Genomic DNA, 57,671 nt, shown 5'->3' with positions numbered 1-57,671 from the left:
ACGCTCGCGCGTACCGGGGTCGCCGAGATCGTCGTCGCCAACCGGACGTACGACCGTGCCGAGCGGCTCGCCCAGATCCTGACCGAGCAGGACGGAACGGACGTGGCGGCCCGCGCGGTACCGATGGAATCGGTGCCGTTCGAGCTGACACGTGCCGATGTCGTCGTCTCCTGCACGGGCGCGACGGGCCTGGTCCTGACGGCCGACGCGGTCGCGGAGGCGGTCGAGGGGCGGGTGCCAGAAGGTTTCTCCGGTTCCGCCGGTGCGTCCGAGGGCGCGCGGTCCGGTCGTACGACATCCACGGCCGCATCCAAGGCCACGGCCACGCCCCTCCCGCCCACCGGCGTCGGCACTGAGGAGGGCTGCCCCCTCGACGTGTCGGCCGTGCAGGGCGGCGGCTTCTCCGTGATGGGCGAGGCCGCGGTGGCCGGGATGGACGCGGCCACGCTGGAGCAGCACGCGGCCTGGGTGTCGGGCGGCACGATCGACCGCCGCGAGGCCGCCCGCCGGGCGGAGGCGGACGCCGACCTCATCAACGCGCTCGCCGCGACCGCGGCCCTCATCGGCCGCGTCCCCGAGCGCCGCAGGCCCGAGCCGGTCGCCGAGGTGCCCCGGCCCGAGCCCGTGCTCGCGCTGCTGGACCTGGCGATGCCGCGGGACATCGACCCGGCCGTGCACCGGCTGCCCGGCGTACGGCTCGTCGACATCGAGTCGCTGGCCGAGGTCTCCGCCACCGTGTCCGATCAGGGGACTCTGTCCGCGGGGCCGATGGCGGCCGATGTGGACATGGTGCGCCAGATCGTGTCGCAGGAGGTCGCGGCCTTCGGGGCGGCTCAGCGGGCCGCGCACATCACGCCGACCGTGGTGGCGCTGCGGACCATGGCCGCCGATGTCGTCGCGAGTGAGATCGCGCGCCTCGACGGGCGGCTGCCCGAGCTCGACGAGAAGCACCGGGCCGAGATCACGCAGACCGTGCGGCGCGTGGTCGACAAGCTGCTGCACGCGCCGACCGTACGGGTCAAGCAGCTCGCGGCCGAGCCCGGCGGCGCCGGGTACGCGGACGCCCTGCGGACCCTGTTCGACCTGGACCCGGAGACGGTCGCTGCCGTGTCCCGGGCCGACGGCCAGCCCAATGGCCGGCCCAAGAAGAACCAACCCGAGAACGTCGAGAGCCGAGGTCCGGCATGAGTGAGCACCCACTGAAGCTCGGGACCAGGCGCAGCAAGCTCGCCATGGCCCAGTCCGGGCAGGTGGCGGACGCCGTGCGCCGGGTGACCGGACGGCCCGTCGAACTCGTGGAGATCACGACGTACGGCGACACGTCCCGCGAGCACCTCGCGCAGATCGGCGGCACGGGTGTCTTCGTCACCGCGCTGCGCGACGCGCTGCTGCGCGGGGAAGTGGACTTCGCCGTGCACTCCCTCAAGGACCTGCCCACCGCGCAGCCCGACGACCTGTCGCTGGCCGCGGTGCCGGTGCGGGAGGACCCGCGCGATGTGCTGGTGGCCCGCGACGGGCTGCGGTTCACCGAACTGCCCGAGGGCGCGCGCGTCGGCACCGGTTCGCCGCGGCGGATGGCCCAGTTGAACGCGTACGCGCGCAATCACGGGCTCTCCATCGAGACGGTGCCGATCCGCGGGAACGTCGACACGCGGATCGGGTACGTGCGCAGCGGCGAGCTGGATGCCGTCGTGCTGGCCGCCGCCGGTCTGAAGCGGATCGGCCGGATCGACGAAGTGACCGACTTCCTGTCGGTCGACACGGTTTTGCCCGCCCCCGGCCAGGGGGCTCTGGCGATCGAGTGCAGGGCGGGGAACACCGCCCAGGATGCAGCGCTCGTTGCTGCGCTCGGAGAGCTCGACGACCCGTTCACCCGGGCCGCCGTGACCGCCGAGCGGTCCCTTCTCGCCGCCCTGGAGGCCGGTTGCAGTGCCCCTGTGGGGGCGCTCGCCGACCTTCTGGCCGACGGGCAGATTGTCAAGGAAATGCGCCTGCGCGGCGTCGTCGGCACCACCGACGGCTCGACGCTGGTGCAGCTGTCCACCACCGGTCCCGTGCCCGAGACGTACGACCAAGCAATGGCGCTCGGCCGTGAACTCGCTGCCGAGATGCTTGCCAAGGGCGCGGCCGGTCTGATGGGGGAGCGAGCACATTGAGCCCCACCACCCTTCCCGCCGGTCCGGAACACGGGCACGTCACCTTCCTCGGTGCCGGACCCGGAGATCCGGGACTGCTGACACTGCGCGCCGTGGAGGCGCTGGCGAACGCGGACGTTCTCGTCGCCGGGCACGAAGTGCTCGACGTGGTGCGTACGCATGCCAGAGCGGGCGTCGCCGTCCTCAACACCGACGCCGGTACGCCGTCGTCCTCGGAGCCCCCCTCGGGATCGTCCTCGGGGTCTTCCTCGAATACGTACGCGAGCTCGGGCACGTCTCAACCAGCGGTTGCTGACGGCGCGTCAACAGCCGTTGGGATCCCCGCCTTGAGGGATGCGGCCCATCTTGTCATGGAGGCCGCGCGGGGCGGCAAGCGGGTCGTCCGTGCGGTGTCCGGCGACCCCGGGCTCGACACCTACGCCGCCGAGGAGATGCTCGCCTGCGCCGCCGCCGGCGTTCCCTTCGAGGTCGTGCCCGGTATCGCGGCGGCCGTGGGCGTGCCCGCGTACGCCGGTGTGCCGCTGCGGGACGCGCAGGGCACGGACGTACGGTTCGTCGACGCGCGTACGGCCTCCGACCGGTGCTGGACCGAGGTCGGGGCGTCGGACGGGACGGTCGTCGTCTCGACGACGCTGGACTCCGTGGCCGCCGCGGCGGGTGAGCTGGTGGCGGCGGGCCGCAAGCCGGACACCCCGATGACGGTGACGATCGCCGGTACGACGACCCGGCAGCGCACCTGGACCGCCACGCTGGGCACGATCGCGCAGACCCTGAAGCAGGCCAAGGTGCTGCCCTCGCCGGACGGCGGGCGGCCCGTGATAGCCGTGGTCGGTGAGCGTTCCGCCGCCGCCCAGCGCGACCAGCTGTCCTGGTTCGAGAGCAAGCCGCTGTTCGGCTGGAAGGTTCTCGTCCCGCGGACGAAGGAGCAGGCGGCGTCGCTCTCCGACCAGCTGCGGTCCTACGGGGCCGTCCCACACGAGGTCCCGACCATCGCCGTCGAGCCGCCGCGCACGCCCCAGCAGATGGAGCGGGCCGTCAAGGGGCTCGTGACGGGGCGGTACGAGTGGATCGCCTTCACGTCGGTCAACGCCGTCAAGGCCGTGCGGGAGAAGTTCGAGGAGTACGGGCTCGACGCGCGCGCGTTCGCGGGGATCAAGGTCGCGGCGGTGGGCGAGCAGACGGCGAAGGCACTGATCGCCTTCGGCGTGAAGCCGGATCTCGTGCCGGGCGGGGAGCAGTCGGCCGCCGGGCTGCTGGAGGACTGGCCGCCGTACGACCCGGTGTTCGACCCCATTGACCGGGTGTTCCTGCCGCGGGCCGATATCGCCACGGAGACGCTGGTGGCCGGGCTGATCGACCTCGGGTGGGAGGTCGACGACGTCACCGCGTACCGGACGGTGCGTGCCTCGCCGCCGCCGGCGGAGACCCGGGAGGCGATCAAGGGGGGTGGCTTCGACGCCGTTCTCTTCACCTCGTCGTCGACCGTGCGGAACCTGGTCGGCATCGCGGGCAAGCCGCACAACGTGACCGTGATCGCGTGCATCGGTCCGGCGACCGCGAAGACCGCCGAGGAGCACGGTCTGCGGGTCGACGTCATGGCCCCCGAGCCGTCCGTGCACAAGCTGGCCGAGGCGCTCGCGGACTTCGGGACGAAGCGGAGGGCTGCCGCCGTGGAGGCGGGGGACGCGGTGACCCGGCCGAGTGAGCGGAGGCCGGGGGCCAGGCGGAGGCGTACGACGACGTAGGGAACGTAGGGAACTACGGGGTTTTACGCTGCTGCCGGGGGCACCGTGTGGCCGTACCGCAGCAGGTTCGACGGGTCGTACGTGGCCTTTGTGCGGCGGAGGCGGTCGTAGACCTCCGGTGTCCAGGCGCGGGCGCGGTCCAGTTCGTCGCCCGGGGTGCCGTGGACGTTGACCATGGTCAGGCCGGTGCCGTACGGGGCCATCGCGGTGTGCAGTGCCGTGGTGGCCTGTTCGATCGCGCGGGCGGCCGGTGCGTCGGTCACGACGCCGACCGCCCCCAGCAGGTAGGCCGCATCGCGGGAGCAGACCGCGTCCTGGACGGCGGGCAGGCGGGCCAGCGCGCCGCCCATGTGACGCAGCTCGACGAACAGCAGGGGGCAGTCGGTGGCCGCGGGGCCCGCCTGGCCCAGGAACGTCCGTACGGCGGCCGGGGGCAGGTCGCGCAGGAGTGAGCACGACTCCCGCGCGGGGAGCGGGTCCTTCGGCTCCATGTAGATGCGGTCCACGTCCGTGTAGTCCATCTCCTCCACCGAGTCGATCACGACCGGCGCGGCGGCGCGGATCGGTGCCAGCAGGCTCTCGCCCTCGGTCGTGTCGCCGGTCCAGGCGACCGCGACCCGGGCCCAGAAGCCGCCGCGCAGGGGTTCGGGGATCTCCGGGAGCGGGGGCAGACGCAGGACGGTGAACGCGCTGCACATCTCCGGTGGCACCCTCGGTGTCCATTCCGTCCAGGCGCGCAGCAGGGCCTCGGCGTCCTCGCCCGCGCAGTAGATGCCGCCGCCGAGGATGCGGGACAGTGGGAGCAGTTCGCAGACCAGTTCCGTTACCACGCCCACGTTGCCCTTGCCGCCGCGCAGCGCCCAGAACAGGTCGGGTTCGTGGGTGGCGTCGGTCTCGTGCAGGGTTCCGTCGGGGGTGACGACCTGGAAGGAGCGGACGAGGTCGGCCGCGTAGCCGTAGGTCCGGCCGAGGGCCGGGAGTCCGCCGCCCAGTGTGTAGCCGACCACGCCGGAGCCCGTCGACGTGCCGCTGAGCGCGGCCAGGCTGTGCGGGGCGGCTGCCGCCAGGACATGCCGCCACCTCGCGCCGGCGGCGATCGTCGCGGTGCGCTCGCCCGGGTCGACCCGTACGTCCGTCATGCCGGCCGTGCTGATCAACAGGCCGTCGTCGATGGGGAAGTTGGCCCCGTGGCCGGTGCCCTGGACCGTGACCGGGGTACCGGTGGCACTCGCCCAGCGCATCGCGGCCACCACGTCGTCGGCGCCGGTCGCGCCGATGACCACGTCGGGGGTGTGCCGTGCGGCCAGGTTGAAGCCGGTCACCTCCGTGGCGTAGTCGTCGTCGCCGGGGCGCAGGATCGGGCCGCGGATCCCGGAGAGGGCGAACAGGTCGGGGGTTTGGTGGGTGGCGGTCATCGCGTCCTCCTGGGGTGGGGGGGGGAGGAGGGGCGGCGGCGGTTGGGGGGCCGTCTCTTCCAGGATGGGGGTGGGGGGTGGGGGGCGCATGTGGGCATGTTGGGAGTGGGGGTTTGAGGTGCTCGGTGCTGGTGTGGGTTGGGGGCGCTTGTCGGGGCTTGGCGGGGTGCTGCTCTCTGTGGGACGGGTGCCGCCCCAGTGGCTCGACTGCCCGTAGTCGCGTCGTCGGCATGGCGGCGGCATCGGGGCCCGGTGGCGCCGACGTCGCGTCGGCAAAGGTGGGGCCGGGGCGGGCGTAGCGTAGGCGGTAGGACGATGTACGGATCCTTCCCGGGCGCGCGGCCGCGGTGGTTGCGTACCACTCCTGTGATGCGGCGGATGGTCGCGGAGACCCGGCTGCACCCGGCGGACTTCATTCTCCCGGCGTTCGTGCGGGAGGGAGTCGGTGAACCGGTGCCGATCGCCGCGATGCCGGTGGTTGTGCAGCACACGCGGGACAGCTTGAAGAAGGCGGCGGTGGACGCCGTGGAGGCGGGGGACGCGGTGACCCGGCCGAGTGAGCGGAGGCCGGGGGGCGCGCGGCGCAGACGTACTACGCGTAATGCGCCGCCGCGCCCGGCGTGGTCAGCACCTGGATGCGCTTTTCGCCCCGCCCTGCACACGGGGGCGGGGCGCTTGTTCTGTTCCCCCGCAGAGATGGGGTGCCTTCTCTCGGTCGGCAGGCACTTCGCATTCTCGGTATGTCTGCTTACGACGAACGCTTCCTGCAGAAGTGGGCTTCTCAGGAAGCGTTCGCTTGGACTGATTGACCTTGTGAAGAGGGGACCACTACCACGAATCGTGGGCGCCGCAGTCGGATTGATGTGGCCTCAACCGGACCTGCTCTGGAAGCAGTTGAGCCCCCGAATCCGCCTGAACTTGGCGGGCGGACTCGGGGGCGACAACCAGGCTCTGCTTCGGGCTGTGTGCGATGCGGTGACAGGACTCCAAGGCTTACGGCGCCGACACCAGCAGGAGGTGTCGTAGCGAGGAAGGGAGCGACGATGACGCAGGGTGATGAGGATGCGCGCTTGACCGAGGCCATCTCCGCCGAGAGGTTCCAGCAGGCGAGGGGTATGGACGGCATGGTGGACGAGGGCCCGGCCGAAGAGCAGTGAGCAGGGCGGGAGCCGGGCCGATGAGACGGTGCCATACACACCAGTGATGCCCCGCTCCTCCTCGCAGAGTGGCGGGGCATCACGTAGTCGGGTCAGACTCACACGGAGAACTCGTCACGCTGGACGGCAACGACGAACGACGACCAGGCGCCGGGCTCGGAGACGGGCGTCGGGCCGAGCGGTCAGACAGAGCCGAGCTCTCCGGTCTTGACGCCCGCCACGAAGGACGAGAACGCCTCGGCGGGGACGTCCAGAACCGGACCGTTCGGGTTCTTGGAGTCACGGACGGGGACCACGCCGCGCGGGGCGACGAGGTTTCCGGCGACCTCTATGCACTGGCCGCCGTTCTCGCTGTACGAGGACTTGTACCAACGGGGGGATTCGGTCGTCACGGGGTGCCCTTTCGCAACTGGTTGATCATGGCCACGGATTCCGCCTGTGAGCAGGCCTCGGCCTGTAGTTGATGGTAGGCCGTCAGCATGGGCAGGACGAACCTGCCGTCCCGTTCGAGATGACCCCGCTGGGCGGACTCGGCGTACGACAGGAGCGAGCGGTCCGACATTGTGAGGACGGTGACCGGCAGGCTGAGCGGTCGGCGAGCCCCCATGCTGAACGGAGCGACCTGGAGCACGGTGTTCGGCAGCTCGGCGAACTCGATCAGCCGCTCCAACTGGGCGTTCATGACGGCGGGTTCGCCGATGGGCCGACGCAGACAGCTTTCGTCCAGCACCACGAAGATCATCGGCTGGGGCGTCCGGACGAGCGCGGTCTGCCGATCCGCGACGAGCGTGACCCGCTCGTGCGCCTGCTCGGCGGTGACCGCCCCTCGCTTGACGACGCTGTCCGCCAGGACCGTCGCGTACTCCGGTGTCTGAAGCAGACCGGGAATGACCCCCACTTCGTACAGCCGGATCTCTGCCGCACGCCTCTCGTGGTCGACGAACTGCGGGAAGCCCTCCAACAGGCTGCCGTGGCGGATCTCGCGCCACTGGCGCTCGAACGTGTCCTCTGTATCCGCGATACCGAAGGCGAGGTCCGCACTGCGCGAGAAGCGCAAGGTCGGCATCTTGCGAGCAGTTTCCACGGCCGAGATATGCGAACTGGCATATCCCACCCGCTCCGCCAGGTCCTCCTGCTTCCAGCCGCGCGCCTCCCGTGCGCTGCGCAGACGCGCGCCGAAGGCGGCCTGGGGAGAACTGTCCGGGTCCAACTCCTTGCGGTTCAAAGAGCTTTCACCAACCTTCCGTTCCTGTCTGACTCGTTGATTGCTTCCCCGCCGTGGGCCACGCTGAACTCGCTTGGTAGTGACAGTGCTACGGAGAGGAGCGGTCGTGTCCGATCAGGAGACAGTTCGGGCGGCCCCGGCTGGCGGCGTGGCAGAGCTGGAAGCACTCATGGAAACCGGTGGCTTCCGGCGACTCGCGCCGAAGTGGGTTCCACGCACCGGTTACGCGTCACCAACCCCCGTACTGCTGCGGGCCGTTGAGGCCGGACTCAAGGGGAGGTCGTAAGGGTGACCAGTGAGACGACGGCGACGACTCCGGTGCTCCGCGCACCTGCCCTTGAGCCCGTACCCGTGGACGGCTGCCCCATCTGCACTGCCGCGTCGACGAAGCGGGAAGCGGCTCGACGGCTGGGCAGCGTCGTAAGCCTCCGGAGCACCAACGACGTGATCAGTCAGCACCCGCACCGCCGGGCAACGGACGCGAAGGCGGTGGCGGCGTGAGCGCCCCCGAGACGAATGCGGAGCCCGCGTACGTGCCCGGCCTGGGGGACTGGACCACCGATGCCCGTACGGGCCGTGTGGGCTCCGTCGTGAGTTGGGACGGCTCGACGTTGACCCTGAGAGCCCCCAACGGCGAGGAGTGGGACACGGCGGAGTTCCGCCGGCCGACCACCCGTGAGCGTCTGGTTCCCCGGGTGGCTGAGGCCAACCGCCGTACTCGCCGGGGACTGTGAAGTGGCGACGGCACCGGAGAGAACGGCCGACCCGTTCGCGGGCACCCCGTACGAGAGCAGCCCCGAAGGGTGGTGGACGCCGTACGGCGGAGCGCTGGATGTGACGTCCGGCGTGGTCCACCTCCCCGGGCCGGACTACCCGCCGTGCCGTTTCCCGCAGTGCGAGCGATGCCGAGGAAGGACGGAGCGATGAGGACAGCAGTACGGCAGCGACCGGCCCGAAGGCCGCGAGCCGAAGCGGACGAACTCACGGTTGGTCAGATCGTCTATGACCGGCACTACGACATGCCCGCAAGGATCACGGGCATTCAGGGCCCGGTGGTCTTCCTCGCCCGTCCCACCGGCCTTGAGTGGCGTTCACGCAGGGTTTCGGTTCGACCGGCCACAGCGTGGGAGCAGCGACAGCTAGCGGCCCTTGCCAAGCTTCACATGCAGCGCCAACGGGGCTTCAATGTCCCCGCCTGAGCTCCCGCCCCTGCTGGGGAAGACCTGTTTCCCCTCCCACGGCAGAAGGCCCCCAGCGGGGGCGGGTTACCAAGACCCCGTTACTGCGGCCCGAAAGTGATGCCTCCTTGGATGTCGCGGGCCTGGACGAGGGTCGTGACGGTTCCGCTGTTGGTGTTGTGCAGGTCGGGCATGTCGGGCAGGTCACGTAGGACATCGAGAAGGGGCGGGCGCTCGGCCAGAACGGCGGCGAGGTATCCGGCCCAGTACGCTCGCTGGACGGCCTCGTCGTCGCCTATGCCCGCGGCCTGGTGGTGGGCCGTGTCCAAGCGGCGTTCGATGTCGGTCTGCGGTTCGCCGGTCTGCCGGCTCCAGCGGCGTGCGAGGGCGTCGCGTACGTGTGTCCAGCCGTCGGTGAGAATCGCCGTGACGAGGGACTGGGCGCTGGGCAGGAGCACCGATGTCACCGGATCCATGAGATGATCACGCACCTTTGCGGTTCGGCTTCGTCCATCATGGTGGGAGGTGGCTGACGGATGCGCGTAGTGCTGATGTCGTACGGGGCTGAGGGCTTCGAGGACTTGGCTGCGGCGTGCGAGGCAGCCGGTCACACTCCGGTCGCGTATGTGTGTGCCGCATCGCGGGGTGGGGCTGGCGCGGATGAGGTGCTGGCGGCGATGCCGGCCGGGCCCGATCTGCTGGTGCCTCGCAGCCCGCAGGGCCTCGCGCTCGCTCTCGCCGGATACGAGCCTGACGTTGTCGTGTGTTACGGGATTCCGTGGCGGCTGCCTGCGTCCGTGCTGCGCGCACCGCGGCTCGGAGTGCTGAACGTCCACCCGTCGCTTCTGCCGCGGCACCGGGGGCCTATGCCGGTGCACTGGGCCGTGCGGCACGGCGAGGAGGAGACCGGGGTGACGGTGCACTGGATGGACGAGGCGTTCGACAGCGGCCCGGTCGTGGCCCAGCGCGGTGGCATCTCCCTCCCGGACGATCTGGCCGGCGACGTGGTCTTCGCACAGGTCCGGGCCACCATCCGGGCGCTGGTACCGGAGGCGCTGGCCCTGGCGGAGGACGGTTTCGCGGGGACGCCGCAGGACGAGTCGCGGGCGTCGTACGAGGGTGTCATGGGCCCGGAGAGCGCGGTCATCGACTGGAGTCGGCCGGCCCGGGAGGTCCACAATCTGGTGCGGGCTTACCGGTTCGGCCTGTTCGCCGTTCCGGGGCCGCTGGCGGTCGTCCGGGGCAGGTGGGTCAGTGTGCTGCGGACCAGTACCAGGCAGGTGAGCGGTGTGCGGATGCGGTGCGGGGACGGGCCGCTGTGGGTCACCGAGTCGGTGCCGGTTCCAGCGCGGGATCACTGGCTGGCCTCGTCGTGAGGTGACCGCCGGACGATGCTGTCCCGTAGTCGCACAGCCCGCGGGTCGGTGAAAGTCGTGAGCAGGTCGACTGCGTCAGCTCGTGCGTCAGCGGCCTCCTGCGGCGCGCTAGCACTGTCCAGGGCAACTGCCAGGTGCGCCAGTGTTCGTGCTGTCTCCCAGGTCAGCTGAAGGTCGCGGTAGGTTGCCGCTGCCCGGTGGTGGAAGTCCGCGGCTTCCTGCTCGCGGCCGAGTTGCAGACACGCCTGCCCGAGGCCGTCCCAGGCAGCGGCTTGGCGGGCGCGGTCGCCAAGCTGTTCCTGGAGTGCTGCGGCGCGATGGTAGGAGACCTGTGCCCGGGTGGGATGCCCGGTGGCGCGTTGGGCGTCGCCCAAGGCCAGGAGCCAGTAGGCCTCGGTGGCTGCGCTGCGGATCTCGGTGGCGATGGCTACGGCCTGCTCGGCGTGTGCCAATGCGGCATCCGCGCTTGCGCTGTCCAGTTCCGCGACGGCAAGGAGCCGGAGTGCGTTGCCCTCGGCGCGGCGATCGCCGTGGGCCCTGAACACCTCGATTCCGCGGTGCAGAGGACCGACTGCCTTCTCGGGGTGCCCGAGTTCCAGTTCCACCTGCGCGAGATTGACTGCCACGCGAGGCTCCCAGAACCCGTCGTTCAGGGCCGCGAACAGCGCCCTGCTGCCTTCGAGGGCCGCTTGTGCCTGCGTGAGGTTGCGGCGGCGTAGTTCAAGCAGGCCAAGGCCGTTGAGCGTCAGTGCCTCACCGAAGGTGTCGTGCAGTTCCCGGCGCAGGGTCAGCGCCGACTCATAGTGCTCCGCCGCGGTTGTCAGGCTCTGGGACTGGGCGTACGCCATGGCGAGGCTCTCCTGCAGTTCGGCTTCGGCGCGCCGATCGCCGTCGCGCCGGGCGGCCTCCAGACCGATCTGGGAGGTGATGAGCCAGTCCTGAAACGGGTTGTTGGTCATGTAGACGGCACGCAGGACCACCGCCAGCTGCCAGGCGATCCGGTCCCGTCCGCCGCTCGCGGCCGCGCGCACGGCAGCCACCAGGTTGTCCCGTTCTGCCTCGTACCACCGCATCGCCTGCGCTCCGTCGGCGAACCGCACCTCGGGCAGTCCTCCTTCGGCAGGCACCAGCTCCACGTGAGGCTCCTGCGGCGCGACACGGGCCTGGACCGCGTCCGCGGTGTGCAGGTACCAGATCAGCACCCGCCGCAGCGCTTCTTCGCGCTCCTGCGGGGTCTGTTCCAGCCGTGCCTGGTCGGCGGCATAGGCGCGCAGCAGGTCATGCAGGCGGAAGCGATCGGACGCGGTCTGCTCGGCCATGTGCGCGGCGGCGACGACGTCAAGCAGGCGTCGGGCGGTGCGGACGTCGACTCCCGCGAGAGCTGCCGCAGCCGTGTCGCTGAAGTCCGGTCCGGGGTGCAGTCCGAGCAACCGGAAGAGCCGGGCGGCATCTGGCGGCAACGCCCGATAAGACCAGGTGAACACGGGACGCACCGCCTCGGACTCCTCGTCGCCGTCTGCTGACAGCACTTCCCACCGGCCGGACTCGTCACGCAGTTCGCCGATCAGATCCGCCAGGTGCATCAACGGTCGCCCGGCCGCACGCTCGGCAGCGATCCTGAGCGCCAGCGGCAGGCGCGCGCACAGCGAGGCGAGTTCCGCCACCTGAGCGGGATCGTCCCCGTCCCGGTAGCCGGAGATGACGCTGCGCAGCAGGGCGATGGAGCCGTCCTGGTCGAGCACATCCAGCGTGAGGCGCCGCGCTCCCTCCCGGATCGTCAGGCCGGGCAGACGGTGCCTGCTGGTCACGATGACCAGACATCCCGGTGTCGCCGGCAGCAAGGGCCTGACCTGGGATGCGCGGGCGGCGTTGTCGAGCACGATCAGCAGCCTGCGGTCGGCGAGCTGTGAGCGGAAGGCCGCGGCCATGTGCTCGCCGTCGGCGTGGACCGCGTCCGCGGGGGCACCGAGCACCCGCAGGAAGCGCTCAAGAACCCGCTCGTACGTGACCGGAGCCTGCGGGTCGTAGCCGTGCAGGTCGGCATACAACTGCCCGTCCGGGAACCGGTCGCGGACCGCGTGCGACCAGTGCAGCACCAGAGACGTCTTACCCACTCCCGCAGTGCCGGTTATGAGCAGCACCCGCGCATAGGCGGGACTGTCATCGAGCAGACGATCAAGCGCCTCACGCTCAGCGCACCGGTCGACGAAACCCTGCCCGACCAACGGGAGTTGGTACGGAACCGGCAACCACACGCGATCGGCCGCCGGAGCGTGGAAATGTATCCCGCCCTGCACATCGCGGGCCTGCACGACGTCACGGGCCGTGCCGGAGAGCGAGGAGTTGACCCCCTCGCGCGGCTCAGCCACCCGTCGGAGGCTTCAGGTGGGCCACTTCACGGCTGAAGAACGTGCCGATGTCCTCCCCCAACACGTACAGCTCCTCAACCCGCGCCGCCACGCGATCCCTCGTTCCCGCATCGAGGTAGCGCACGGCCCCTTCCAGGGCGCCCTCCGCGTCGTAAAGGATCTCGTACACGGTGTCGTCGTTCAGCGTGACCAACTCCGGGACCGGACCCTCGCGTTCATATGCCGCGATGTCTTCCGGACCGATGACGCGGATCAGCTCACCGCACTCGGCCCGCACACGCAGCAGATGCAGCTCCCACTGCAGGTACGGCGTGAGCGGCATCTCCACCACACGGACACGCAACAGACGGCAACGGTGACGCGCGGCCAGACGGGACACGTCGAGCAGCCCGGCACGCTGCGCCTCGATCAGCCTCAGTGCCTCCTGCCAGTCCCCCTGGACAAAGGCTTCCCAGCTCGCGTCACCCGGCTCACGGAAGTGCCGGCGGCGCTCCAGCTTCCACGAATCACAACCGTCCACAGTGAAGTCCCTGCTGCGGAAGTCCTCACGGTAAGCCTCCAGTCCCAACCGCTCGCCGGGCGAGGCACCAAGGAGGTCACGCATCCGGAATGTGCGCCTTGGCGGCCAGCAGGGTGACTCGCGGGATGACCACGAGGCGTTCGCCACCGCCGATGACCGCATCGTCGGGCAGGCCCTCGGAATACACCGCCGTAAGGTCACGGCCGATGACCGCGAAGTCGCCGTTGTCGAGCTCCCAGATGTCCGGACAGCCGTCCCGTCCCCCAGTCGTGCCCAGCTCCGACGGCGCGACGCCGATGCGCCGGGCCAGCCGCGCCTGCGGATCCGCGTCCCACGTACCGCCCATACGCCGCCCCCTGTGTAGCTGTGGCCTGCCCAGACTGCCTACCCAGCGTACGGACACAGCGACAGGCCGTCCACGCCCGCTCGCGGGAATCAGCCAGGGACCACCACGAATCCGGCCCTGTCGGCACCGGACTTCGCCGGACCCGCCTGGGCCGGGGCCCGGAAACACGGGTTCCGGCCGCTCGTGCGACGGGGCTGCGGGCGGTCAAGAACAAAGAACTCTGGGAAAGAACCCTCCAAACCAAACCAAACCCCGTGTTCGTCACCCGAGGGAGTGAACCGTCCCAACTCGGCTGGCGCGGCGGAGGTTCGGGCGGGCAGGCTCGGGCCAGACAACCGCAGATATGCGACGGCCCCCGCCGGGACGGCAATCCCAGTGCGAGGGCCTGACCACCGAGGAAGAGTGCAGAGGTCTTCCCCCATGGCTGAGACGAAGCCTAGCGGCGCCGTGCGCCCGCAACCGCCTGTTCGGCGAAGCACCACCCGTTCCGGGGTCACCCACATCAGGGAGTTCCAGCCGGACCGGTACACGATCATCGGCAACCACCTCGCCCAGCACCGTGAGCTGTCCCTCACCGCGATCGGAATCGGCACCCACATCCTGTCGCTGCCCGAGGGCGCCTCCGCCGACATCCGCACCCTCGCCGACCGCTTTCCCGAGGGCCGTGACCGGATCGCCTTCGCCCTGCGTGAGCTGGAGGCCCACGGCTACGTCGAGCGGGTGCGGGAGCGGGGCGACGGTGGGCGGGTGGTCACGCGTACGTACGCGTACAACGCTCCGGCGATCACCCGGGCCCGTGGGGAGGCGATGGACGGCGGACCCGTCGTTCCCGTCGCCGCAACCCCCAGGGCTTCTTCCGCCGACGACGGCGTCTCCACGGTTCCCGCGGTTCCCGGAGCTCCTGCGGTTCCTGACGCTCCCGTCGGCCCTGCCACCCCAGTGGTTCCGGTCCCGTCGGCTTCGGCGGATGAGTCAGGTTCTGGAGATCCTGTACCGCCACCCGCACCCGGGCCCGCCGAGCCGGAGCCGTCCGGCAGCGAGCACCATGCCAAGGCGGTCGCTCTGCTCGTGGGCCTGCGCCGTACCGACGACCGGTTCACGCTGTCCCAGCGGGACGTGCGCCGCCTCACGCCGGCCGTCATCGCCTGGTTCGACAACGGCGCCGGCAGAACCGCCGTGCACCACGCCATGACGGTCGACGTTCCCGCGCTCCTCAAGAATCCGGCCCGGTTTCTCGCCTACCGGCTGCGGGAACTGCTGCCACCACCGCTGCTGCCCTTGCCGGAGGTTCCCGAGGCGCCGACTTCGGACGTCGAGCCGTCCCCGTCGTACCGCATGGTGGACTGCGCGGGCGGCTGCGATCGTGCCTTCCGAGCGCCGGAAGGAACTTGGTGCCGAGACTGCCGTGCCGAACGCGACCGCCGTATCGCCGAGGCGGCGGGACCTGAATCCGTCCGCGCGGCCTGAGCCGCCAGAGGGCGCCTTCGCCGGTCGCCGGAGCCCGCCGGAGCTCGACCGATAGCTTGCGGTGTACGTCAGTTCGCCCTCGCGGAACCGGTGTTCGCGCTGGCAGAGTGGACGTGTACGGCGCGCCGCTACGGGGGAGGCACGGGAGCATGACAGCGACGATCTCCGTGAGGGTCGAGGGACCGGTCGGGCTGGACGAGCCCGGGGAACTCCTGGAGGAGCTGGGGCGGGAGACGGGGCTGACCTGGCGGCTGGACACGACCGCGCAGAAGGGCACTCTCGGCGGCGACTTCGCCGTCATGATGCTGGAGGCCCTGCTCGGAGGTGCCGTCGGGGCCGCGGTGCAGGTCGCCGCGCAACGAGCGATCGATACCTGGCGGGGGCGGCGGCTCGATCCGCCGACCGTCACCATCATCTTCCAGACCCCGCAGACCCCGCAGACCCCGCAGACCCCGCAGACCCCGCAGCCGGTCCAGGACCCGCAGCCGGCCCAGGACCCGGAGCCTCCGCAGCGATCCGCCGACGACCCCGACGACCCCGACGGCTCCGCGGACCCCGTCACCCCCGAGGGGAGCTGACCGGTATGGCATCCCGGGCGTTGGTGATCGGGGTCGGGACGTACGACGACGACTCCGGCATAGACGGGTATCCGACGATCGAGGCGAGCGCCCGTGCGTACGGGGCCGCGCTGGCCCAGGACCCCCGGTGGGGCGCCACGGCGCAGTCCTCGGTGCTGGAGCCGCATCGGACGCGGACCGCGGACGGGGTGATGCGTGCCCTCCATGAGGCGGCGGCGGTCGGCGAGGGGCCGCAGGACATCCTGCTCGTGGTGTACGTCGGGCACGGTGCGTACTGGCAGGACGTGCCCGGCGGGCAGGTCCACTTCGCGGTCGGCTCCTCCCGGATCAACGAGCCCTGGACCTGGCTGTCCGCCTGGTACGTGTACCGGGCGATCAGGAAGAGCAGGGCCGGCCTCAAGGTCCTGATCGCGGACTGCTGTTACTCGAACATGCTGCCCCACCTGGGCCCCGAGTCCGTGCTGCCGGGCGCCCTCGGCACTCGCCTCCAGGGCACCTGTGTGCTCACCGCGGTCGGCGGCAACATCCACAACGCGTGGGCTGACGCCTGCCCGAACCTGCCCCAACCCCTCGACTCCTGCACGCCGTTCAGCGGCCATCTGCTGAACGTGCTCGGGCAGGGTATGCCCGACCACCCCGACGACCTCACCCTCGGCGCGCTCCGCGCCGGCATCGACGAGGGCATGCAGGAGTGCGGCGTCCACCACGCGCCGCGGATGCTGCTGAACGACGCCTCGGAGGCGGCCGCGCTGTTCACCAACCACGCGAAGGGCCGCCAGCCCCGGACACGCACGCCGCACACCGTGGACGAGTGGGTCCGCGAACTGCTCCTCAACGGCGAGCGCAACCTGTCCGAGCTGATGAGCCGCCCGGACCTCGCGGGCCGCGTGGTGGTGCGGCTGAAGGCAGGGGACGAACAGAGCCGCGATCTGGCCCGCCGCGTCGACCGGAGGGCCGGCGAACTGCTGCCCGACCCGGTCGACTTCGTCAGGTACTGGGGTGAGATCGAACCCGCGATGCTGGGCGGCGGATGACCGACGTCCACAGCACCGACGGCACCGACAGCGCCGGCGGCACCGACAGCGCCGGCGGCACCGACAGCGCCGGCGGCACCGACAGCGCCGGCGGCACCGGCGGCACCGAAAGCAGCCGCCGCACGGACCACTTGTTCCAGCCCGACCTGGCCGAGTCGCTCAATGAGGCGTACGCCTGGGTGACACGGATCGAGGTCGGTCGGTTCGTGGGGATCCTGCGAAGGATGCGGCAGGAGCACCGCGAGGCGATGGCCATGCGCGCCATGTACGCCTTCGCTCTGCGCCGTCCGGTCGGCGAACTGGTCGAACTCGCCCACTTCTTCGACCCGCGGGACGCGGTCATGCTGATGGCGACGGCGGCCCTGTGCCGACCCGTCAAGGAGGCGGCCGAGCTGGCCTGGATGCAGCAGATCGCGGAGTCCCGCAGCGAGCGCGCCCCGATCACCGCGAGCATCGTGCACGACGTGGCCTGCCAGCGCACGGCGTTCGACGTCGCGGTGTTCGTGCGGGTTCTCCAGGAACGGCGGTCGGCGCTCGCGGAGCGCACCGTGAAGGTGTTCGCGGGGCCCGGCTCAGGCCGTACCAACCTCGACAAGGCCCTGCTGCACACCGCGCTCCGCGACGAGGACTGTCAAGACGAGGCCGACCGGCTGCTCGAACTGACTTTGCAGGCGATCGCCGACAGCACACCGGGCGCCACCGGGGTGGGCGAGGATGGCGAGGAGATCGCCGACCTGGCGGGCGCGTTCCAGCACCTCAGCCCGGCCGGGCGAGTCCTGGAGCACTGGGTGGAAGAGAGGCTGAACGCCTTTGACGCGACCAAGGTGGAGATGACCCGGCGACTGGTGGCGAAGCTGATCGCCCGGCGTGGCGTCGGCCATGACGCCCTCGCCGAGCACATCGGCCGCGCCACGGAGCCGCGTCATGTGGTGAAGCTCTGCGCGATGCTGGCGAAGGACGAGGCGTCCCCCGACAAGTGCGCCCTGGTGCGGCGCTACGCGGCCGGGTACAAGAACGTGCAGGAGTTGGCCGAGCTCGTGTCGTTCTGGCACAAGGAGCCGGCCCTGACCCGCACCACCCGGGGGCTGCTGGCCGACATCGTGGCGGGTTCCTCCGCCTCCGGCTCCTCCCCTCGCTCCCTGGACGAGCTGGGCCACCTTTCCGAGTGGCTGCGCCTGGACGACTTCGCCCCCGAGTGCTCCCGGCTGCTGTGTCACGTCGCCGCCGTACGGGTCGAGGGGCGCTCCGGCGCCGACCTGGTGACCCTGCTGAGCCGTGTCGAGCGCAGCCGCGACCGGACCCGGGCCGAGCACGAGGTGGGGCGTCGGCTGGCCATGGCGGTCATGGGGCCGGACGCGAACCGGGACTGGTTCGTGGACTGCCTGCGCGCGCTGGACGACGCCAGGTACTCGGTCGCCGTGCGCTCGGCGTACCGTGAACTCTCGGATCCTTCCCCCGGTTCGACGGTCGATGCCGCGTTGGCCGCCGATGTCGCGGAACGTCTGCACCGCGCCGGGCTGCGCAACGTGGCGTGGACGCTGCTCGAACGGCTCCTGGAGAACGAGCAGTTGGTGGCTCCGGCCGATGTCGTCGAGGTGGTGGGCCGGGTGCTGGCGCTGCCGCTGGCGGACGCGGAGCTGCTGTTGCGGGCCACGGTGGGCCGCTGGTCGGACGTGGGCCACCGCGATGACGCGGTGGCCGCCCTGCGGGCGGCCGGGCGGCGCGAGGCGGCGGAGTGGGTCATCACGTCTCTGCGGTGACACCTTCTTTCCGTGGCTCGTGGCGGGGAGCGGGCAGGGCAGGCGGCACGTGTGCCATGTAGCGGCGGCACGCGCGGACCAACAGCGGGAATACGACGACCGCCGACAAAGCTGCGATCAGCAGCGTCACCAGGTCCAGTTCCTGGTATTCGTTCGGTTTGTCGCGCAGGAGGTGCTGCGGCAGTGTGCACGCCACGAGCACCGCCAGATGCGCGAGGAACAGCAGCATCGGCCGTATCGCGGGGTCCCCGGGTGTGGTGAAGCGGGCGAGGTGGTCCTGAGCGTCGTAGCGTCGCAACAGGCGTCCCACGAAGGGCAGGTCGCGTTTGGCCAGCCAGGGCAGCACGAGAAGCAGCGCCGAGCCGATTCCCACGGCGGCCATGCCCTGCCACACCTTGTCCCACCGCGCCTGGTGGATCACCACGGCGATCGCGACGAACGCGGTGTAGGAGAGGGCCAGATGCGCCATCCGGCGCGTTCTGCCGAACGTCGGCGGTTTCAGCGCCACCAGGACGACGCCCGGCATGGAGTACAACACCAGGAGCGGCACGCTGTTGAGGGCGGCCAGATCCTCCCAGCGGCCCTGCACCAGGGCGAGCACCATGAGGCCGATGGCGAAGTTGACCAGCAGGATCATCCAGTACGCGTCGATCTCGCTGCCCCGGAACCGGAACGAGGCCCGGCGTGCCGTCTGCAACCCCCGGTGGGTGAGGTGGGCGCGGCTGAGGGCGGCGACCTCACGGGTCAGGGCGTGGGTGAAGACGATGCCGGAGCCCATCGGGGACAGCAACGCGTTCAGGCGGATCAGCCAGAACAGCCAGGTGATCCCCAGGGCCGCGGCGAACTGGGAGTACGGTGATTCGAGAATGTCCCCTTGGACGAGGTTGCCGCACTGTCTGCCGAACGCCCACTGCAGCGCCGTGTACAGGAGGAACGCGCCGACGAGGGTGCCGTACACCGCCCACCGCAGCCGCGCGGCCTCCCCCATGCCACGCCGTTTGACGTTGCCCGCGAAGTCGAGCGGAGCCTGGAAACCGATGTACGCGTAGATGATGCTTCCGCCCAGGACCATGTACAGGACGTTCTGGAGCGACGGTTTCCCGGCCTCTGCCTCCAACTCCTCGCGACTTCCCGACCGCCCGCTGAATTTCCAGACATCGCTTGGGTCACAGCCTTTGGCAGCTGTGAACACGGCGAACCCCAGGCAGATGACGATCAGTACCGGGATCAGGACTTTCACCGCGGTGATGTAGAGGTTCAGCCTGATCAGCCGACGCGGCGGCAGCAGGTTCATCCCCATGATCAGGGCCATGAACACCACAGCGCACAGCAAGCCACTGGCGGAGAGGTCGTAGGGCCGGTCCCGGCTGTCCGGGTGTGCCAGCAGCCAGGGAATCCAGTCCGCCAGCCCGCGGACCATGGCCGCCGCCTGGCTCGCCGGGTTCACCGCGTACGCGATCCACAGCCCGGCGGCCACAACCGTGGCCACGAGCGGCCCGGCGGCCTGCAGCGGGAGGAAGATCAGCCCGCCCGTCTTGGGGGCGGCGATCCCGAGTTCGACCATCACGGCGGCGATCAGCAGCATCAGCGCCCCGCCGGCGACCCATGCCCACATGACGTGCCTGCCGAGCCCCCAGAAGGCGGGGGCGGCGGCCAGCAGCCACCCGGACCCTATGACACCGCCGGCGGCGAGGCCCACGAGGTCCAGCGTGGACAGTCGGCGTCGCTCGTCCGTGTCCTCCGCCGAGTTCTCGTACGCGGTGTCACGGTCCCCCATCCGCCCCAACGCAATCCCCCTTTGAGTCGGAGTTCCGTACGAGCTGCATGAGGTCACAGGTTACGCACACGTGCACACGGCTGGTGATGTGAATCATCGAGTCGTCTCTGATCGGGGCACGGTCTGCCGACGGGGCGTCGGCAAAGGGGGATCTGGGGCAGGCGTAGCGTAGGTGGTATGTCGAAGTACGGTTCCTTTCCCGGTGCGCGGCCGCGGCGGTTGCGTACCACTCCTGTGATGCGGCGGATGGTCGCGGAGACCAGGCTGCACCCGGCGGACTTCATCCTCCCGGCGTTCGTGCGGGAGGGAGTCGGTGAACCGGTGCCGATCGCCGCGATGCCGGGGGTTGTGCAGCACACGCGGGACAGCTTGAAGAAGGCGGCGGCGGAGGCCGTGGAGGCCGGGGTTTCCGGGATCATGCTGTTCGGGGTGCCGGAGGAGTCGAAGAAGGACGCGCTGGGGACCCCCGGGACCGATCCCGAGGGGATTCTGCAGGTCGCCATTCGTGACGTGCGGGCCGAGGTCGGGGACGAGCTCCTCGTGATGTCCGATCTGTGTCTCGACGAGACCACCGATCACGGGCACTGCGGCGTGCTCGACGCGGAAGGGCGGGTCGACAACGACGCGACCCTGGAGCGGTACGCCGAGATGGCGCAGGTGCAGGCCGACGCCGGGGCGCACGTCGTCGGGCCCAGCGGGATGATGGACGGCCAGATCGGGGTCGTCCGGGACGCGTTGGACCAGATCGGGCGCGAGGACGTCGCCATCCTCGCCTACACCGCCAAGTACGCGTCCGCGTTCTACGGGCCCTTCCGGGAGGCTGTCGCCTCGTCACTGAAGGGTGACCGGAAGACCTACCAGCAGGACCCCGCCAACGTACGGGAGTCCCTGCGCGAGCTCGCCCTCGACCTGGAGGAGGGCGCCGACATGGTGATGGTCAAGCCGGCGGGGCCGTACCTGGACATCCTCGCGCGCGTCGCGGACACGGTGGACGTACCGGTCGTCGCGTACCAGATCTCCGGTGAGTACTCGATGGTCGAGGCCGCCGCCGAGAAGGGCTGGATCGACCGCGACCGGGCGATCCTGGAGACGCTGACCGGCATCAAGCGGGCGGGTGCGCGGAACATCCTGACGTACTGGGCGACGGAGGCCGCGCGCCGGCTGGGCTGACGGTCCCCGGAGCGAGATCCTGCTGGTCTTCCTGGTCGGCGACGGCCCTCCGGGGGCGAACCAGTACGGCGCGTCCCCGAAGGAGACTCCGGCCCACCTCTGACGGCGGGACGGACGGGCGGACTTCGGCACGGGCGGACCTCGGCACGGGTGTCTGGTCCTGTGCCGGGTCCGCCGCGTCGGCCGCATCAATTGCCCTGCCGCACATGTGTGGTCCGTGCCGCCCCTGCAGGCAGGCGGAAGGCCGTCCCGGGTTCGCCGGGGCGGCCTTCGGCGTCTGTGGGTTCCGTTCGTCGGCGTGCCGACGCGCCATCGTGCCGACGCCCGCATCTTCGTACGAGCGGAATCAGCCACACCGACCCGACCACACCAGCACGTCACCGGCTCCACGTCCGGCGTACGAGCCGCCTTTGCGCCCGCCGGTCACCGGGCGGCCGCGCCATACGCGAGAGCCGACGTCCGGATCGGTGGAGACCGCGCGGCCGGTCATCAGCTGGTGATCGGGCGCGCGTGGGCTCCCCGGGCGCGGTCGTAGCGTCCTTGTGCCGCGCCCGGCGGGCGGCGATGCCGGTCGGTGTGCGTACCGAACGGCAAGTCGGGCTGTCCGTATCTTTATTGATCGTTTCATCTCCATTCACTTTGCGACCGCCGATCTTGCGTACGTTTTCGGCCACTTATGTTCTTCCTGTGGAGGGCGGGGACTATGGGGCGGGGCGTGCGGCGGGTCGCGTTGGCGATGGCCGCGGTGATGGCGTTGCTGTCGGCTGCGGAGGGAGCGGCGGTCGCTGCTCCACCTCAACCGGTCGATGGCGGCGCGTCGTTGACCGGTCCGGTTCCCGACCAGCCGTACGGCAGCGCGGACGGACGCACGCACTCGGCCGCGGTCGCCGACACCCGGACGGCGGCGAAGGGCGGCAGCCGCGGGCACGCCCCCACGCCGGGCGAACTCGGTGCGGAGCCGTCGGTGTCGGCGGACGCGGACCCGCTGGCCGATGCCGGCCGGGCGGCGGAGCCGGAGGCGCCGGAGCCGCAGGAAACCGCGGTGCCGGAGTCGCGGGAACCCGAGGGGTACGACCCGGACACCAGCCGGGAGATACCCGGTGAGCGCGGCCGGCAGCAGCGCACGTACCGCAACGGGGACGGCACCTTCACCACCCGCTTCTACGACGAGCCGGTCAACTTCCGCCGTGCGGACGGCTCATGGCAGGAGATCGACACCACGCTGGTGCCGCGCCCGGCGGGCGGCAGCCTCGGCCGCGCGGTGAGCGCCTCGCCGACCGGATGGACCGTGACCTCCGCCGAGGCCGTGTCCACCTTCGGAACCCACGCGGACGACGAGCCGCTGGTGTCCATGGATCTCGGTGACGGCACGGCCGTCGCCTTCGGCATCCAGGGCGCCGCCCACAGCACCGGTGAGGCGGACGGCAGCACGGTCACCTACCCGGGCGCCCGCCCCTCCGCGGACGTGCGGTTCGTGGCGGGCAACAACTCGGTGAAGGAACTGCTGGTGCTGCACGACCGCACCGCGCCCACCGAGTGGGTGTTCCCGCTCACGCTCACCGGACTGACGGCCGGTATCGACGACTCGGGCGCGGTGGTGCTCAGCGGCGCCGACGGCACCGAGCGGGCCCGTATCCCGGCGGGGTGGATGGAGGACGCGGGCACCGACCCGAACGCCAACCAGGGCGAGGTCTCCAGCGGCGTCACCTACCAACTCGTACAGGCCGGTGGGTCCCCCGCCCTGAAGGTGGTGCTGGACGAGGAGTGGCTGGACGACCCGGCCCGCGTCTACCCCGTCGTCGTCGACCCGACGGTGACGTCGGTGGACTCGACCGCCGGGACGTATGTGCAGTCCCCGTACAACCAGAACTTCTCCTCCGACACGATCCTCAAGGTCGGCACCTACGACGGCGGTGGCCACAAGGCCGCGTCCTTCATGCGCTTCGTCGGCCTGGAGCGCACGCTGGAGAACGCCTGGGTGCTCAGCGCGAACCTGGCCCTGTACGAGACCTGGTCCTACTCCTGCACGGCGCGCCCGGTGACGGTGCATCCGATCACCTCGTACTGGACCGAGAGCACTCTCACCAAGTACCCCGGCCCCTCGACCGGAGCCTCCCTGGCCTCCAAGAGCTTCGCCCACGGCTGGCGCCCCGAAGGCACCACGACATGGAGCTGCGGGCGCGCCTGGGAGACCATCAAGCTCGGCTCGGCCGGCCGCAAGCTCGTCGACGACTGGACGCACGGCCGCAAGAAGAACTACGGCCTGGCGATCAAGGCGTCCACCACCGACTCCAGGGGCTGGAAGCAGTTCGGCTCCGACGACCACTCCAACAAGCCCAGCCTGGACATCACCTGGACCGCCCTCGGGGCGACGTACAAGCTCGGCTCCTGGATCACCCCGGTCACAGGGAACGCCGAGGGCGCGATGAAGGTGACCGTCACCAACCAGGGACAGGGCACCTGGCCCAAGGGCGGCAACTTCAAGCTGCGGTACCGCCTGTACAACTCCTCCGGCACGGAGATATCCAACTCCTCGAACGTCCTCTACACCGAGATGCCGCAGGACGTCTCCCCCGGCGAGTCGGTGACGGTCGACGCCAGGATCGCGGCGCTGGACCCCGCCAAGTACACCCTCGCCTGGACCATGACGGACTACGGCAGCAGGCTGTTCACCTCGGTGGGCGTGCCACCCCTGGCCATGACGTTCTCCTCGGTGAACATCCCGCCGCAGCTGACCGCCGAATCCCCGGGCAGCGGGGCGGTGTTCGACTCGCTGACGCCGACGCTGTGGGCGAACGGCAAGGACGTGGACCGCTACCCGAACGGGACTCTGCAGTTCACCTTCGAGGTCTGCGAGGTGGAGGGCAAGAACACCCGCAAGAACTGCCGCAGCGGAACCCGGTCCGGCTCCAAGCAGTGGACGGTACCGTCCGGCTGGCTGTCCTGGGGCAAGCAGTACGCCTGGTACGCCTATGCCTACGACGGCTCGGCGACCTCCGCCCGTCCCGGCCCCGCGCTGTTCACCACCCAGGTCCCGCAGCCCGGCATCACCCGGCACCTCGGCGGCGCCGACGGCGGCCATGAGTTCGGCGCCCGCGCAGGCAACTACGTGACCGCGGCCACCGACGCCTCCCTGGCGACGGCCGGCCCCGAACTGGCCGTCACCCGCACCTACAACTCCCTCGACCCGCGCACCGCGGGCGCCTTCGGCGCCGGCTGGTCGACACGCTGGGACATGCGGCTGACCGAGGAGTCGCAGACCGGAACGATCCTGATCACCCTGGCCGACGGATCGCAGGTCCGCTACGGGCGCAACCCCGACGGCACCTTCGCGGGCCCCTCCGGCGGCACCAGCACCCTCGTCCCGGAGTACGACGGCTGGGTGCTGCGCGACACCTCCGGCACCACCCACTACTTCAGCCACAGCGGGCTGCTCACGCTGATCAAGGACGGGGCCGGGCGGACCCAGTCACTGACCTACGAGCAGGAGGACGGCGGCCCGCTGACCCGCGTCAAGGACGGCCTGTCCGGCCGGTATCTGGACCTGGCGTGGACCGGCGGCCATGTCACCGCCGTGACCACCAGCCCGGTCGGCTCCACTGAGCCGGGCCTGACCTGGACCTACAGCTACACCGGCGACCGGCTGACCAAGGTGTGCCCGCCCGACTCGGCCACCGAGTGCACCGTCTACGACTACACCGACGGCTCGCTGTACCGGACCTCGGTACTGGACGACAACCCGGTCTCGTACTGGCGGCTGGGCGAGGCGGACGGCTCCCTGGCCGGCAGTCAGGCCCCGTCGCGGACGGGCTTGAACAACGCCGAGTACAGCGCGGTCGTCCTGGGCGCGCCCGGCGCCCTGTCCGGCAGCACCGACAGCGCCGCTTCCTTCAACGGCACCGGCTCGGTCGTGGAACTGCCCGACGCCACGGTCCACTCCGCCTCGTTCCTCTCCACCGAGCTGTGGTTCCGCACCACCGGCAACGGTGTGCTCTTCTCCTACCAGGACGAACGCCTCGCCGAGGGCAAGCCCGGCTGGTGGACCCCGGCGCTGTACGTCGGCACCGACGGCAGACTGCGCGGCCAGTTCTGGCGCGAGGGCGGCAAGGGCCCGATCACCTCGGCGGGCGCGGTGAACGACGACGCCTGGCACCATGTGGTGCTCGCCGGAGCGGGCACGACCCAGGCCCTGTACCTGGACGGCACCCTCGTAGGCACTCTCGACGGCGCCATCAACCACACCGACCAGGTCTTCACGTACGTCGGAGCCGGCTACACCGGCGGCGGCTGGCCGCTGCTGGACACCACCGACACCTACGGGCACTTCACCGGCGCCATCGACGAGGTCGCCGTCTACGACCGCCCGTTGTCACCGCAGTCCGTGGCCCAGCACTACGCGGCCCGGCAGCCGGCCGGGCGCATGGTGAGGACGACCCTGCCGTCGGGCCGGGTGCACGCCCAGGTCGCCTACGACTCCGCCACCGACCGCGCCGACGAGGTCACCGACGCCTCCGGCGGCACCTGGAAGATCTCGGCCCCCGAGCACTCCTCGGGTTCGGCCGCCTACGAGCAGGCCGTGCTGGCCTCCTCCCCGTCCGGCTACTGGCGCCTGGGCGACCGCCGCGGAGCGGCCGCGGCCAGCGCCCTGGCCGCGGGGACCGACGGTTCGTACGGCGACGGGGTCACCCTCGCGGCGGCCGGTGCCTTCGCCGACGGCGACGACACCGCTGTCTCCTTCGACGGAACCGGCAGCTACGCCGAGATACCGGGGGAGACGCTGCACGCCTCGACCGATCTCGCCGTGGAGTTGTGGTTCAAGACCAGCGAACCGGGTGTGATGGTCGGCGACCAGTCGCGTGCCATCGACGACCCGGCCGGGGTGGGCGGGTCCTGGACGCCGGTGCTGTACGTGGGCACGGACAACAAGCTGCACGGCAAGTTCTACGTCGACTCGTCGGTGACCGGCACCTCGCTGGCCTCTTCCGGGACTGTCACCGACGGCGAGTGGCACCATGCCGTGGTCTCCGCGTCCGGCAGCACGCAGACCCTGTACTTGGACGGGGTCAAGCAGGGGACGCTCACCGGCGCGGTCAATCACCAGTCGAACTCCCTCACCTACATCGGCGCGGGCTTCGCCAAGGCGGCCTGGCCCAGCAGCCCCGGCGACATCAGCTACTTCACCGGCACGATCGACGAAGTCGCCATCTACCAGCATCCCCTGACCGCCTCCACCGTCGCCGCCCACCACCGTGCCCGCCACGACCTGGTCACCGGCGACGCCGCTCGCTACCGCGGCGCCACGGGAGCCGACGCCCCGGGCGGCTACTGGCGCCTGGACGAGACCTCCGGTACCACCGCGAAGAGCACCGTCGCGGCCAACGACGGCGACGGCACCTACTCCGCCGCCACCCTCGACGCCACCGGCGCCTTCGGTGCCGGAGAGGGCAGCGCCGTGAAGTTCTCCGGCAACGGCTACGCGGAACTTCCCGGCGGCATCATGCACGCCTCGACCGACCTCGCCGTGGAGTTGTGGTTCAAGACCACCAAGGCGGGCGTGATGGTCGGTGACCAGTCGCGTGCCATCGACGACCCGGCGGGTGTGGGCGGCTCCTGGACGCCGGTGCTCTACGTGGGTGCCGACAACAAACTGCACGGCAAGTTCTACGTCGACTCGTCGGTGACCGGCACCTCGCTCGCCTCCACCGACACCGTCACCGACAACCAGTGGCACCACGCGGTGGTCTCCGCGTCCGGCACCACGCAGACCCTGTACTTGGACGGGGTCAAGCAGGGGACGGTGACGGGTGCGGTCAATCACCAGGCCAACTCCCGCACGTACATCGGCGCGGGCTTTGCCAAGGCGGCCTGGCCCAGCAGCCCCGGCGACATCAGCTACTTCACCGGCACCATCGACGAAGTCGCCGTTTACCAGCACCCCCTGACTCCCCAGCAGGTCTCCGCCCACTACCGGTCCGCGGTCGAATCGGACACCTCGGCCCTGCTGTCCACCGTCCGGGTGACCGACCCGCTCGGCGCGGTGACCGGCAAGACGTACGACGCGCTGCATTCCCAGCGCACCGTCACCGCCACCGACGCGAACGGCGAAACCACCACCTACGCCTACGACACCGGCGGCTTCCTGCACACCATCACCGACCCCAACGGCCACGTCACCGTCACCGGCCACGACGCCCGGGGCAACACGGTCTCCCACACCACCTGCCGGGACGCGGACTCCTGCTGGACGTCCTTCACCGGCCACTACCTCAACCCGGCGGACGACCTGGACCCGCGCAACGACCGCCCCGTCACCGTCCGCGACGCCCGCTCCTCGGGCCCGGCCGACGACCGCTACGCCACCACCCTGGCGTACACGGCGCTCGGCCGGCCCACGACCACGACCCTGCCCGACGGCCGCAGCAGCACCCGGACCTACACCGACGGCACCGAGCCCGCCGTAGGCGGCGGCACGACCCCCGCCGGGCTGCTCGCCTCGGACACCACCACGGGCGGCGCGGTCTCGACGTACGCCTACTTCGCGGACGGTGACCTGGCCCAGGTCACCTCCCCGTCCGGGCTGATCACCGAGTTCACCTACGACGGCCTGGGCCGCAAGACGACCGAGACCCAGATCTCGGACACCCACCCGAACGGCGTGACGACCGGCTACACCTACGACGCCATGTCGCGGATCGTCACCCAGACCGGCGCCGGGGTGAACAACGAGATCACCAACGCCACGCACACCGCGAGGATCAGCAAGACCTACGACCCGGACGGCAACCTGCTGACCGAGTCCACCGAGGACACCACCGGCGGCGACCCGGCCCGAACCGTCACCTACACGTACGACACCCACGGCCTGACCGACACGGCCACCGACGCCGAGAGCAACACCACCACCTACACCCACGACGCCCTCGGCCGCGTGAAGAGCGAGACCGATGCGGCAGGCACCACCGTGGCCTATGCGTACACGCCGCGCGGGCAGCTCGCCGAGACGGTGCTGAAGGACTGGACCGGCGACCCGTCCGGCACGGTCCGCGACCTGGTCCTGGAGTCCCGGGCCTACGACCCGGCCGGACGCCTGGCCTCCACCACGGACGCGATGGGCGCGACAACGTCGTACACCTACTTCGACGACGGACTCACGGCCACGGTGACCGCCGAACAGGTCACCCAGGCCGACGGCACCCAGCACGACATCGTTTTGGAGAACAATTCGTACGACGGTGCCGGACACCTGACCCGGCAGATCACCGGCGGCGGCACGACCACGGTCACCCACCAGGTCGACGCGACCGGCCGCACCGTGCGGACGGTCCTCGACCCGGCCGGTCTGAACCGGGTCACCACCTACGCGTACGACGGCGACGACCGGCTCACCGAGCAGACCCGGCCCGTCTCCGGAACGAAGAAGCTGACCGCCACCTCGGAGTACGACACCGCGGGCAACCCTGTCCGGCAGACCGTCACGGACGGCGACAGCACCCACGCCACCACCCACACCTACGACGACCGCGGCCTGATGCTCACCACGGTCAGCCCACGCGGCAACGTCAGCGGGGCGGACGCCTCGGCGTACACCACGACCCACCGGTACGACGCACTCGGCCGCCTCGTCGAGCAGACCGCACCGGCGGTGCGGGCGGAGGAGAACGGCAACGCGGCTTCCACGGTCGCGCCGACCACGCTGACCGGTTACAACACCTTCGGTGAGCCGACCGAGGCCAAGGACGCCCGCGGCAAGGTTGCCCGCACCGAGGTCGACCGCCTCGGCCGTACGACCGCGGTGACCCTGCCCGACTACACCTCGCCGGGCGCCACCGCCGCCCTGACGTCGACCACCCGTACCACCTACACCCCGCTCGGCCTCCCGCAGACGGTCACCGACCCTCTCGGCCGGATCACCCGCTACGGCTACGACCAGCTCGGCCGACTGACGGCCAAGACCGACCCGGTGGCCGACGCCGCCGCAGCCCTGGCAGCGGCGGAGAACAGCGACCCGGACCTGCTGAACTCTCCCAGCGAGGACGGCGGCGGAGTCACCCGCTACACCTGGACCCCGACCGGCCTCCAGCTGTCGGCGACGGACCCGACGGGGGCGCGCACCGAGGCGACCTACGACGAGCTGGGCCGCCGGCTGACGTCGACGGTGGTCGAACGGTTCCCGAGCCTGCGGAACCTGACCACCGGTTACACCTGGGACGACGCGGGCAACCAGACCGCGTCGACGACCCCGGCGGGACGCACCACGACGGTTGCGTACAACGCGGCCGGTGAAGCACTGACCGTCACCGATCCGGGCGGCGGCATCACGCGGTACGCCCACGACGGTCTGGGCCGGACGGTGGAGGGCACCGACGCCACGGGGCGCAGGACCACCACGTCTTACGGCGCGCTGGGCCAGGTGACCGGCACGACCGACTTCGGCACGGGGACCACCGCTCAGCGCTCGACCTCGGCCGTCTTCGACGCCGACGGCAACCGCACCTCGGTCACCGACGCCGAGGGCGCCACCGCCACGTACACGTACGACGCGCTGGGCCGGTTGACCAAGCAGGTGGAGCCGGTCTCCGACAGCGAGTCGGTCACGACGACGTTCGGCCACGACGTGGCGGGCAACCGCACCCGGCTGACGGACGGACGCGGCAACTCCACGACGTACACGTTCAACAGCTGGGGCTTGCCCGAGTCGACGATCGAACCGTCCACCACCGGCCACCCGAGCGCATCGGACCGCACCTGGACGACGGTGTACGACCAGGCCGGACAGGCGGTCACCGAACTGCTCCCGGGCGGTGTGAAGCGCGAGCGCACCTACGACGGCCTCGGCCGCCTGGTGAGCGAGACCGGCACCGGTGCGGAGGCGGCCACCACCGACCGCGCCCTCACCTACGACCTGGCGGGCCGGATGACGTCGGCCGCCACCGATGCCCCCCTCACCCCGAACACCTACACCTACAACGACCGCGGCCAGCTCCTGTCGGCGAACGGCCCCGGCGGGGCGGTCGACTACGGCTACGACGACGACGGCATGATGACCGCCCGCACCGACGCGGCGGGTACCACCAGCTACGGCTACGACACCGCCGGACGCCTGGACTGGACCAACGACCCGCTCACCGGTACCCAGACCTGGACCGACTTCGACGCCGCCGGACGCATCCGCCTGGAGCAGTACGCCAACGACCAGAGCGGCTCCTGGACCGTCACCGCCAAGCGCGCCTACACCTACGACGACCTGGGCCGCCTGTCCGCCGACCGGGTGACCACCGCGGACGGCACCGAGGTCACCTCCATCGACTACGGCTACGACCTGGCCGACCGGCTCACCTCCAAGACCACCACCGGCACCGCCGGGGCGGGTCACCACACCTATGGCTACGACCGGACCGGCCGTCTGACCTCCTGGACGGAAGGCACGACAACCACCGCCTACGAGTGGGACGCGGCCGGCAACCGCGTCAAGGCCGGGTCGGCCACGGCCACGTACGACGAGCGCAACCGCCTGCTGAACGACGGCACCTCGACGTACACCTACACCGCACGGGGCACGCTCGCCTCGGTCGAGACGGGAGCCGCCACACGCACGCTCACCTTCGACGCCTTCGAACGCAAGGTGAGTGACGGGACGTCGAACTACACCTACGACTCCCTCGACCGCGTCGCCACCGCGAACGGCACCGCCTTCACCTACGACGGCGGCTCCAACACCCTCGTCTCCGACGGCGCCACCACCTACACCCACACCCCCGGCGGCGCCCTGCTGGCCACCAGTGACGGCACCACCGTCCAGCGGGCCGTCACCGATGGGCACACGGACCTGGTCGCGGGCCTGACGTGGGACAGCACCGCCGTGACCGGCTCCACGGCCTACGGCCCCTTCGGAACGAAGACGGCCACCGACGGCAGTACGCCCGCGGTGGGTTACCAGTCCGGCTGGACCGACCCGGAGTCCGGCGACGTCAACATGGCCGCCCGCTGGTACCAGCCGGGCACGGGCGCCTTCGCCTCCCGCGACACCTGGCAGCTCGACCCGATGCCGTCGGTCCGGGCCAACCGCTACGCCTACGGCAGCGCCAGCCCCTTGAGCCGCATCGACCCGAGCGGCCATGTCGACACCGACTGGCGTACCCACGAGCAGAAGGCACAGCGTCAGTCCACTGTTTCGGGCCGCAGATACGGCATCGGCGGCAGCTGGAGCCACCTGTGGCGAGTGGGCAGGTGGGGATTCCGCGGTGCGGGTCTCGCGGCCGAGGTCTTCCTCAATGTGATCGGGTGGAACACTCCGGCGTACACACCGACCCGGCCCGACAGGGGCGGTAACGAGCAGGGCCGCAGCACCGCCGAACAGCCCGAGGGCAAGTCATCGCTTGTCCCCACCGGCCCGAATTCCCAGGCTGGCCCCGGCACGGGAACGGCGACGCCCACCGGTGGCGGAGGGGGCGGCGGTGGAGGGGGAGGGTGCCGGTACCGGTGCGTCGTCGAACCTCCCCAGCCGGTGATCGTCCAGAACCCCACGGGCCCCGGCCCGGAGGTCACCCGTAAGGTGCGGGAGGACTGGGACCCCTGGAAGCCCACCCCGGAAGAAATACTCGCCGCGGTCTGGACCGTCTTCGACGCCCAGGACCTGATCGACATGATCACGGGCGACGACACCTACATCCCGGACGAACTCCTGGAGACGCTGCATGCGCCGGTCGACAACCCGGGTGGGAAGAACAACGGTCGTAGTCGCGATGACGAGAAGTGCGACGTCGGCCCCGGCGTCAGCCCGACGGGTCACGCCGTGTATCTGCCTCGTGAGCGGTACTACGACACCTTCGAGAAGCGTTACGAGTGCCGTGCGACGGGCGTGTACGGTCTGCTTGACAAGAGCGACTACAACCCGGGAAGGAAGCGCCCGGGAACGAACACGAATTCCAGCACGGTTCCTCCGGGGATGAACGAGATTAGGGCCGAGCGGAACAGGCCGGCTAATGGTCACCTCATTCCTGCGGCTGCGACCGGGTCCGGAATCGACCTCCGTAACCTGGTGGCGGAATATGAGAAGACGAACACGCCGTACCTCAGCACGGGTGTGGAGCGGGACATCGTCAAGGCGATCAAGGCGGACAAGCACGTCGCTCTGTCTGTCGTGCCCCATTTCGAGGGGAATCGCGCAAACTCCGGCATTCCCTCCAGTGTCGAGTACAACTATTCGATCATTGAGGACGGTGTCGCCAAACACTGTGTCGTGTACCCGACACCCACCGGCGGACGGACAACTGGATCTGCCGACTGCCCGAAAAGGTGAGACATGGAGTACCGGATCAGACTCGCCGAGGTCTTGGGGCCGCCGCGACATGCTGCTGCCGCGCTGTGGCGTGCGCTTGAGGAGGAATTGGGTGTCGACTTTCCGGACGACTACAAAGAATTTATCGAGTCGTATGCACCGGTACGCGTCAACAGCCACCTACATTTCGATCATCCCAATCATCCACAGTGGAACCTGGGTCAATGGATCAATGAAACCCTCGACGCCTATCGCGAATTGGAGTGGGACGAGCTGACCTGTCCGGACTTCGTCTCCGTCGAACCGGGTTTCGGTGCTCCCGATGGCTTGGTCCCACTGTTCGGGTCGGACCGAGGAGAGTGTTTCTTCTTCCGGCCCGGTGGTGATCCGACTATCTACGTCTATGTGGGCAGTGACGATGATTTCTATCGCTACGACATGACCTTCTCGGAGTGGCTCTACCGTTACTTGAGCGGTGAGGACGTGGCTGGTCCCAACAGCAGCGCTTTCTATCCCGGACCGATCAGGTTCGACGCGCTTCCTGGCGCAGAGGGTCCGGAGGGCGATGTTTGGTTCGGACCTCCAAGGCCGGAGTAGATCTACTTGATGGCGAAGGCAGAATTGGCGAACTATGAATGGGCACGTACAACGTCGCCCGTTGAGGAAGAGAGCACGACGCACGATGAGTACTGAACCGCCCGCCTCCGGCGAGCAGCCGTCCATACCCGACGAGGAGTTGGAGCGCTTTGTCCGTGAGGCCGAGTCCGGGCATGGCGGCGGTGCGCCGGAGGAGCCGTCCGCGCGGCAGCGGATGGTGACCGAGCGGCTGCGGCGGTTGGACGAGGAGGCCGCCCGGAAGCGGTCGGGTGGGTTGTTGAAGAGGAAGGGCAAGAAGGCCGCGCCTGCCGAGGCGTGGCAGCCGGAGGGGTGGCGTACCGGACCTGCCTGGCAGGAGATGAACGGGCGGAAGCAGCGGGGGCGTCGGCTGCGTACAGCGCTGGGTGTGCTGCTCGTGGTGGGGCTGGCCGTGGTCGCGGTGAAGCCGTCGCTGGTGACGTCGCGGCTCCCGGAGGGAGTCGGCGGTTCGGCGGCCGCGGACACCGCACCGCTGCCGGCGGAGACCGCCGAGCCCACCTCCGCCCCGGCCAAGGAGGTGTTCCCCGATGCCCCGACGCTGGAGAAGCCGTTCCGCGGCTCCCCCGCCCGGCGGTACGCCGACGGAGCGGAGGGCATCGTCCTGCCCGAGGCGAAGCCGGTCGGCCGCATGTCGCGGCAGCAGGTCGCCACGGCGCTGGAGGCGGCCCGGGACTTCCTGGTCGACGCCAACCTCGACCCGGCTACGCTGGGCGGCCAGCGCCCCGAGACCGCGCTGGCCCAACTCGACGCCGCTCACGGCGATTTGCTGGCGGAGGCGGAGAGCTGGCTGAAGAAGCCCAGCGAGGAGGCCGAGCCGGAGTGGCTGTTCAGCCGGTTCGACCCGGACGAGGTGAGGCTGGTCGGTGACGTGGTCAAGACCCGCGGGCGGATGACCTTCACGGAAGGGTCGTACGGCTCGGTGAAGATACGGGCTGACTACACCTTCGTCTACCCGCTGGTGAAGGCCGCCGAGGGTGCGACGGAGGTGGCCCGCACGATCGTCCGCCGCGTCGTGGAGTTCGAGTCCTACAATCCGGCCTACGTGCCACAGGCCACCGAGGGAAAGCTGCGGATCAGCCTCTACAGCGTGGACAGAGCCAACGACGAATGCTACGTGCATGACGGCTACCTGCACCCGCAGTTCAACTCCGACCTGATGACCGCTGCCCCGGTGACCGGACCCACCAGCGACCCCTACGACCGCAGCCGCGACATCGACACCGAGGACGCGGACGGCACGGAGTGCGGCACCGCGACCCGCACCTGAACACCCGCCCGGCGGGCGGATCGGCCCTTCGGGCACTGTCAAGTCGCCCTGGGAGTTAGGTTGTTGACCACGCATACGGTTGCTTGTTCAATGATCGACTCTCAGGGAGACGCCCATGCCCGATGACGCGCTCAGCCAGGACCCCGCCGAGCTGCGGAGAAGGATCGACAGCACGAAGGCGCACCCCGCGCGGGTCTACGACGTGTTCCTCGGCGGCAAGGACAACTACCAGGTGGACCGCGCGGCGGCGGCCGCGGCGCTCGCGGCCAACCCGCGCGGCTACCTCGACGTACGGCACAACCGCGACTTCATGCGCCGCGCCGTGACCCGGCTGGCGGAGGAGGACGGCATCCGGCAGTTCCTCGACATCGGCACCGGGCTGCCGACGGCGGAGAACGTCCACCAGATCGCCCAGCGGATCAACCCCGGGTCGAGGGTCGTGTACGTCGACCACGACCCGGTGGTGCTGGCGCACGCGCGTGCCCTGCTGACCAGCGGGCCGGAGGGGCGCACGGACTACATCGACGCCGACTTCCGCGAGCCCGCGCAGATCCTCGAACAGGCCGGGAAGACCCTCGACCTCGACGAGCCGGTCGCGCTCGTGCTCGTGGCCGTCCTGCACTTCATCGAGGACGAGGTCGCCTACCCGGTCGTACGCGAGCTGATGGACGCGCTGCCGTCCGGCAGCCGTCTCGTGATCAGCCACATCACCGAGGACCTGAACGCCGAGAACATCCGTGCGGTTCAGCGTACGTACACCGAGCGCGGGTTCACCTTCGTACTGCGGTCCAAGGACGAGGTCGGGCGGTTCTTCACGGAGGCCGCCGGGGTCGAGCTGGGGGAGCCGGGGGTCGTCCCCGTCCACCACTGGTTCCCGAGCCCGGCGCCCGTGCCCGAGGCCGTCGAGGCGTCGTACTTCGAGAGCCTCGACGACATCGAGAAGATCCGCTACCGGGACATCAATGACGTCACCGATGGCGACATCAACGTGTACGGGGCGGTCGGCGCCAAGGCGTAACCACTCCGCGTCCCTTGCCGGTGGTCCCTCAGCCCCCCGTCAGCCCTCCGTTCCGAACCACCTCTCGGCGAGCGCGTCGAGAGTGGGGCGGGGCGGGGCGGGCAGTTCGCGAAGGCAGAAGTTCATGTCGCTGTAGACGTGCAGCAGCGCGTGCGCGAGCAGTTCGCGCGGGGCGTGCGGGGTGCGGCCGTACGCCTGGTAGAAGCGCCTGAGTCGGCGGGGGTCGGCGCGGGTGACGAACAGGGCGGCGCCCGCGAAGTCGTACGCCGGGTCGCCGATCATCGCCGGTTCGAAGTCGAAGAGGCCGGTCAGGCGCCAGCCGTCGTGCGGGTCGACGGTGAAGTGCTCCTGCATGTACTCGGTGTGCAGCAGTACGCGTCGGGCCGGCGGGACGAGTGGCACCGAGTTCAGGAAGTCGGGGATCTGCTCCAGCCAGGGCTTGGGAAGACCGGCGGCGCGATGGTGGCCGAACGCGGTCGCCGTCTGCCGGGCCAGGAACCGTGCCCAGTCCGCGGGGCCGACGACGTCGCTGACCGGTTTCGGGTCCAGCGCGTGCAGCGCGGCCAGGGTCTCGCCGGCCTCCGTGACGATCCGGTCCTGTTCGGCCGCCGGGATGCGGTGCCACATCACGGAGAGGCTCTCACCGGGCAGGCGGGACATCAGGACGTACCGCCAGCCGCTCTTGTACATCTCCGCCGCGTGCAATCGCGGTGTGGGCAACGGGAGTCGGCCCCACAACTGGGTCAACACCCGTGCCTCCCTGATGGCTTGGGCGGACTCGAAGCCCGGGTACAGCTTCAGTACGAGGGAGTCGCCGACCGAGTACACCGGTAGCGTCCCGTCTTCGAAGCGCACCAACCGGGCTCCTTCGAGTCCAAGTTGGGCGCAGAGGTCCTGGGCCGCCGGTCGCAGCAGTGCCTCGTCCCGGACGACCTCGTTCAACTCGCCGATCGTGTCCACGCTGGGCAGCATGGGCGCAGCCTAGGCCCTGCCGGGGGGCGTCCGCATGACGGAACGGGTGGATGTAGAGGGCATCTACCCCTTTAGGGTGCTTCTTCAGTGTGCATACGTCACCGTCGTCCGCCACCGCCGTTCGCTGAGGGAGCCGAATCGTGAGCATTGCCGAGCCTGTGACCAGCAGAGAGTCCAGTACGCCCCGTATGCCCGTGCCGCCGCTCGCCGCGCGGGTCGTCACCGTCGGTGGTTCCCCCGTACGAGACATCCTCGCGGTGACGGAGCGACCCGAGGTCATCAATTTCGCGGGTGGACTGCCCGCGCCGGAACTCTTCGACACGGAGGGGATCGCCGCCGCCTACCGGGACGTCCTCGCCGAGTCCCCCGGCAGGGCCCTGCAGTACGCGACGACCGAGGGCGAACCGGCGCTGCGGGCGGCGCTGGCCGGGCGGTACGGGGTACGGGGGCTGCCGACGTCGGCCGACGATCTGCTGGTCACCACGGGTTCGCAGCAGGCCCTGTCGCTGCTGGCGACGGCGTTGCTGGAGCCGGGGGACACCGTCCTGGTCGAAGACCCCTGCTATCTGGCGGCACTTCAGGCCTTCGGCCTCGCCGGGGCGCGCCTGGTGGCGGTGCCGTGCGACGAGGACGGCATCGATCCGGCGGGGTTGGAGGAACTGGTCGTGCGCGAACGCCCCAAGTTCCTCTACACCGTTCCGACGTTCCAGAACCCCACCGGACGTACGCTCCCGGCCGAGCGGCGGGCGGCCATCGCCTCGGTCGCGGCCCGGCGCGGGCTGTGGATCGTCGAGGACGACCCGTACGGGGAGCTCCGCTTCGCGGGAGAGCGGGTGCCGTGGATCGCCTCTTACGCGGGCGCCGAGGACCGTACGGTTCTGCTGGGCTCCTTCTCCAAGGTGATGGCACCGGGGATGCGGCTGGGCTGGCTGCGGGCACCGGCGGCGCTGCGGCGGGCCTGCACGGTCGCCAAGCAGGCGGCGGACCTGCACACACCGACCGTCAACCAGCTGGCGGCGGCCCGCTATCTGTCCGACCGGGACCTGGACGCGCATGTGGCGCGGGTGGCGGCGGTGTACCGGGAGCGGCGGGACGCGATGCTGGCGGGGTTGCCTGCGGCGCTCCCTTCCGGCTCGTCGTGGAGCCGGCCCGAGGGCGGCATGTTCCTGTGGGCGCGGCTGCCTTCGTCGTACGACACCACGGTCCTGCTCTCGCGAGTCGTCGAGCAGGACGTGGCGTACGTGCCCGGCGCCCCCTTCTACGCCGGGGAGCCGGACCGGGCGGACCGGGCGACGCTGCGGCTGTGCTTTGTGACGCAGACGCCGGAGGACATCGGGGAGGGGCTGCGGAGGCTGGGGAAGGGGTTGTCGGTTTAGTCGGAAGAGTTCGTCAGTCCCACCAGAAGGACCAGGTCCGCTGCCCGAGCACCTCGTGGGTGGCGTACGCGCGCAGGGTCTTGTGGTGGCTCTGCGTGATGTTGTCCGGGCAGAACGCGAAGTGCTCGGCGGCCACGGCCTCGGCCTCCGCCCGGGTGGCGGGCGGGGCGGCGACGGAGAGGACGAGCTGGTCGAAGGTGAGGGCCACGACCCGTATGCCGAAGCGGTCCTCCCAGGAGCGGAGGACCGAGCACAGGCGGGCCGTGTCGCTCTCGTGGTTCAGCGGACCGCTCCAGCCGATGGCCGCGGGGATGTCGGCGGAGCGGCGGGCGGGGACGAGGGCCAGGCGGGGGTCCTTCAGCCACGAGCCGCTGACCGCAAGGGCGTCGGCGATCTCGGTGGCACGGGTGTCCGGGTCCGCGTCGAGCGGCCCGGCTTCGGCGAGCCCCGGCCACTCGACGCCGAAGGGGGCGGTCGTGCCGGTGCCGTCAGCCGGATCGGGCTCGTCGTGGAGCTCCTCGTCGGGCTCCTGCGGCCAGTTCGCCTCCCAGCATTCGGCCAGCACCTCCTCGGCGTCGTGATCCCCGGCGTACGACATCTCGCCGGGCATCAACTCCCATCCCTCCGGCCCGCCTTGGCCGCCGCCGGCATCGACCAGCACCGGGAGGAGCCCGGCCGCACGCCGGGCCGACTCCTGCGCGGTCCAGTCGCCGGGAGCCGCGGGCGCGTCGGCGTGCCACAGCAGCGGCTCGTGCCAGGGGCCTTCGGCCGTCGCGTCGATCAGCGTGCCGGGAGGGAGGTCAAGGCCGAGGGCGCGGCCGGTCGGGTCCTCGGTCAGCCGGGGCAGAGGATTGGGAAGTGTCGCCATATCGGTGACTGTAGAGGCCGACACTGACAACAGCCGCTGATCAGCTGCCCGCGTGGGCCGTGAACGCCGTCCAGGCGGCGGGGGAGACCTGGAGGGTGGGGCCGTCTTCCGGGTTCTTGGAGTCGCGGACGTGGATGGTGCCGCTGCCGCTGGGGCTGGACTGGCGCCGGGTGTGGGCGACTTCTAGGCAGGCGCCGCCTTCCTTGTCGCTGTAGCTGGACTTGAACCACTGGGGTGCCGTACCGCTCATAGCTCTCCTAGCAGACGATCGAGCAGGCTCTTGGAATCATGCGGGGAAAGGGCCTGTGCTCGCAGCATCGCATACTTGTGGGCCCTGTTGGACACCTGATCGGGGTCGCCGATCCATACGCTTCCGCCTTGGCTTTCGGCGTAGGCCAGGTGCTGGTGGTCGGGCGTCTCCAGGATGATGAACGCGCCTCCGAGGCCGGCGTGCGAGGGCGCGTCCAAGGGCAGGATCTGGAGGGAAAGGCCCGGCAGATCGGCCATCTCGCGCAGGTGACGGACCTGCGCGCGGCGGACCTCATCCCCGCCAACGCGGGTATGGAGCAGCGGTTCCCAGAGGACGAAGCTGAGCGTCGGCGGGGACTTGCGCTGGAGGATCTCCTGACGGTCGATTCGGGCCGCTGTCTTGGTCTCGATCTCGTCCTCGTCGTATGCCGGTACTCGATCCCGGAACATCGCGCGGGCGTACTCCGGGGTCTGGAGCAGGCCGGGCACGGTAGTGCACTCGTACCAGGAGATGGCGATGGCCTCACGCTCGTGCACCATGAACTGCTCGGCGTACAGCGGGAACTGGTCGATCTCCGGCATGTTCACGACGGCCGCCAGCAACATCCCCTTCGTGTCGAGGAGTTTGTCCAGGGTCGCGGCCAGGTCCGGCAGCAATGGCCGCCTCCCCTGCTCGATCGACGCGATGGTCTCCTCGTCCGCGAGTACCGCCTCGCCCAGCGATTTCTGTGTGTACCCCGCCGCCTTGCGGGCCGCCTGCAGCTGCGCACCGATCATCCGCATGGTGGAGAGGTTCCGCTTCCGTGACTGCTTCTTGGAGTTCATGCCGGTCCAACTCCCCGTGCCCGTCCGTACCGACCCCGTCTGAACCCGTACAGAAATTCCGTACGGGTTCACTGGGTGGTCCACGGTAGTGACTCTCCGCAACTCTCGTACCGTGAACGAGACAACCCAACTCCCGCCCCTCCGCCAGAGGTTCTTCCGGCGCGAGCGCCGATCCGTCCCCGCCGCCAGACAGTTCACGTACGAGACCCTGACCGGCTGGGGACTCGTCGAAGCCGGGCGCGGTGGCGACATCCTGCTGTGCGTGAGCGAGTTGGCCACCAACGCGCTCGTGCACGGGGTGCCGCCCGGACGGCAGTTCCTCGTGTTCCTGCGGTACGACGGTGCCCTACTCCGCGTGGAGGTGCACGACAGCGGAGGCGGGACTCCCCGTATCGCCGAGGACGGCGACGAAGGCGGGCGTGGCCTGCTGCTCGTCGCCGCGCTCAGTGACAAGTGGGGCGTGGGGGAGCGGGAGCTGGGCAAGGTGGTGTGGGCGGAGTTCGCGGGTGTGGGCGGCGGGGCCGTCCGTCACCACCAGGACGTCACGTAGGGCGAGACGCACGCGCCGGGTGACCAGTTGGTGATGCAGGCGCGGAAGGCGACGTTGGAGCTCGAACTCGTCCGGGTGCCCGACGTCCAGTAGATCGAGCTGGAGATCGGACGGGTCGCGGCACAGTCCCAGACCCTGTCGCCGTTGATGTCGACCTCGAAGCGGACGTAGTAGCTGCTCGACGAGTTCAGCGCGCGGGCCCAGCCGTACTGGACGCCGTTGACGTATCCGGCCCGCACCTGGGCGGTGCCCCTTGAGCTCGCTGTTGATCTGGGGGTACTGGTGCTGGTCGCGAGGTTCGGGTCGGCCAGGCTGGACTGCCCGCCGCACGCCAGGGTCGGCCGTACTTCCTGCGTCGTCTCGTCGGCGGCCCCCGCGGTCCCGGTGAACAGCGAACCGGCGAGCACGAACGCTCCCCCGGCCGCGACCGCCGCCCTCCTCAAACTGCGTGCCATGATCTCCCCTTCCCGGACGTGCACGGATGTGTGCGATGCCGTTCCTTCGTGCGCCCAGGCTGGCAGCGGCCGTTGTACCGCTGCCACACGTTGAAGTCAGGGCTTAAACGTCGGGAAGGGGGGGTCAGGTTACGCGGGCGCTGAAGCACTCCTTCTTTCCGTCCGCCGCTGGCTGGAAGCAGGCCCGGACGGAGGTTCCGGCACCCGTCCGGAATCGGCCACCGATCCGCTACCGCCGTCCCGCCGCACCGTCTTGGGAAATGACGTCCCCGCACGTCAGCGCGTGGGACGTCTCATGAGTCCGTCACCTCTGCGGCAGTTGTGGCGACCGTTGCCTCCGGTCCTCCAGTCTTGTTGTCGAGTCGGCCGGTGCGGTCGGCGTCGCTCATACGACCGAAAGCGAAGAGGGGAAAACAGATGCGAGCCTTGACGAGGACGCTGGTCAGCGTCACCGCCGCCGCCGGTATCGCCGCGGGGAGCCTGGCGGCCGCGGGCACCAGCGTCGCGGCACCCGCGCAGGATGCGAAGGCAGTGGCGAGTGCCGAGGCCGCCGCTTCCGCGCTCGCGGTGAACAACCTCGGCCTGAGCAACGCGCAGGCCAAGAAGATCCAGCGTTCGCTGAAGGAGCGCTGGAACTACACGGGCGCGATCGACGGGCAGCTCGGTACCAACAGCTGGAAGGCGATGCAGCGCTGGCTCAAGAAGTCCTGGGACTACAACGACAGCATCGACGGGATCGTCGGCCCGAACACCATCAAGGCCCTGCAGCGCTACCTCAAGACGTACTGGGGATACACGGGCGCGATCGACGGAATCGCCGGATCGGGGACCAAGGCCGCGTTCAAGCGGATGGCCAATGCCTGCCCCGCCTGCTGAGCCGACCTGACCGACCGCACGAACACGTCGCGGCCCGTCCTCTCAGTGGGGGAGAGGACGGGCCGCGCGGATACCGTGTGGGCTGTGGACCCGTGTGAGAGCGACGGGGTGGTGGCGCTAGGGGGACGGGATGGCCGACGGGCCGGTGCTCGCTGATCTGCATTTCGGGCGCGAGGATGCCGAACGGGACGTGACGGACGGGCTGTTGCTGCGCGGTGGGTTCCTGCCCAACGCGGCGTACCGGGCGGCGGTGGCCGGGCGGAAGATGCTGATCATCGGGCGGAAGGGCTCGGGCAAGAGCGCCATTTGCATGCAGTTGATGGCGGACGGCGGGCACGACGGCGGGAAGGCCCTGGTCACTCCGGACGAGGCGGCGGGGGAGGAGATCCGGCGCTTCGAGTTGCAGGGGCTGCCCGGGGACTCGGCCAAGGCGCTGATCTGGCGGTATGTGTTCGCCGTACACGCGGCCCGCCACCTGGTGACGCACGTCAAGGACGCGCACGGCCGCAAACCCGATTCGGTGAAGGCGCTGAGCCGTTTCCTGAAGCAGAACGGCGAGTTGTCCGGTGAACGGCTGGGAGATCGCCTCGCGCAGGAGGCCAGAGGGTTGCAGACGTCTCTGGCGCTTGAGGCGTTCGGCGTCAAGGCGAGTGTGGACCTGGCCCAGTCCCCGTCCGAGGGCGCCCGGGCCACACGGCAGTTGGAGGTGGTCGAGCAGGCAGTGGCGGGGGCTTTCGCCGATCTGGGCTGCGACGGCTCACACGGGCCCCTGCTGCTGATGGTCGACCAGCTGGAGCAGGTGTGGTCCACGGAACCGGACAGCAACTCCATGGTGATCGGACTGCTCCTGGCGGCGAAGCACGCGGCGAGTCTGTACGGGCGGGCCGTACGGTTCCTGCTGTTCCTGCGCGCGGACATCTACGACTCACTGTCGTTCGGGGAGGGCGACAAGTTCCATGGCGACGAACTGCGCATCACCTGGACGGAACAGGCCTTGCGGGACCTCGCCCTGGCCCGCGCGCAGGCCTCCGCCGGAGCGGAACTGACCGCGGAGCGGCTGTGGCGGGAGCTCTTCCCGCGGACCGTGGGCGACGAAGAGACGGCGACGTACCTCTTCCGCCGCTGTCTGCCGCGGCCACGCGACGCCATCCAGTTCCTCAACCTCTGCCAGGAGACCGCCTGGCTGATCCACAGCCGGGAGCGGATCACGGAGGCGGACGTGCTCCAGGCGAGCCGGCAGTTCTCCGCGTGGAAGCTGAAGGACCTGGCGCTGGAGTACATGGTCGCGCATCCCTTTCTCAAACACCTCTTCCCGCTCTTCCAGAACACCGGATACGTCGTCACCCGCACCGCGCTCGGCAGCCGCTTCGAGGCGGCGGCCGAGACCCTCCACCGGTTGTTCCCCGCGTACGCCGACGCGCTGACGCTCTCCGGGGCCATCGACATCCTGTACGGGGTCGGCTTCCTCGGGGTGCGGCGCGGCAACGACGTGGTGTTCGCGAGCGACGACGACCTGACGGTGCAGCCGCACGAGACGGAGTTTCACGTCCACCCGTGCTTCCGTGCGGCGCTCGGCGCCACCAGCGCGATCGACATCCGCCGTTACGAGCCGATCGTGGCCGGCCCTCGGATCGCCTCCGGCTACCGTCCCGCGGCCACGGCGACCACCCCCCTCAACCGTGACCAGCGGCTGCTGCGGGAACTCGGCCGGTCCTGCCACTCCATCCTCGCCCAGGTCGGCCGGGCGGTGACGCTGACGCATGACGCCCGGGACGAGATCACGCAGCAGATCAACCAGGTGCTCGACGATGCCAACAGCCTCTCCGCCAGGGGCGGAGCCGTCGACGTGAACGATCATGTCTTCAGCACCGTCCGTTACTTCAGCGGCCTCTACGCGCAGCTCCTCACCAGCGGCCTGGCCGACGCGGGCGCGGGAGATGTCGCCAACCGCATCGAGGAGGAGATGCGCCGGCTGGTGGGCCTGGCGGGCGGCTACTACGGGAGTTCGGGCAACTCGGCGTGAGCCTGTGAGGCGCCCGCGATGTAGATGCGACGCCGGCCGGGTCGGCGAGCTGGAGAAGCGGAGAACTGGAGAAGCACTGGAGAAGCAGATGACGAATCTGTACCCCGAGCAGGACGTGCCCGGTGGTCCGGGCACGTCCCCAAGACGTGTCGGCGTCAGAGCCGCTCGGGCGTCCTGATGCCCAGCAGGGCCATGCCCTGGTGGAGGGTGCGGGCCGTCAGGTCGACCAGGAACAGGCGGTTCTCCACCTGCTCGGGGGTCTCGGCCTTCAGGACCGGGCACTGGTCGTAGAACGTGGTCAGGTGGGACGCCAGCTGGTACAGGTACGCCGCCAGCTTGTGCGGCTCGTACGCCGACGCCACGTCGAGCACGGTCTCGCCGAACTGGTCCAGGTGCAGGCCCAGCGCGCGCTCCGCCGGGGCGAGCGCGAGCTCCGGGTGGGCGGCGGGGCGGGCCTCGCCCGCCTTGCGGAGGATCGACTGGATACGGGCGTACGCGTACTGGAGGTAGACGGACGTGTCGCCGTTCAGCGAGACCATCTGGTCCAGGTCGAACTTGTAGTCCCGTACGGCCGAGGTCGACAGGTCGGCGTACTTCACCGCGCCGATGCCGACGTACCGGCCGTTCTCCTCGATCTCCTGGTCGGCCAGGCCGACCTTCTCGGCCTTCTCCCGTACGACGGCCGTGGCGCGGTCGACCGCCTCGTCGAGGAGGTCCTCCAGCCGGACCGTCTCGCCCTCACGCGTCTTGAACGGCTTGCCGTCCTTGCCGAGGACCGTGCCGAAGGCGAGCTGGTGGGCCTTGACGTGGTCGCCCAGCCAGCCGGCCCGCCGCGCCGTCTCGAAGACCATCTTGAAGTGGAGGGACTGGCGGACGTCGACGACGTAGAGGAGGCTGTTCGCCTTCAGGTTGAAGACGCGGTCGCGGATCGCGGAGAGGTCCGTCGCCGCGTAGCCGTAGCCGCCGTCGGACTTGCGGACGATCAGGGGGACCGGGTTGCCGTCCGGGCCCTTGATGTCGTCGAAGAAGACGCAGAGGGCGCCCTCCGAGCGGACGGCCACTCCGGACTCCTCCAGGAGGCGGCAGGTCTCGTCGAGCATGTCGTTGTAGCCCGACTCGCCGACGATGTCCGGGTCCCGGATCTCCATGTCGAGCTTCTCGAAGACCGAGTAGAAGTAGATCTTCGACTCGTCGACGAACTTCTGCCATGTGGCGAGGGTGTGCGGTTCGCCCGCCTGGAGGTCCACGACCCGGCGCCGTGCGCGCGTCTTGAACTCCTCGTCGGAGTCGAAGTGCTTCCGCGCCGCCTTGTAGAGCCGGTTGAGGTTGGACATCGCCTCCTCACCCGTCACCTCGGCATCCTTGTGGTCCAGCTCGTGCGGGTGCTCGTCCAGGTACTGGATGAGCATGCCGAACTGGGTGCCCCAGTCGCCGATGTGGTGGCGCCGGATCACGTTCTCGCCGGTGAACTCCAGGAGCTGGACGACCGCGTCGCCGATCACGGCGGAGCGGAGGTGGCCTACGTGCATCTCCTTCGCCACGTTCGGCTGCGCGTAGTCGATGACCGTCGTGCCCGGGTTGTCGGCGTACGGGACGCCGAGGCGGCCGTCGGTGTCCGCGTAGCGCTCCGCGAGGGTTTCCGTGATCGCGTTGTCGGTGATCGTGATGTTCAGGAAGCCGGGGCCGGAGACCTCGATGTCCTTGATCACGTCGCCGGACTCGACCTGGGCGACGACCTGGGTCGCGAGGTCGCGCGGGTTCGCCTTCGCCTTCTTCGCGAGAGCGAGGATCCCGTTGGCTTGGTAGTCCGCCCGGTCGCTGCGTCGCAGCAGCGGGTCCGCGTCGGCGGCCTCCGGCATGGCAGCCGAGAGGGCGGTCGCGAGGCGCTGGTGGACGGAGGCGGTGAGGGACGTGACCGAGGCCATAGGAGTGGGTGCCGTTCTCCTCGTGGGGATGGATAGACACGGCCAGTATCCCATGGGGGGTAAAGCCGTTTTCTCGGGTGAGGGTGGGCGGCGGGCGGTAAGTGACGAGGTGACGACGGACAGCAGGACGACGTCTGCAACCGGTACGCCGACACCGGACGGAGATCCCGGGCGGCGTACCGCTCCGCGGGGACGGGCCCCTTGGCTGGTGCCCGCGCTGGTCGGTGCGGGCGGGGCGGTCGCCGCGGCCTTGATCACCGTGGTCTTCGGCAGCGCGACCAACACGTTCAGGTCGAGGCCGGTGACGCCAAGCCCGCTCCCGCCGCCGCCACCGTCACCGTGACCCCGTCGGCCCGGGAGCAGGGCACCGGAGGGGAACCGAGTGCCCAGTCCACGCAGTCGGCGCTGCGCCGGGAGCAGAGCGGGATCGCCCTCAACAGCCCCTACAGCATCGACCTGGACTCGCAGGCGGACAACTGGGCAGTGGAGCGATACCGGGTCGACGGCAACGATCTGTACCTCAACGGAGGACTCAACAACGAACGGATCGCCGTGGTCACCGGGCAGACACCCGAGCCCGGGACGTGTGACCAGCAGACCCGGTTCAGCTCGGGGATCAGCAGCAGCGAACTGAAGGACGGAATGGAGCTGTGCGCCCGCACATCCGGGGGGACGGTGGTCCTGGGTCACCGTCACCGACGTGATCGACGGTGGTGCCGCCGTCACCCTCGACATCCGGGTGTGGAACTGACCCGCCGTTCCGGCCGGGCCGGCTCCGAGCCCGGCGGCGCCTGACGACAACGCGTTTTCGTAGTTGTGGGGAGAGCTGGGAGAATGAGGCGGGCAGCTGTGCGACCGTACCGGCTGTGGTCGAGTAACCAGAAAAAGAGGACGTGCCGATCGTGGCTCAGAGCACCGAGACCACCGACTGGGTCTCCCGTTTCGCGGATGAGGTCATCGAGGAGTCGGAGCGTCGGGCGCCGGGCAAACCTGTAGTTGTCGCCTCGGGGCTGTCGCCCTCGGGCCCGATCCACCTGGGGAACCTCCGGGAGGTCATGACCCCGCACCTCGTCGCCGACGAGATCAGGCGGCGGGGGCACCAGGTGCGGCACCTCATCTCGTGGGACGACTACGACCGGTACCGGAAGGTGCCGAACGGTGTCGCGGGCGTCGACGAGTCCTGGGCGGAGCACATCGGCAAGCCGCTCACCTCCGTGCCGGCACCCAAGGGCTCCGGCCACCCCAACTGGGCCGAGCACTTCAAGGCCGCCATGGTCGAGTCGCTGGCCGAGCTGGGCGTCGAGTTCGACGGGATCAGCCAGACCGCGCAGTACACCTCGGGTGTCTACCGCGAGCAGATCCTGCACGCGATGAAGCACCGGGGGGACATCGACGCGATCCTCGACCAGTACCGGACCAAGAAGGCCCCGGCGAAGAAGCAGTCGCAGAAGCCCGTCGACGAAGCCGAGCTGGAGGCCGCCGAGGGGTCGGGAGCGGCCGCCGAGGACGACGGCAGCTCCGGCGCCGCCGGGTACTTCCCGTACAAGCCGTACTGCGGCAACTGCGAGAAGGACCTGACGACGGTCACCGCGTACGACGACGACTCGACCGGGCTGACGTACGCCTGCACCGCCTGCGGCTTCTCCGAGACGGTCCGGCTGAGCGAGTTCAACCGCGGCAAGCTGGTCTGGAAGGTCGACTGGCCCATGCGCTGGGCCTACGAGGGCGTGATCTTCGAGCCCAGCGGTGTCGACCACTCCTCGCCGGGGTCGTCGTTCCAGGTCGGCGGGCAGATCGTCGGCATCTTCGGCGGCAAGCAGCCCATCGGGCCGATGTACGCGTTCGTCGGCATCAGCGGCATGGCGAAGATGTCCTCGTCGCGGGGCGGGGTGCCGACCCCGGCCGACGCGCTGAAGATCATGGAGCCGCAGCTGCTGCGCTGGCTCTACGCCCGCCGTCGGCCCAACCAGTCCTTCAAGATCGCCTTCGACCAGGAGATCCAGCGGCTGTACGACGAGTGGGACCGCCTCGACGCCAAGGTCGCCGACGGCAGCGCGCTGCCCGCCGACATCGCCGCCCACTCGCGCGCCGTCAGCACGGCCGCCGGTGAGCTGCCGAGGACGCCCAGGCCGCTGCCGTACCGGACGCTCGCGTCCGTGGCCGACATCACCGCCGGGCACGAGGACCAGGCGCTGCGCATCCTCAGCGAGCTCGACCCGGCGAACCCGCTGGGTACGTTGGACGAGGCCCGGCCCCGGTACGACAAGGCCGAGGCCTGGATCAACACCCAGGTCCCCGCCGACCAGCGCACCATCGTGCGGGACGAGCCCGACGCCGAGCTGCTGAAGTCCCTCGACGAGCAGGGGCAGGGCTCGCTGCGGCTGCTCCTCGACGGGCTGGACGACCACTGGTCGCTGGACGGGCTAACCCACCTCGTGTACGGCGTGCCCAAGGTCCAGGCCGGATTCCCCGCCGACGCGACGCCCAAGGAGCTGCCGGCGGAGATCAAGACACATCAGCGGAAGTTCTTCGCGCTGCTGTACCACCTGCTGGTCGGGCGTGACACCGGGCCGCGACTGCCCACGCTGCTGCTGGCGGTGGGGCAGGAGCGGGTGCGGAGGCTGCTCGGGGAGTAAGTCCGGTTCTTACGGGGTTGGGGGCGCCCGGCGATCGACGCCGGGCGCCCCCATGCCGTCCGGCCCACTGCAAGGTCCCGAGCGGTCTTCGGATTCCCGGCTCCCGAGCGGTGTCGGCGCGCCGCACCGGACCGGCCGTCAGGCGCGGTCGTCCGGTGCCTCCGGCTTCCCGGGGACGAGTCGGCCGATCGGTTTCCCCAGTCCACGTCGGCCGGCCCGGCCGACAGGCGGCGGGGACGCGAGCCCGCGCCCGTGCGCCGAGGGGCCCTGCGTGTCAGGTCCGAGCGGTCCGCTGCGGCGGAGGACGGTGGGCAGCGGACCGTTGACGAGCGCGGTGTCCAGACGGACGCCGACCAGTTCGCTCAGCACCTCCCAGAGCGCACGGTGCCGGGATGCAGGGTCGGGACCCTCCCCCGTCTCGCCGGCACGCCGCTCGATCGCGCGGTGAAGGCCCAGTGGTGCTTCCTCCGACGGAGCGGGCAGCATGCCCAGTTCGAAACTCTCCACGTTCCGGCCGTCGCGCAGATGCTTGACGAACCGGCCCCCCTTGGGGTTCCGGAAGTAGTGGATGGTGTCCGTCCCCGCGGAGAGCCGTTCGAGCAGCCCCGGATCGAATCCCACCGGCAGCCAGTTCTCGAAGCAGAACGACCACGCGCCGGCCCGGCCCACGCGCAACACCGTCCCCTCGTCCGGCAGCCCGAAGGCCGCGTCGGACTCCTGACGCGTCATCGTCCGTGCCTGGGCCGGGTCGGCGTCGTAGCACCACAGGACGTCGTCCGGTGAGCGGTCGCGTACGAGATTGAAGGACACCAGCTGGTCGTGCGCCCAGCTCCAGGGGTTCGTCCAGGTCATCCGAACTCTCGCTTCCTTCTCTCTCGTCGCCTGCCTTGCCCCGTCCCTCCGGGCCCGGAGAGACGGGGCAAGGCTACGGCCTCAGGCTATGTTGACCAGGAACTTCTCGCCGTCCAGCACTCGTTCCTTCTCGAACGCCCAGCGGACCTTCGAGCCGGCCGAGCTGTTGTCCGGTTGCGGAACGTGGCCGCGTACGCAGGGCATGCCGGGGGTCGGGTCCGGGTCGCCTTCGACGGTGTAGATCCGCCAGACGCCGTCCTCCCACTGGGGAATGACCTCGGCGCACAACCCTCCGTTCGTGCCGCCCTCGTATGTGGCGGCGAAGGGGAACTCGTCGCAGGAGTCGTCCGGCACGATGTCCCTCAGGTGGACGAAGGGCTTCGCGCTCCGGTCCCCACAGGTCCGGGCCCTGCGTTCCTCCGCGCCGTACTTCGCACGGGTCAGCGGTGTCTCACGGCCCCAGCTGTCGACGAGAAAGTTCTGGGCCCACAGGTACGTGGCCGCGGCGGCGCCCTGGCCCGAGCCGGGGTCGCCCTGCACGTAGGGGGCCAGGCTCATCTCCACCGCGGGTCGGACGTGGGGGAAGACGCAGCCGGGGCCGGGCGAGGTGCCGCCGCCCGTCACGTCCCGTACGTCGTCGTCGCAGCGGATCTTCCGGGGGTTGCTCCAGCTTGCCGTCGGGTCCACGGGCGTGGCACCGGCGGTCGAGACATAGAGGGTGTACGACGTGGTGAACTCGACCGAGGTCTCGGGGGCAGGGCTGGAGGAGTAGGAGACGTCACCGCTGGCGGACTGGCCCACGGTGAGTGTCCTGTTGCCCCACCAGGGTGTGCTCTGCGTGGCGTTGCAGGAGTCGCACGACGACCTGAACTTGACGATCAGACTGGTGACCTGGCCGGTCGCACCGGTCATCCTCACGGTCACGTGCTCGTCCCAGGCGGTGCCGTCGGCCGGTAGCTCCGTGTTGGTCGACACGTCCAGGGTGCCGGTTCCGAGCTCGGTGCCCTTCTCGTTGTACAGCTTGTAGAGGACGGTCAGGCCCGTCATGCAGTAGTCGTGCCGGGTGTAGTTGAAAGTGCCCGGACTGGTGATCGTGCAGGTCGCCTTCGCTGCCTCTTCGTCAGCAGCAGCGGCGGCGGTGGTGGTGGTGGGGGCGGCGGCCAGGGCGGTGCGGGTGGCAGGCTTCGGGCTCGTGGTGACACAGACCCGGACGGCGCCCGCCGCGCGCTCGCTTGAGCCCGGGGCGGTGGAGTCGCACTGTTCGCCGGACGGTATCGGCACGGTGCTGGTCCGTATCGGGAGCGGGCTGTCGGGGAGGTCGGCCGGGTCGATCGTGGCCAGCGGGCGGGGCTCGTCCGCCTCGGGGGCCTTGGCCGAGGCCGCGCCGGTGGCGGCGGTCAGGGTCAGCGCGGTCAGCACGGATATCAGTGCCGACCGCAGACCTATGGATGGCAGGGGGCGATGTCTCATCGTTGTCATGCCTTCGTTGTCAGTGCGGGCAGGAGAAAGTCACCCGTCGCGGGACCAGGGACGGCCGGCGGGCCGCTCCACGGCCCTGGCACGTGGGGCCAGGGCCGTGGACACAAGGTCGGCCCGGACGGCGGTCAGAAGACTGACGACAGTCCGCTGGTGATCGAGGACACGAGCTCCTTGCCTTCCTGTGCGACCTTGTTGACCACCGGGGCCGCCTTCTTGGCGGCGGGGACCAGCCACTTCGACTGGCCGCGCGTGAACACGCTTGTGGCGGTGGTGATGGCGGACTCGTAGAACTCGCCGCTGGTGAACCCGTACTCGATGCCGGTGAACACGGTGCTCAGCGCGGCGGCTCCGAACGATATGGCGCCGAAGACCGCCGCGCCCGCGAGCAGCGGGGGAAAGGCGAGGCTGGCGAGGCCCAGGCCGACGGCGATGAGTCCCGTTCCGACGCTGACGTAGCCGAGGGCGTCGGCCCACCAGCCGGCGTCGGACCACCAGTCCTCCTTCCCGGGGTTGCTGCCGTTCGGGTTGACCTGGTCGTTGGTCTCGTTGTCGGCGGGGTCCCGGCCGTTCTCCCGTTCCCGGCGCGCCTCCTCGGCGCGCTCGCGGGCGGCCTCCCGGATCTCGGCTTCGCGCTTCTGGGTGGCGATGGCACGGGCCTCGCTGGCCGCGGCCGCCGCCGCGTTGGCGTCCCGGCCCGCGGCGAGCTCGGCCTGGTGGGCACTGGCCGCGGACGCCGCCGCGCTGTTGGCGGAGTTCACGGCGGAGCGGGCGGCGTCGATGGCCTTGTTCGCCGAGTAGTTCGCCGACCGGGCCGCTCCGCGGGCGGTCGCCGCCGCCGTCTTCGCCTGGCTCGCCGAGGCCCGCGCGTCCGCGGCCGACTTGTCCGCCGCATTGGCGTTCTGCCGCGCCTGCGTGGAGTATTCGTCGGCCTTCTGTGCCGATGCCAGCGCCTTGTCCGCCCAGTCCTGCGCCTCCGAGGCGGCCTCGCGGGCGTCCGCCGCCGCCTTCGACGCCAGCGCCGCGTTCTGCTGCGCCGTGTGGGCGATCTTGGCCGCGGCCGCGATCGCCCCGCGGATCGCGGCGATGTGGGTGGCCGAGTCGTGATCGAGCTGTGCCGCCGTGTACTGCACGACCTGGACGAAGTTCCTGCGCATCCACGTCGGCCCCTCCAGGGCGACCTCCCCGTACGCCTTGGTGTACTCGCCTCCGGTGGCGACGGACGTCGCGGTGGTGACGGCGTCGTCCTCCCGTACCGCGGCGGGGTAGGTGCGGTCGAAGAAGTCCTGCAGGGCCTGAGGGGTGTTCGCGTCGAGCGCGTCGTTGGCCGCCTTGATGACGGCCTTGCCGGGCTTCTCGTTGATGATGCGGGCGATCTGTACGCGGTTGTCGTCCTGCGAGGCCCGGATCACCCCGGAGGTGAGGAAGTCGCCCACCGCCCTGGCGCTGGAGCTCTCCAGAGCGGCCTGGGCGGCCTGGGCGATGGTGGGGTTGGATATCTGGGCGATGTAGAGGACGGTCTCCCGGTCGTCCTGATGCTGGGCGATGGCCCGGTCCAGGTCGACCCAGTTGAGTACGTCGTTGTCGCTGCCGGCCAGCGCGAACTGGGCGGCCTGACGCGTCCACGCGCCCTTGGCGGAGAGCAGACCGGTGGCGGCCTTGCGGCCCAGCGTGGTGGCGAGTGCCAGGTCGCCGTTCTCCCACAGGGCCTGCTCCGCCTGGGCGATCAGGTCCTTGACGGCTTGCTCGGTCTGTGCTTCCTGGGCGCGCTTGTTCTCGTACTCGGCCCGCTCCTCCGCCTCGATCCGGGACAGCAGCCGGGCCTCGTCCAAGGCCTGCAGCTTCTCCTCCCGCAGGCGGGCCAGCTCGGCGTCCCGCGCCGCCTGCTCCACCGCGAGGGCGTTCTCCACGGTCTCGGTCGCGGTGTTGGCCGCCTTCACCGCCTCGGCGGCGTGCGCGGTGGACTTGTTGGCGTAGTCGATGGCCTGGCCCGCGTACTTCACGGCCTCCTCGGCGGCGTCGGCTGCCTTGTCCGCGTGGTCGGCGGCGGAGTTGGCGGCGTCTCGCGCGGCGCGGGCCGCGGAGGCCGCCGTGTTGGCGAGGGCCTGGGCCGTGGAGGCGGCGTTGGTGGCGCGGTTGGCGGCGGCGGTCGCGATGTCGGCCTGGCGCTTGGCCTCCGCGGCCTGCGACTGGGCGACCCCGGCCGAGGCCGCGGCCTGCGCGGAGGCGTTGGCGGCGGCAGCGGCGTTGCGGGCGGCGGAGGCGGCCGAGGAACTGGCGTTGGCGGCCTGCGCGGTGGCGGACCTCGCGTAGTCGGCGGCCCTGGCCGCGGATCGGGCCTTGTCGGCGGCGTTGCGGGCGGCGATCGCGGCGTTCTTGGCCGCCTCGGTCTTGGAGGCGTCCTTGGAGGCGGCGATGGCGGCGTTGTAGGCGCGGGACGCGGCCCCACCGGCGTTCGACGCGGCCTGGGAGGCGGCGGTGGCCGCCCAGGAGGCGCGGCGGGCGGCGGTCACGGCGGCGTTGGAGGCGTTGATGGCGGTGCGGGCGGCGTTGGCCGCGCCCTTGGCCGCGCCGGCCGCCTTGCGGGCGGCGGACGCGGCCTTCCGCACGTCCTCCTTGGCGGCCGCGGCCTCGGCGGCGGCCTTCTCCGCCGCTTCCTTGGCCTCCTGGGCGGCGGTCTGGGCCCGCTCGGAGTTCTCGACGGCCAGGTCGGTCTCTGCCTGTGCGCGCTTGCCCTCCCGCTCGACGACCGCGACGAGTTCCTCGATGGTCGCCGCTTCCTGGTCGCGGGCGCGGGCGATGTGCTGGCCGGTGTCGAGGAACCACTGGACGTCCGACGCCGTCCCGCTCAGGGCGCGGTCGGCGTACTTGCGCACCTCGGGCCCGCCGTTGAACAGCATGGCGGAGACCTGGACCCTGGCATCCTCCAGGCGGGCCGTGTACTGGCCCTTCGTCAGGAAGTCCTCCAGCGCCTGCTGTGTACCCGCGTCCAGGGCGGCGGACGCCTCCCGCTGGACCGCCTTGCCGTCGGTGGCGGACACGGTGGAGGTCACCACGCGCAGGTCTTCCAGGAGAGCGGGCTTGAATCCGTCCTTGAGGAAGTCGGCTATGGCGCTGTCACCGTTGTCGAGGGCGGCGACGGCCTCGCGGCGCATGCCCTTGCCCGCATGGGCGAGGGCGCCGGCGACCGCGACGCGGTTGTCCTCCACCGTCACCTTCGGCAGTGTCTCGGCGAGGAAGGTCTGGATCTCGGCATTGGTGCCGTGAAGGACATCGGCAGCCGCCGCCTTGGTGGCCTTGCCGCCCGTCAACCACGACTTGACCACCTTCGCCCGTTCGGTGTCCGGCAGGGCGGGCGGGTCGGTCGCCGGGTCCTCGGTGGTGGCGGCGCGGGCCGTGGACGTGATCGACAGGGGAGTGGCGGCGGCGGCCGTCACAGCGGCGACCGCGCCGAGGAGGTGTCTGCGACTCCAGAACGTCGTCTGCATAAGAGTGTTGTCCTCGTCGTGTCTGTTGGCGGACAAAGCTGAGACACATCTGCGCCGACTGGCGCGGCGCAGAACTGCTGCGCAATGTACGGGACCATATCAACGCGTTCCGGAGCGGAAATCAATTGGTTTCGGAGCAAATTGAGCGACCGTCAGGGAAATTCTCACCAGGAGATCCAGTGTGGCGACCGGGAGAGTCGCGGCAGTTTTCACACTTCCTTCACAAAGATTGACGCAACCCTTCTGGAGTGTGTGCAGCGTCACGCGGAATCCCCAACTCCGGTGCGCTTTCGACCAGTTCGTGACTGGACGAGGGCGCCGGGAGGGGAGTGACATGGACGGACCGAAGCGAAGTCCGGGGGCAAGGAAGGTACTTCGGGTGGGGGATCTCTTCGAATTGCCGGCGCTTTCACGGCCACCTTGGTCCCGTCGGGTTTCCGACCGGCGGCCGCGAATTCAGGGCTGCAATGAAGGTGTGCGCCAACATTGCGGCGGCCGCGGCGGAGAAAACCCTTCGCGTGAGTTCCTGCGGGTTCCCGGGCGGCATGACAGTGCATCGGCGGCGCATCAGCAGCGTGTCAACAGAGAGAAGAGGATGGCCCTTCAGACACGGCAGGTCATTGCGCCCGTCGCTTCGTTCACAGCGGCGCTGTCCCTCGGCGTGGCGGGCGGCGCGGCCGCGTCCACCGACGAGCAGCGGGCGCCGGAGACGCAGCACCCGCTCACCACCGTCCCGCCTCCGGACTCGGCTGCGGGCAAGCCTCGCCAGGGGCAGGCCGACGTGACGGGCGACGGCTCGTGCTCCGCGATACCGTCGTCCGCCCGGGACGCCGCCGGCGGCGCGGTCGAGGGATGCGTCGAGTTCACGTCGCCGCGGACAGGGAGCGCGAGCCGGACGGATGCGACCTTTCTGAGCGCGACCGCGGAGGAGACCGGCGAGGCCGCCTCGACCCTCGCGGCCGAGGAGCCCGAGGACCCCGAGGACATCGATCCCGGCATGGACGACCCGATCGTCGAGGAACCAGTCACCCCCACCGCGTGCTCGGTGACGCCAGGGGTCTGGACCTGGACACGCACAGGCGGCATGTGTCTGAGCGGCCAGCAGGTGACCTACACGCTGTACGACGAGAACGGCAAGCAGGTGGGCCGGGGTTTCCTGCAGGTCAGCAGCAAGCTTGAGACCAGCTGCAAGAGCACCGACATACGTGAGCAGATCACGGTCAAGGTCACCGGCGTCGAGGGCCGGGTGACGAGCCTGAATGTCAAGATGACCGTGGACTGCGCCTCCGACTGCACGACGACCATGAGAACCCCGTGGTGGGGAACCCGTACGCTGACGCAGGGGCAGTCGGCCACGGGAGAAGTCACCTACGACGGAGCAGTGCCGTCCGCCAAGACGCGCTTCTCGTTCCAGACGCAGTACAAGTTGTACGTCACCGCAACGGGTGCCACGCCGGTCGACCCGAACGCCACGTGGGACAGCCCGGCAACGGCCATGATCCGTTGTGACACGGAGATGCCGACGCTCACCGGATGTGTGATACCCGACCCCGACGTGGATCCGGTCCTGGAGTTCAGCCTTTCCGACCCGGTGCACGCCTCCGCCTCCGCCGGCTATCTCTTCGCGCAGCGGCAACGGAACTGGGCTCCCCTGCACGGCATCAACTCGGCGAACAAGAGCATCGCGAACAACAACCGCAAGTACACGTGCGGTTCGAGGAGCAGCGACAAGTTCCAGAACCTGTTCCCGGGCCTCTCGGGGGTCGACTCGTGCGACGAGCAGTGCATTCGCGCGCACATCACCTTGCAGTCCAACATCTCCGCCGGCGGAAAGTACAGTTCGTTCAAGCAGATGAACCGCATCGTTGACAAGGACCCCTTCCTCGCTAATATCGTCGCCTGATAAATCTCGGCCCTTATTCAGATGTGGAGGAGGAAGTACGGGTGAATGAATCATTGTGCGGTCCATGGGCCTGGGTCGACCATGCGGATTCGTGGTGTGTGACGTTCACCCGGGGCATCACACCTGAAGAGATTCTTGTCCGGTACGGCGCTGCCCCCGGCCACGCCCGGCTCCTCGACCGGGAGCAGGCCCGGGACATCGCGGACGAGAGCCGTGCCAGGAAGGCCGAGGGGACGGTCCTGCGTGCGGGGTCGCTCGGTGACTGGTCGTTCTGCTTCGAGGAGTGGGGGGTCGACGGGACGCTGACCGAGGTGCTCTCCGCACTGTCCCGGGGCACCGAGACCTTCAGCGTGCTGCTGGGCGGGGACGGCATGAACGTATTCGCGCACTGGCAGGACGGAAAGTGCGGTGAATTGTTCGAGCCCGGGGAACCGGACGCCGAGCCGTCCCCACCGCACCCCTGGTGGGACGCGGTGCAGGCACGGTGGGAGACGTCCGGCGCGGATTACCCCGGACTCGCCCCGGTGATCGCGGCGGTGGCCGCGTACATGGGCGCCGCGCTGCAGGACAGCATGCTCGACGGATCTTTGCTCAGTGTCCTGATGGAGTACGACGTCTAGCCCCGGAGTATTCCCCGGTCGCGGCAAACATTCGTGCGCCTTTGTTTGTGCTGCCCACTGGACAGCAGGCGGGCAGCGCCTGGGGAAATTCGAATTACAGAGACCATCGCACCTGTCGATGGGCTGGATTGCAGACATCCAGCCGGAAGTAAAGGAATCCATTACTGCGATGAAGGCGAGATCCATGGTTGCGGCGAAGCCGCGTCAGAAGAAATTCATAGTGCGCATGCTGGGCGCGGCGGTGGCCGCCGGTGCCCTGGCGTGGACCGTGCTGGGGGCCGGCCCCTCCCGGACGGAAGCCGACGGCCCCGCTGTCGCCGTCGCCGACGAGGCTCCGGGCTACGCGGTCGAGGACTTCAACTACCCGCAGGCGGACAAGATCCTGGAGGAGCAGGACATCGTCCTCAAGCGCGGTGACGGCCACATCACGCTCGCCGACTGCGCGAGCGGCACCAACCTGCTGCAGGTCATGGCCCGGCGGAACGCGGAGACGATCTGCTTCAAGGTCACCGGCGATTCCGGCTGGCTGACCATGGAGATCCCCGCCGTCTATGTCATCCGGGGCAACGACTACAACACCGAGGTCGACATGACGGTCGGGTCCGAGGAGAAGACCTTCGAGATCGACAAGAACACCTGGACCGCGGTGGGCGAGAGCGCGGACGAAGAGGGCCGCGAGCACCTGCTCGTGGAGATCAGGACCTCCAAGTAGCGCCCAGCCGAGTCCTCTTGCCAGACCTGCCACCAAGGAACGGAATTCATGCGACACACCAGACCCGTGCGTCTCGCCGCGCTGGCGGCGGCCCTGACAGTAGGCCCGATCGCGCTGTGCGCCGTACCCGCCGCCGCCGTGACCGGCCCCGCCTCACCCGCCTCCGACACCACCCACGCCTACACCGCGCAGCTCATCATCGGCGGCCACGACCGCGGCTGCTCCGGCGTCCTGGTCGACCGCGAATGGCTGCTCACCGCGGCCAGTTGCTTCGCTGACGACCCGGCCGCCAGTCTTACGGTGCCCGCGGGCAAGCCGCAGCTGAAGACCACCGCGACCATCGGTCGCTCCGACCTGACGAGCACCTCCGCGGGGGCGGTGCGCGAGGTCGTC

Annotated in this window: 42 protein-coding genes and 1 pseudogene (1 of these 43 running past the window's edge); 26 read left to right on the top strand and 17 right to left on the bottom strand. The window is 70.0% G+C overall.

The features are described from left to right. The 3 genes in view from ACWD3C_RS31180 to ACWD3C_RS31170 are tightly spaced (each overlapping or abutting the next) and all read left to right on the top strand, a layout consistent with a single transcriptional unit that may run on beyond the window. A protein-coding gene (locus tag ACWD3C_RS31180) for a glutamyl-tRNA reductase (RefSeq protein WP_451149517.1) crosses the window boundary here: on the top strand, positions 1–1,188 show its 3' portion. 606 nt of this gene lie to the left of the window's left edge; only the last 1,188 of its 1,794 coding nucleotides appear in the window; the start codon falls outside the window, past its left edge; the stop codon is at positions 1,186–1,188. Further along, the gene (hemC, locus tag ACWD3C_RS31175) at positions 1,185–2,156 is read left to right on the top strand and encodes a hydroxymethylbilane synthase (protein WP_451149516.1); all 972 of its coding nucleotides are present in this window, start codon (positions 1,185–1,187) and stop codon (positions 2,154–2,156) included. Before ACWD3C_RS31180 ends, hemC begins: the two co-directional genes overlap by 4 nt. Further along, positions 2,153–3,901, top strand: a complete 1,749-nt coding sequence (locus ACWD3C_RS31170) for a uroporphyrinogen-III synthase (protein WP_451149515.1) — start codon at positions 2,153–2,155, stop codon at positions 3,899–3,901. Before hemC ends, ACWD3C_RS31170 begins: the two co-directional genes overlap by 4 nt. Positions 3,902–3,924: 23 nt before the next feature. Here ACWD3C_RS31170 and ACWD3C_RS31165 read toward each other — a convergent pair whose 3' ends face one another. Further along, positions 3,925–5,316 (bottom strand): FAD-binding oxidoreductase, encoded by a 1,392-nt coding sequence (locus ACWD3C_RS31165; protein WP_451149514.1) that lies wholly within the window; start codon positions 5,314–5,316, stop codon positions 3,925–3,927. Positions 5,317–5,631: 315 nt separating this feature from the next. Between ACWD3C_RS31165 and ACWD3C_RS31160 the strand changes: the two are divergent. Further along, positions 5,632–5,853, top strand: a pseudogene (locus ACWD3C_RS31160) (porphobilinogen synthase); the annotation flags it as partial. An 802-nt stretch (positions 5,854–6,655) separates the two neighbouring features. Here ACWD3C_RS31160 and ACWD3C_RS31155 read toward each other — a convergent pair. Together ACWD3C_RS31155 and ACWD3C_RS31150 are read right to left on the bottom strand one after the other, a co-directional pair. Then, the gene (locus ACWD3C_RS31155; protein WP_451149513.1) at positions 6,656–6,865 is read right to left on the bottom strand and encodes a DUF397 domain-containing protein; all 210 of its coding nucleotides are present in this window, start codon (positions 6,863–6,865) and stop codon (positions 6,656–6,658) included. Then, the gene (locus tag ACWD3C_RS31150; RefSeq protein ID WP_451149512.1) at positions 6,862–7,698 is read right to left on the bottom strand and encodes a helix-turn-helix domain-containing protein; all 837 of its coding nucleotides are present in this window, start codon (positions 7,696–7,698) and stop codon (positions 6,862–6,864) included. Before ACWD3C_RS31150 ends, ACWD3C_RS31155 begins: the two co-directional genes overlap by 4 nt. Positions 7,699–7,986: 288 nt before the next feature. On the opposite strand from ACWD3C_RS31150, the gene ACWD3C_RS31145 reads away from it, so the two are divergent. After that, entirely contained in the window at positions 7,987–8,199 is a 213-nt protein-coding gene (locus ACWD3C_RS31145; protein ID WP_451149511.1) for a hypothetical protein, read from the top strand. Then, positions 8,196–8,432, top strand: a complete 237-nt coding sequence (locus tag ACWD3C_RS31140) for a hypothetical protein (RefSeq protein WP_451149510.1) — start codon at positions 8,196–8,198, stop codon at positions 8,430–8,432. The genes ACWD3C_RS31145 and ACWD3C_RS31140 overlap by 4 nt, the downstream gene beginning before the upstream one ends. Before the next feature lie 545 nt (positions 8,433–8,977). Here the strand turns inward: ACWD3C_RS31140 and ACWD3C_RS31135 are convergent. Continuing rightward, the gene (locus tag ACWD3C_RS31135) at positions 8,978–9,352 is read right to left on the bottom strand and encodes a hypothetical protein (protein ID WP_451149509.1); all 375 of its coding nucleotides are present in this window, start codon (positions 9,350–9,352) and stop codon (positions 8,978–8,980) included. A 60-nt stretch (positions 9,353–9,412) separates the two neighbouring features. Here ACWD3C_RS31135 and ACWD3C_RS31130 point away from each other — a divergent pair, with 60 nt between their 5' ends. Then, complete coding sequence (locus tag ACWD3C_RS31130) at positions 9,413–10,252, top strand: methionyl-tRNA formyltransferase (protein ID WP_451149508.1); 840 nt, start codon at positions 9,413–9,415, stop codon at positions 10,250–10,252. Here the strand turns inward: ACWD3C_RS31130 and ACWD3C_RS31125 are convergent. From ACWD3C_RS31125 to ACWD3C_RS31115, 3 genes are read right to left on the bottom strand one after another with little or no spacing between them, the layout of a single operon-like run. Further along, positions 10,231–12,621: an ATP-binding protein gene (locus ACWD3C_RS31125; RefSeq protein ID WP_451149507.1), complete on the bottom strand. Its 2,391-nt coding sequence runs from the start codon at positions 12,619–12,621 to the stop codon at positions 10,231–10,233. The two genes, ACWD3C_RS31130 and ACWD3C_RS31125, sit on opposite strands and share 22 nt — an antisense overlap. Next, a complete protein-coding gene (locus ACWD3C_RS31120; protein ID WP_451149506.1) occupies positions 12,614–13,225 on the bottom strand; it encodes a DUF6879 family protein in 612 nt (203 codons plus the stop codon). The genes ACWD3C_RS31125 and ACWD3C_RS31120 overlap by 8 nt, the downstream gene beginning before the upstream one ends. Then, positions 13,218–13,487 carry a hypothetical protein gene (locus tag ACWD3C_RS31115; protein ID WP_451149505.1) on the bottom strand — a complete coding sequence of 90 codons (270 nt, stop codon included), beginning with the start codon at positions 13,485–13,487 and terminating at the stop codon, positions 13,218–13,220. Before ACWD3C_RS31115 ends, ACWD3C_RS31120 begins: the two co-directional genes overlap by 8 nt. A gap of 420 nt (positions 13,488–13,907) precedes the next feature. Between ACWD3C_RS31115 and ACWD3C_RS31110 the strand changes: the two genes are divergently transcribed. The 4 genes from ACWD3C_RS31110 to ACWD3C_RS31095 all read left to right on the top strand — a co-directional run bounded on the left by ACWD3C_RS31110 (position 13,908) and on the right by ACWD3C_RS31095 (position 18,326). Next, positions 13,908–14,954: a helix-turn-helix domain-containing protein gene (locus ACWD3C_RS31110; protein ID WP_451149504.1), complete on the top strand. Its 1,047-nt coding sequence runs from the start codon at positions 13,908–13,910 to the stop codon at positions 14,952–14,954. Between the two features lie 149 nt (positions 14,955–15,103). Beyond that, a complete protein-coding gene (locus ACWD3C_RS31105; RefSeq protein WP_451149503.1) occupies positions 15,104–15,532 on the top strand; it encodes a hypothetical protein in 429 nt (142 codons plus the stop codon). 5 nt (positions 15,533–15,537) lie between these two features. Next, positions 15,538–16,566, top strand: a complete 1,029-nt coding sequence (locus ACWD3C_RS31100) for a hypothetical protein (protein ID WP_451149502.1) — start codon at positions 15,538–15,540, stop codon at positions 16,564–16,566. After that, positions 16,563–18,326 carry a hypothetical protein gene (locus ACWD3C_RS31095; RefSeq protein ID WP_451149501.1) on the top strand — a complete coding sequence of 588 codons (1,764 nt, stop codon included), beginning with the start codon at positions 16,563–16,565 and terminating at the stop codon, positions 18,324–18,326. The genes ACWD3C_RS31100 and ACWD3C_RS31095 overlap by 4 nt, the downstream gene beginning before the upstream one ends. Here ACWD3C_RS31095 and ACWD3C_RS31090 read toward each other — a convergent pair. Then, on the bottom strand, positions 18,310–20,103 hold the full coding sequence (locus tag ACWD3C_RS31090; RefSeq protein WP_451149500.1) for an APC family permease: 1,794 nt from the start codon (positions 20,101–20,103) through the stop codon (positions 18,310–18,312). The two genes, ACWD3C_RS31095 and ACWD3C_RS31090, sit on opposite strands and share 17 nt — an antisense overlap. 177 nt (positions 20,104–20,280) lie before the next feature. Between ACWD3C_RS31090 and hemB the strand changes: the two genes are divergently transcribed. The 5 genes from hemB (at position 20,281) to ACWD3C_RS31065 (ending at position 35,472) form a co-directional block, all read left to right on the top strand. Further along, positions 20,281–21,273 (top strand): porphobilinogen synthase, encoded by a 993-nt coding sequence (gene hemB, locus ACWD3C_RS31085; RefSeq protein WP_451149499.1) that lies wholly within the window; start codon positions 20,281–20,283, stop codon positions 21,271–21,273. A 703-nt stretch (positions 21,274–21,976) separates the two neighbouring features. Then, positions 21,977–32,572, top strand: a complete 10,596-nt coding sequence (locus ACWD3C_RS31080; protein WP_451149498.1) for a LamG-like jellyroll fold domain-containing protein — start codon at positions 21,977–21,979, stop codon at positions 32,570–32,572. 3 nt (positions 32,573–32,575) lie between these two features. Continuing rightward, the gene (locus ACWD3C_RS31075; protein WP_451149497.1) at positions 32,576–33,148 is read left to right on the top strand and encodes an SMI1/KNR4 family protein; all 573 of its coding nucleotides are present in this window, start codon (positions 32,576–32,578) and stop codon (positions 33,146–33,148) included. Between the two features lie 85 nt (positions 33,149–33,233). After that, positions 33,234–34,454: a hypothetical protein gene (locus ACWD3C_RS31070; RefSeq protein WP_451149496.1), complete on the top strand. Its 1,221-nt coding sequence runs from the start codon at positions 33,234–33,236 to the stop codon at positions 34,452–34,454. Between the two features lie 115 nt (positions 34,455–34,569). Continuing rightward, positions 34,570–35,472 carry an SAM-dependent methyltransferase gene (locus tag ACWD3C_RS31065; RefSeq protein WP_451149495.1) on the top strand — a complete coding sequence of 301 codons (903 nt, stop codon included), beginning with the start codon at positions 34,570–34,572 and terminating at the stop codon, positions 35,470–35,472. A gap of 39 nt (positions 35,473–35,511) precedes the next feature. On the opposite strand, the gene ACWD3C_RS31060 is transcribed toward ACWD3C_RS31065, so the two are convergent. Further along, positions 35,512–36,444, bottom strand: a complete 933-nt coding sequence (locus tag ACWD3C_RS31060) for an aminoglycoside phosphotransferase family protein (RefSeq protein ID WP_451149494.1) — start codon at positions 36,442–36,444, stop codon at positions 35,512–35,514. A 188-nt stretch (positions 36,445–36,632) separates the two neighbouring features. Here ACWD3C_RS31060 and ACWD3C_RS31055 point away from each other — a divergent pair, with 188 nt between their 5' ends. Next, the gene (locus ACWD3C_RS31055) at positions 36,633–37,820 is read left to right on the top strand and encodes an aminotransferase-like domain-containing protein (protein WP_451149526.1); all 1,188 of its coding nucleotides are present in this window, start codon (positions 36,633–36,635) and stop codon (positions 37,818–37,820) included. 13 nt (positions 37,821–37,833) lie between these two features. On the opposite strand, the gene ACWD3C_RS31050 is transcribed toward ACWD3C_RS31055, so the two are convergent. The 3 genes from ACWD3C_RS31050 to ACWD3C_RS31040 are packed head-to-tail and all read right to left on the bottom strand — an operon-like array spanning position 37,834 to position 39,720. After that, positions 37,834–38,688: a DUF4253 domain-containing protein gene (locus ACWD3C_RS31050; RefSeq protein ID WP_451149493.1), complete on the bottom strand. Its 855-nt coding sequence runs from the start codon at positions 38,686–38,688 to the stop codon at positions 37,834–37,836. 40 nt (positions 38,689–38,728) lie between these two features. Then, a complete protein-coding gene (locus ACWD3C_RS31045) occupies positions 38,729–38,938 on the bottom strand; it encodes a DUF397 domain-containing protein (protein WP_451149492.1) in 210 nt (69 codons plus the stop codon). Beyond that, on the bottom strand, positions 38,935–39,720 hold the full coding sequence (locus tag ACWD3C_RS31040) for a helix-turn-helix domain-containing protein (protein ID WP_451149491.1): 786 nt from the start codon (positions 39,718–39,720) through the stop codon (positions 38,935–38,937). Before ACWD3C_RS31040 ends, ACWD3C_RS31045 begins: the two co-directional genes overlap by 4 nt. 154 nt (positions 39,721–39,874) lie before the next feature. Between ACWD3C_RS31040 and ACWD3C_RS31035 the strand changes: the two genes are divergently transcribed. Then, on the top strand, positions 39,875–40,312 hold the full coding sequence (locus tag ACWD3C_RS31035) for an ATP-binding protein (protein WP_451149490.1): 438 nt from the start codon (positions 39,875–39,877) through the stop codon (positions 40,310–40,312). Here the strand turns inward: ACWD3C_RS31035 and ACWD3C_RS31030 are convergent. After that, entirely contained in the window at positions 40,291–40,767 is a 477-nt protein-coding gene (locus ACWD3C_RS31030) for a hypothetical protein (RefSeq protein ID WP_451149489.1), read from the bottom strand. The two genes, ACWD3C_RS31035 and ACWD3C_RS31030, sit on opposite strands and share 22 nt — an antisense overlap. A gap of 417 nt (positions 40,768–41,184) precedes the next feature. Between ACWD3C_RS31030 and ACWD3C_RS31025 the strand changes: the two genes are divergently transcribed. Further along, positions 41,185–41,643, top strand: coding sequence for a peptidoglycan-binding domain-containing protein (locus tag ACWD3C_RS31025; protein WP_451149488.1), 459 nt, complete (start codon positions 41,185–41,187; stop codon positions 41,641–41,643). Positions 41,644–41,773: 130 nt separating this feature from the next. Next, positions 41,774–43,666, top strand: a complete 1,893-nt coding sequence (locus ACWD3C_RS31020; RefSeq protein WP_451149487.1) for a P-loop ATPase, Sll1717 family — start codon at positions 41,774–41,776, stop codon at positions 43,664–43,666. A gap of 155 nt (positions 43,667–43,821) precedes the next feature. Here ACWD3C_RS31020 and argS read toward each other — a convergent pair whose 3' ends face one another. Further along, entirely contained in the window at positions 43,822–45,591 is a 1,770-nt protein-coding gene (gene argS / locus ACWD3C_RS31015; protein ID WP_451149486.1) for an arginine--tRNA ligase, read from the bottom strand. Between the two features lie 339 nt (positions 45,592–45,930). On the opposite strand from argS, the gene ACWD3C_RS31010 reads away from it, so the two are divergent. Beyond that, a complete protein-coding gene (locus ACWD3C_RS31010) occupies positions 45,931–46,386 on the top strand; it encodes a hypothetical protein (protein ID WP_451149485.1) in 456 nt (151 codons plus the stop codon). Positions 46,387–46,484: 98 nt separating this feature from the next. Further along, on the top strand, positions 46,485–48,227 hold the full coding sequence (lysS, locus tag ACWD3C_RS31005) for a lysine--tRNA ligase (RefSeq protein WP_451149484.1): 1,743 nt from the start codon (positions 46,485–46,487) through the stop codon (positions 48,225–48,227). A 138-nt stretch (positions 48,228–48,365) separates the two neighbouring features. Here lysS and ACWD3C_RS31000 read toward each other — a convergent pair whose 3' ends face one another. From ACWD3C_RS31000 to ACWD3C_RS30990, 3 genes are all read right to left on the bottom strand, one after another. Further along, entirely contained in the window at positions 48,366–49,079 is a 714-nt protein-coding gene (locus ACWD3C_RS31000) for a DUF6461 domain-containing protein (RefSeq protein ID WP_451149483.1), read from the bottom strand. An 81-nt stretch (positions 49,080–49,160) separates the two neighbouring features. Then, complete coding sequence (locus ACWD3C_RS30995) at positions 49,161–50,558, bottom strand: NucA/NucB deoxyribonuclease domain-containing protein (protein ID WP_451149482.1); 1,398 nt, start codon at positions 50,556–50,558, stop codon at positions 49,161–49,163. Positions 50,559–50,683: 125 nt separating this feature from the next. Then, entirely contained in the window at positions 50,684–54,079 is a 3,396-nt protein-coding gene (locus ACWD3C_RS30990) for an ALF repeat-containing protein (RefSeq protein WP_451149481.1), read from the bottom strand. 559 nt (positions 54,080–54,638) lie between these two features. On the opposite strand from ACWD3C_RS30990, the gene ACWD3C_RS30985 reads away from it, so the two are divergent. The 4 genes from ACWD3C_RS30985 to ACWD3C_RS30970 all read left to right on the top strand — a co-directional run. Further along, on the top strand, positions 54,639–55,946 hold the full coding sequence (locus ACWD3C_RS30985) for a hypothetical protein (RefSeq protein ID WP_451149480.1): 1,308 nt from the start codon (positions 54,639–54,641) through the stop codon (positions 55,944–55,946). A gap of 23 nt (positions 55,947–55,969) precedes the next feature. Next, complete coding sequence (locus ACWD3C_RS30980) at positions 55,970–56,566, top strand: DUF6461 domain-containing protein (protein WP_451149479.1); 597 nt, start codon at positions 55,970–55,972, stop codon at positions 56,564–56,566. Positions 56,567–56,750: 184 nt separating this feature from the next. Continuing rightward, positions 56,751–57,278, top strand: coding sequence for a hypothetical protein (locus tag ACWD3C_RS30975; RefSeq protein WP_451149478.1), 528 nt, complete (start codon positions 56,751–56,753; stop codon positions 57,276–57,278). 48 nt (positions 57,279–57,326) lie between these two features. Continuing rightward, the coding region (locus tag ACWD3C_RS30970) for a trypsin-like serine protease (RefSeq protein ID WP_451149477.1) at positions 57,327–57,671 on the top strand (345 nt) is incomplete at its 3' end.

The organism is Streptomyces sp. NPDC002845 (assembly GCF_053591955.1).
The sequence above is the reverse complement of the archived record's forward strand: the minus strand, read 5'-3'. Positions and strand labels throughout refer to the sequence as shown.

Excerpts from the sequence above, each read along its gene's own strand:
- hemC (WP_451149516.1), top strand. The coding sequence starts at position 1,185 with ATGAGTGAGCACCCACTGAAGCTCGGGACCAGGCGCAGCAAGCTCGCC.
- ACWD3C_RS31165 (WP_451149514.1), bottom strand. The coding sequence starts at position 5,316 with ATGACCGCCACCCACCAAACCCCCGACCTGTTCGCCCTCTCCGGGATC.
- ACWD3C_RS31135 (WP_451149509.1), bottom strand. The coding sequence starts at position 9,352 with ATGGATCCGGTGACATCGGTGCTCCTGCCCAGCGCCCAGTCCCTCGTC.
- ACWD3C_RS31130 (WP_451149508.1), top strand. The coding sequence starts at position 9,413 with ATGCGCGTAGTGCTGATGTCGTACGGGGCTGAGGGCTTCGAGGACTTG.
- ACWD3C_RS31120 (WP_451149506.1), bottom strand. The coding sequence starts at position 13,225 with ATGCGTGACCTCCTTGGTGCCTCGCCCGGCGAGCGGTTGGGACTGGAG.
- ACWD3C_RS31115 (WP_451149505.1), bottom strand. The coding sequence starts at position 13,487 with ATGGGCGGTACGTGGGACGCGGATCCGCAGGCGCGGCTGGCCCGGCGC.
- ACWD3C_RS31110 (WP_451149504.1), top strand. The coding sequence starts at position 13,908 with ATGGCTGAGACGAAGCCTAGCGGCGCCGTGCGCCCGCAACCGCCTGTT.
- ACWD3C_RS31105 (WP_451149503.1), top strand. The coding sequence starts at position 15,104 with ATGACAGCGACGATCTCCGTGAGGGTCGAGGGACCGGTCGGGCTGGAC.
- ACWD3C_RS31100 (WP_451149502.1), top strand. The coding sequence starts at position 15,538 with ATGGCATCCCGGGCGTTGGTGATCGGGGTCGGGACGTACGACGACGAC.
- ACWD3C_RS31095 (WP_451149501.1), top strand. The coding sequence starts at position 16,563 with ATGACCGACGTCCACAGCACCGACGGCACCGACAGCGCCGGCGGCACC.
- ACWD3C_RS31090 (WP_451149500.1), bottom strand. The coding sequence starts at position 20,103 with ATGGGGGACCGTGACACCGCGTACGAGAACTCGGCGGAGGACACGGAC.
- hemB (WP_451149499.1), top strand. The coding sequence starts at position 20,281 with ATGTCGAAGTACGGTTCCTTTCCCGGTGCGCGGCCGCGGCGGTTGCGT.
- ACWD3C_RS31080 (WP_451149498.1), top strand. The coding sequence starts at position 21,977 with ATGGGGCGGGGCGTGCGGCGGGTCGCGTTGGCGATGGCCGCGGTGATG.
- ACWD3C_RS31075 (WP_451149497.1), top strand. The coding sequence starts at position 32,576 with ATGGAGTACCGGATCAGACTCGCCGAGGTCTTGGGGCCGCCGCGACAT.
- ACWD3C_RS31070 (WP_451149496.1), top strand. The coding sequence starts at position 33,234 with ATGAGTACTGAACCGCCCGCCTCCGGCGAGCAGCCGTCCATACCCGAC.
- ACWD3C_RS31065 (WP_451149495.1), top strand. The coding sequence starts at position 34,570 with ATGCCCGATGACGCGCTCAGCCAGGACCCCGCCGAGCTGCGGAGAAGG.
- ACWD3C_RS31060 (WP_451149494.1), bottom strand. The coding sequence starts at position 36,444 with ATGCTGCCCAGCGTGGACACGATCGGCGAGTTGAACGAGGTCGTCCGG.
- ACWD3C_RS31055 (WP_451149526.1), top strand. The coding sequence starts at position 36,633 with ATGCCCGTGCCGCCGCTCGCCGCGCGGGTCGTCACCGTCGGTGGTTCC.
- ACWD3C_RS31050 (WP_451149493.1), bottom strand. The coding sequence starts at position 38,688 with ATGGCGACACTTCCCAATCCTCTGCCCCGGCTGACCGAGGACCCGACC.
- ACWD3C_RS31045 (WP_451149492.1), bottom strand. The coding sequence starts at position 38,938 with ATGAGCGGTACGGCACCCCAGTGGTTCAAGTCCAGCTACAGCGACAAG.
- ACWD3C_RS31040 (WP_451149491.1), bottom strand. The coding sequence starts at position 39,720 with ATGCGGATGATCGGTGCGCAGCTGCAGGCGGCCCGCAAGGCGGCGGGG.
- ACWD3C_RS31030 (WP_451149489.1), bottom strand. The coding sequence starts at position 40,767 with ATGGCACGCAGTTTGAGGAGGGCGGCGGTCGCGGCCGGGGGAGCGTTC.
- ACWD3C_RS31025 (WP_451149488.1), top strand. The coding sequence starts at position 41,185 with ATGCGAGCCTTGACGAGGACGCTGGTCAGCGTCACCGCCGCCGCCGGT.
- ACWD3C_RS31020 (WP_451149487.1), top strand. The coding sequence starts at position 41,774 with ATGGCCGACGGGCCGGTGCTCGCTGATCTGCATTTCGGGCGCGAGGAT.
- argS (WP_451149486.1), bottom strand. The coding sequence starts at position 45,591 with ATGGCCTCGGTCACGTCCCTCACCGCCTCCGTCCACCAGCGCCTCGCG.
- ACWD3C_RS31000 (WP_451149483.1), bottom strand. The coding sequence starts at position 49,079 with ATGACCTGGACGAACCCCTGGAGCTGGGCGCACGACCAGCTGGTGTCC.
- ACWD3C_RS30995 (WP_451149482.1), bottom strand. The coding sequence starts at position 50,558 with ATGACAACGATGAGACATCGCCCCCTGCCATCCATAGGTCTGCGGTCG.
- ACWD3C_RS30985 (WP_451149480.1), top strand. The coding sequence starts at position 54,639 with ATGGCCCTTCAGACACGGCAGGTCATTGCGCCCGTCGCTTCGTTCACA.
- ACWD3C_RS30975 (WP_451149478.1), top strand. The coding sequence starts at position 56,751 with ATGGTTGCGGCGAAGCCGCGTCAGAAGAAATTCATAGTGCGCATGCTG.